57 protein-coding genes and 3 pseudogenes (1 of these 60 only partly in view) are annotated in these 55,314 nt (G+C 65.3%); 31 read left to right on the top strand and 29 right to left on the bottom strand.

Translation table 11 applies throughout. The features are described 5' to 3' along the window. Positions 1-277: the 3' portion of a DinB family protein gene (locus AB0L63_RS18710; protein WP_364502071.1), read on the top strand. The gene continues 245 nt to the left of window position 1, outside the view; 277 of the gene's 522 nt are visible here — the last part of the coding sequence; its start codon lies beyond the left edge, outside the window; the stop codon is at positions 275-277. 405 nt (positions 278-682) lie between these two features. Here AB0L63_RS18710 and AB0L63_RS18705 read toward each other — a convergent pair. Next, positions 683-836 (bottom strand): annotated as a pseudogene (locus tag AB0L63_RS18705) (response regulator transcription factor); the annotation flags it as partial. Between the two features lie 160 nt (positions 837-996). On the opposite strand from AB0L63_RS18705, the gene cqsA reads away from it, so the two are divergent. After that, on the top strand, positions 997-2,229 hold the full coding sequence (gene cqsA, locus AB0L63_RS18700) for an alpha-hydroxyketone-type quorum-sensing autoinducer synthase (RefSeq protein WP_364502069.1): 1,233 nt from the start codon (positions 997-999) through the stop codon (positions 2,227-2,229). An 18-nt stretch (positions 2,230-2,247) separates the two neighbouring features. On the opposite strand, the gene AB0L63_RS18695 is transcribed toward cqsA, so the two are convergent. From AB0L63_RS18695 to AB0L63_RS18685, 3 genes are all read right to left on the bottom strand, one after another. Then, positions 2,248-3,849, bottom strand: a complete 1,602-nt coding sequence (locus AB0L63_RS18695; protein WP_364502066.1) for an NTF2-like N-terminal transpeptidase domain-containing protein — start codon at positions 3,847-3,849, stop codon at positions 2,248-2,250. Positions 3,850-4,107: 258 nt separating this feature from the next. Continuing rightward, complete coding sequence (locus tag AB0L63_RS18690) at positions 4,108-4,242, bottom strand: hypothetical protein (RefSeq protein ID WP_364502064.1); 135 nt, start codon at positions 4,240-4,242, stop codon at positions 4,108-4,110. Between the two features lie 280 nt (positions 4,243-4,522). Beyond that, positions 4,523-5,131: a hypothetical protein gene (locus AB0L63_RS18685; RefSeq protein ID WP_364502062.1), complete on the bottom strand. Its 609-nt coding sequence runs from the start codon at positions 5,129-5,131 to the stop codon at positions 4,523-4,525. A 281-nt stretch (positions 5,132-5,412) separates the two neighbouring features. On the opposite strand from AB0L63_RS18685, the gene AB0L63_RS18680 reads away from it, so the two are divergent. Further along, positions 5,413-5,991: a TetR/AcrR family transcriptional regulator gene (locus AB0L63_RS18680; RefSeq protein ID WP_364502059.1), complete on the top strand. Its 579-nt coding sequence runs from the start codon at positions 5,413-5,415 to the stop codon at positions 5,989-5,991. Further along, positions 5,988-7,208: an NADH:flavin oxidoreductase gene (locus AB0L63_RS18675; protein WP_364502056.1), complete on the top strand. Its 1,221-nt coding sequence runs from the start codon at positions 5,988-5,990 to the stop codon at positions 7,206-7,208. The genes AB0L63_RS18680 and AB0L63_RS18675 overlap by 4 nt, the downstream gene beginning before the upstream one ends. A gap of 49 nt (positions 7,209-7,257) precedes the next feature. On the opposite strand, the gene AB0L63_RS18670 is transcribed toward AB0L63_RS18675, so the two are convergent. Then, complete coding sequence (locus AB0L63_RS18670) at positions 7,258-8,082, bottom strand: alpha/beta fold hydrolase (protein ID WP_364502053.1); 825 nt, start codon at positions 8,080-8,082, stop codon at positions 7,258-7,260. Positions 8,083-8,090: 8 nt separating this feature from the next. Then, positions 8,091-9,584 carry a PucR family transcriptional regulator ligand-binding domain-containing protein gene (locus tag AB0L63_RS18665; protein WP_364502050.1) on the bottom strand — a complete coding sequence of 498 codons (1,494 nt, stop codon included), beginning with the start codon at positions 9,582-9,584 and terminating at the stop codon, positions 8,091-8,093. A 22-nt stretch (positions 9,585-9,606) separates the two neighbouring features. Between AB0L63_RS18665 and AB0L63_RS18660 the strand changes: the two genes are divergently transcribed. The 3 genes from AB0L63_RS18660 to AB0L63_RS18650 all read left to right on the top strand — a co-directional run bounded on the left by AB0L63_RS18660 (position 9,607) and on the right by AB0L63_RS18650 (position 12,561). Further along, positions 9,607-9,825, top strand: coding sequence for a hypothetical protein (locus tag AB0L63_RS18660; RefSeq protein ID WP_364502047.1), 219 nt, complete (start codon positions 9,607-9,609; stop codon positions 9,823-9,825). A gap of 105 nt (positions 9,826-9,930) precedes the next feature. Beyond that, the gene (locus tag AB0L63_RS18655) at positions 9,931-10,857 is read left to right on the top strand and encodes a DMT family transporter (protein WP_364502045.1); all 927 of its coding nucleotides are present in this window, start codon (positions 9,931-9,933) and stop codon (positions 10,855-10,857) included. A gap of 168 nt (positions 10,858-11,025) precedes the next feature. Next, positions 11,026-12,561, top strand: a complete 1,536-nt coding sequence (locus AB0L63_RS18650) for a DHA2 family efflux MFS transporter permease subunit (protein ID WP_364502042.1) — start codon at positions 11,026-11,028, stop codon at positions 12,559-12,561. 42 nt (positions 12,562-12,603) lie between these two features. On the opposite strand, the gene AB0L63_RS18645 is transcribed toward AB0L63_RS18650, so the two are convergent. Together AB0L63_RS18645 and AB0L63_RS18640 are read right to left on the bottom strand one after the other, a co-directional pair. Further along, the gene (locus AB0L63_RS18645) at positions 12,604-13,389 is read right to left on the bottom strand and encodes an alpha/beta fold hydrolase (protein ID WP_364502039.1); all 786 of its coding nucleotides are present in this window, start codon (positions 13,387-13,389) and stop codon (positions 12,604-12,606) included. A 13-nt stretch (positions 13,390-13,402) separates the two neighbouring features. Beyond that, positions 13,403-13,834, bottom strand: coding sequence for an SRPBCC family protein (locus AB0L63_RS18640; protein ID WP_364502037.1), 432 nt, complete (start codon positions 13,832-13,834; stop codon positions 13,403-13,405). Positions 13,835-14,254: 420 nt separating this feature from the next. On the opposite strand from AB0L63_RS18640, the gene AB0L63_RS18635 reads away from it, so the two are divergent. From AB0L63_RS18635 to AB0L63_RS18620, 4 genes are read left to right on the top strand one after another with little or no spacing between them, the layout of a single operon-like run. After that, entirely contained in the window at positions 14,255-15,685 is a 1,431-nt protein-coding gene (locus AB0L63_RS18635) for a sensor histidine kinase (RefSeq protein ID WP_364502034.1), read from the top strand. Further along, the gene (locus tag AB0L63_RS18630; RefSeq protein WP_364502031.1) at positions 15,685-16,113 is read left to right on the top strand and encodes a roadblock/LC7 domain-containing protein; all 429 of its coding nucleotides are present in this window, start codon (positions 15,685-15,687) and stop codon (positions 16,111-16,113) included. Before AB0L63_RS18635 ends, AB0L63_RS18630 begins: the two co-directional genes overlap by 1 nt. Then, entirely contained in the window at positions 16,110-16,460 is a 351-nt protein-coding gene (locus AB0L63_RS18625; protein WP_040689530.1) for a DUF742 domain-containing protein, read from the top strand. Before AB0L63_RS18630 ends, AB0L63_RS18625 begins: the two co-directional genes overlap by 4 nt. Beyond that, complete coding sequence (locus AB0L63_RS18620; RefSeq protein WP_364502028.1) at positions 16,435-17,040, top strand: ATP/GTP-binding protein; 606 nt, start codon at positions 16,435-16,437, stop codon at positions 17,038-17,040. Before AB0L63_RS18625 ends, AB0L63_RS18620 begins: the two co-directional genes overlap by 26 nt. Before the next feature lie 220 nt (positions 17,041-17,260). On the opposite strand, the gene AB0L63_RS18615 is transcribed toward AB0L63_RS18620, so the two are convergent. Together AB0L63_RS18615 and AB0L63_RS18610 are read right to left on the bottom strand one after the other, a co-directional pair. Beyond that, positions 17,261-17,413, bottom strand: coding sequence for a hypothetical protein (locus AB0L63_RS18615; protein WP_364502489.1), 153 nt, complete (start codon positions 17,411-17,413; stop codon positions 17,261-17,263). A 173-nt stretch (positions 17,414-17,586) separates the two neighbouring features. Further along, entirely contained in the window at positions 17,587-18,498 is a 912-nt protein-coding gene (locus AB0L63_RS18610) for an NAD(P)H-binding protein (RefSeq protein ID WP_364502025.1), read from the bottom strand. 567 nt (positions 18,499-19,065) lie between these two features. On the opposite strand from AB0L63_RS18610, the pseudogene AB0L63_RS18605 reads away from it, so the two are divergent. Together AB0L63_RS18605 and AB0L63_RS18600 are read left to right on the top strand one after the other, a co-directional pair. After that, positions 19,066-19,791: pseudogene (locus tag AB0L63_RS18605) on the top strand (Mu transposase C-terminal domain-containing protein); the annotation flags it as partial. Then, positions 19,758-20,999: a TniQ family protein gene (locus tag AB0L63_RS18600; RefSeq protein ID WP_364502022.1), complete on the top strand. Its 1,242-nt coding sequence runs from the start codon at positions 19,758-19,760 to the stop codon at positions 20,997-20,999. The pseudogene AB0L63_RS18605 and the gene AB0L63_RS18600, both read left to right, overlap by 34 nt. 15 nt (positions 21,000-21,014) lie before the next feature. On the opposite strand, the gene AB0L63_RS18595 is transcribed toward AB0L63_RS18600, so the two are convergent. Further along, positions 21,015-21,563 carry a recombinase family protein gene (locus AB0L63_RS18595; protein WP_364502019.1) on the bottom strand — a complete coding sequence of 183 codons (549 nt, stop codon included), beginning with the start codon at positions 21,561-21,563 and terminating at the stop codon, positions 21,015-21,017. A gap of 331 nt (positions 21,564-21,894) precedes the next feature. Then, positions 21,895-22,620: a helix-turn-helix domain-containing protein gene (locus AB0L63_RS18590; protein ID WP_364502016.1), complete on the bottom strand. Its 726-nt coding sequence runs from the start codon at positions 22,618-22,620 to the stop codon at positions 21,895-21,897. 169 nt (positions 22,621-22,789) lie between these two features. Between AB0L63_RS18590 and AB0L63_RS18585 the strand changes: the two genes are divergently transcribed. The 3 genes from AB0L63_RS18585 to AB0L63_RS18575 all read left to right on the top strand — a co-directional run bounded on the left by AB0L63_RS18585 (position 22,790) and on the right by AB0L63_RS18575 (position 24,945). Further along, on the top strand, positions 22,790-23,848 hold the full coding sequence (locus tag AB0L63_RS18585; protein ID WP_364502013.1) for a serine hydrolase domain-containing protein: 1,059 nt from the start codon (positions 22,790-22,792) through the stop codon (positions 23,846-23,848). Positions 23,849-24,354: 506 nt separating this feature from the next. Beyond that, a complete protein-coding gene (locus tag AB0L63_RS18580) occupies positions 24,355-24,594 on the top strand; it encodes a VOC family protein (RefSeq protein ID WP_364502010.1) in 240 nt (79 codons plus the stop codon). Between the two features lie 60 nt (positions 24,595-24,654). Continuing rightward, positions 24,655-24,945: a hypothetical protein gene (locus tag AB0L63_RS18575; protein ID WP_364502007.1), complete on the top strand. Its 291-nt coding sequence runs from the start codon at positions 24,655-24,657 to the stop codon at positions 24,943-24,945. 425 nt (positions 24,946-25,370) lie between these two features. Here AB0L63_RS18575 and AB0L63_RS18570 read toward each other — a convergent pair whose 3' ends face one another. Continuing rightward, on the bottom strand, positions 25,371-25,976 hold the full coding sequence (locus tag AB0L63_RS18570; protein WP_364502004.1) for an ABATE domain-containing protein: 606 nt from the start codon (positions 25,974-25,976) through the stop codon (positions 25,371-25,373). Between the two features lie 89 nt (positions 25,977-26,065). On the opposite strand from AB0L63_RS18570, the gene AB0L63_RS18565 reads away from it, so the two are divergent. Together AB0L63_RS18565 and AB0L63_RS18560 are read left to right on the top strand one after the other, a co-directional pair. Next, a complete protein-coding gene (locus AB0L63_RS18565) occupies positions 26,066-26,854 on the top strand; it encodes an MBL fold metallo-hydrolase (RefSeq protein WP_364502001.1) in 789 nt (262 codons plus the stop codon). A 7-nt stretch (positions 26,855-26,861) separates the two neighbouring features. Continuing rightward, the gene (locus AB0L63_RS18560) at positions 26,862-28,142 is read left to right on the top strand and encodes an MFS transporter (protein ID WP_364501998.1); all 1,281 of its coding nucleotides are present in this window, start codon (positions 26,862-26,864) and stop codon (positions 28,140-28,142) included. A gap of 252 nt (positions 28,143-28,394) precedes the next feature. Here the strand turns inward: AB0L63_RS18560 and AB0L63_RS18555 are convergent, their stop codons facing one another. After that, on the bottom strand, positions 28,395-28,682 hold the full coding sequence (locus AB0L63_RS18555; RefSeq protein ID WP_364501995.1) for a helix-turn-helix domain-containing protein: 288 nt from the start codon (positions 28,680-28,682) through the stop codon (positions 28,395-28,397). Here AB0L63_RS18555 and AB0L63_RS18550 point away from each other — a divergent pair. The 3 genes from AB0L63_RS18550 (at position 28,606) to AB0L63_RS18540 (ending at position 33,601) form a co-directional block, all read left to right on the top strand. Further along, positions 28,606-29,487 (top strand): FAD-dependent monooxygenase, encoded by an 882-nt coding sequence (locus tag AB0L63_RS18550; protein ID WP_364501992.1) that lies wholly within the window; start codon positions 28,606-28,608, stop codon positions 29,485-29,487. The two genes, AB0L63_RS18555 and AB0L63_RS18550, sit on opposite strands and share 77 nt — an antisense overlap. Positions 29,488-29,666: 179 nt before the next feature. Then, positions 29,667-30,059, top strand: a complete 393-nt coding sequence (locus AB0L63_RS18545) for a hypothetical protein (RefSeq protein ID WP_364501989.1) — start codon at positions 29,667-29,669, stop codon at positions 30,057-30,059. Positions 30,060-30,151: 92 nt separating this feature from the next. After that, positions 30,152-33,601, top strand: coding sequence for a protein kinase (locus tag AB0L63_RS18540; protein ID WP_364501987.1), 3,450 nt, complete (start codon positions 30,152-30,154; stop codon positions 33,599-33,601). A 140-nt stretch (positions 33,602-33,741) separates the two neighbouring features. Here the strand turns inward: AB0L63_RS18540 and AB0L63_RS18535 are convergent, their stop codons facing one another. Beyond that, positions 33,742-34,593, bottom strand: a complete 852-nt coding sequence (locus tag AB0L63_RS18535; RefSeq protein WP_364501985.1) for an alpha/beta hydrolase — start codon at positions 34,591-34,593, stop codon at positions 33,742-33,744. 181 nt (positions 34,594-34,774) lie between these two features. Here AB0L63_RS18535 and AB0L63_RS18530 point away from each other — a divergent pair, with 181 nt between their 5' ends. Further along, positions 34,775-35,173, top strand: coding sequence for a hypothetical protein (locus AB0L63_RS18530; protein ID WP_364501983.1), 399 nt, complete (start codon positions 34,775-34,777; stop codon positions 35,171-35,173). 2 nt (positions 35,174-35,175) lie between these two features. Here the strand turns inward: AB0L63_RS18530 and AB0L63_RS18525 are convergent, their stop codons facing one another. From AB0L63_RS18525 to AB0L63_RS18515, 3 genes are read right to left on the bottom strand one after another with little or no spacing between them, the layout of a single operon-like run. Further along, positions 35,176-36,390, bottom strand: coding sequence for a sugar ABC transporter permease (locus AB0L63_RS18525; protein ID WP_364501981.1), 1,215 nt, complete (start codon positions 36,388-36,390; stop codon positions 35,176-35,178). Beyond that, a complete protein-coding gene (locus AB0L63_RS18520) occupies positions 36,390-37,121 on the bottom strand; it encodes an ATP-binding cassette domain-containing protein (RefSeq protein ID WP_364501978.1) in 732 nt (243 codons plus the stop codon). The genes AB0L63_RS18525 and AB0L63_RS18520 overlap by 1 nt, the downstream gene beginning before the upstream one ends. Beyond that, positions 37,121-38,197: a sugar ABC transporter substrate-binding protein gene (locus AB0L63_RS18515; protein WP_364501975.1), complete on the bottom strand. Its 1,077-nt coding sequence runs from the start codon at positions 38,195-38,197 to the stop codon at positions 37,121-37,123. Before AB0L63_RS18515 ends, AB0L63_RS18520 begins: the two co-directional genes overlap by 1 nt. A 107-nt stretch (positions 38,198-38,304) precedes the next feature. Here AB0L63_RS18515 and AB0L63_RS18510 point away from each other — a divergent pair, with 107 nt between their 5' ends. After that, on the top strand, positions 38,305-39,480 hold the full coding sequence (locus tag AB0L63_RS18510; protein ID WP_364501972.1) for an ROK family transcriptional regulator: 1,176 nt from the start codon (positions 38,305-38,307) through the stop codon (positions 39,478-39,480). A 22-nt stretch (positions 39,481-39,502) separates the two neighbouring features. Here AB0L63_RS18510 and AB0L63_RS18505 read toward each other — a convergent pair whose 3' ends face one another. Together AB0L63_RS18505 and AB0L63_RS18500 are read right to left on the bottom strand one after the other, a co-directional pair. Beyond that, positions 39,503-39,694, bottom strand: coding sequence for a hypothetical protein (locus AB0L63_RS18505; RefSeq protein WP_364501969.1), 192 nt, complete (start codon positions 39,692-39,694; stop codon positions 39,503-39,505). A 110-nt stretch (positions 39,695-39,804) separates the two neighbouring features. After that, positions 39,805-40,002, bottom strand: coding sequence for a hypothetical protein (locus AB0L63_RS18500; RefSeq protein WP_364501967.1), 198 nt, complete (start codon positions 40,000-40,002; stop codon positions 39,805-39,807). Between the two features lie 113 nt (positions 40,003-40,115). Between AB0L63_RS18500 and AB0L63_RS18495 the strand changes: the two genes are divergently transcribed. Continuing rightward, positions 40,116-40,856: a serine/threonine protein phosphatase gene (locus AB0L63_RS18495; protein WP_364501965.1), complete on the top strand. Its 741-nt coding sequence runs from the start codon at positions 40,116-40,118 to the stop codon at positions 40,854-40,856. Positions 40,857-40,995: 139 nt separating this feature from the next. Here the strand turns inward: AB0L63_RS18495 and AB0L63_RS18490 are convergent, their stop codons facing one another. Both AB0L63_RS18490 and AB0L63_RS18485 read right to left on the bottom strand, forming a co-directional pair. After that, positions 40,996-42,297 (bottom strand): carotenoid oxygenase family protein, encoded by a 1,302-nt coding sequence (locus AB0L63_RS18490; protein ID WP_364501962.1) that lies wholly within the window; start codon positions 42,295-42,297, stop codon positions 40,996-40,998. Between the two features lie 17 nt (positions 42,298-42,314). Beyond that, entirely contained in the window at positions 42,315-42,875 is a 561-nt protein-coding gene (locus tag AB0L63_RS18485; protein ID WP_364501959.1) for a hypothetical protein, read from the bottom strand. Positions 42,876-42,965: 90 nt separating this feature from the next. On the opposite strand from AB0L63_RS18485, the gene AB0L63_RS18480 reads away from it, so the two are divergent. Both AB0L63_RS18480 and ald read left to right on the top strand, forming a co-directional pair. Beyond that, the gene (locus AB0L63_RS18480; RefSeq protein ID WP_364501956.1) at positions 42,966-43,484 is read left to right on the top strand and encodes a PadR family transcriptional regulator; all 519 of its coding nucleotides are present in this window, start codon (positions 42,966-42,968) and stop codon (positions 43,482-43,484) included. 194 nt (positions 43,485-43,678) lie between these two features. Beyond that, on the top strand, positions 43,679-44,785 hold the full coding sequence (gene ald / locus AB0L63_RS18475; protein ID WP_364501953.1) for an alanine dehydrogenase: 1,107 nt from the start codon (positions 43,679-43,681) through the stop codon (positions 44,783-44,785). 28 nt (positions 44,786-44,813) lie between these two features. On the opposite strand, the gene AB0L63_RS18470 is transcribed toward ald, so the two are convergent. Then, a complete protein-coding gene (locus AB0L63_RS18470) occupies positions 44,814-45,317 on the bottom strand; it encodes an Lrp/AsnC family transcriptional regulator (protein ID WP_364502462.1) in 504 nt (167 codons plus the stop codon). Between the two features lie 245 nt (positions 45,318-45,562). Here AB0L63_RS18470 and AB0L63_RS18465 point away from each other — a divergent pair, with 245 nt between their 5' ends. Next, on the top strand, positions 45,563-46,477 hold the full coding sequence (locus tag AB0L63_RS18465) for an EamA family transporter (protein WP_364501951.1): 915 nt from the start codon (positions 45,563-45,565) through the stop codon (positions 46,475-46,477). A 291-nt stretch (positions 46,478-46,768) separates the two neighbouring features. On the opposite strand, the gene AB0L63_RS18460 is transcribed toward AB0L63_RS18465, so the two are convergent. The 5 genes from AB0L63_RS18460 to AB0L63_RS18440 all read right to left on the bottom strand — a co-directional run bounded on the left by AB0L63_RS18460 (position 46,769) and on the right by AB0L63_RS18440 (position 50,586). Further along, a complete protein-coding gene (locus AB0L63_RS18460) occupies positions 46,769-47,338 on the bottom strand; it encodes a DJ-1/PfpI family protein (RefSeq protein WP_364501948.1) in 570 nt (189 codons plus the stop codon). A 61-nt stretch (positions 47,339-47,399) separates the two neighbouring features. Beyond that, positions 47,400-48,788, bottom strand: a complete 1,389-nt coding sequence (locus tag AB0L63_RS18455; protein WP_364501945.1) for an amidase — start codon at positions 48,786-48,788, stop codon at positions 47,400-47,402. A 193-nt stretch (positions 48,789-48,981) separates the two neighbouring features. Continuing rightward, entirely contained in the window at positions 48,982-49,371 is a 390-nt protein-coding gene (gene rbsD / locus AB0L63_RS18450) for a D-ribose pyranase (protein ID WP_364501943.1), read from the bottom strand. 25 nt (positions 49,372-49,396) lie between these two features. Next, positions 49,397-50,341 (bottom strand): ribokinase, encoded by a 945-nt coding sequence (locus tag AB0L63_RS18445; protein ID WP_364501941.1) that lies wholly within the window; start codon positions 50,339-50,341, stop codon positions 49,397-49,399. Next, the gene (locus tag AB0L63_RS18440) at positions 50,338-50,586 is read right to left on the bottom strand and encodes a hypothetical protein (protein ID WP_364501938.1); all 249 of its coding nucleotides are present in this window, start codon (positions 50,584-50,586) and stop codon (positions 50,338-50,340) included. The genes AB0L63_RS18445 and AB0L63_RS18440 overlap by 4 nt, the downstream gene beginning before the upstream one ends. On the opposite strand from AB0L63_RS18440, the gene AB0L63_RS18435 reads away from it, so the two are divergent. The 4 genes and pseudogenes from AB0L63_RS18435 to AB0L63_RS18420 all read left to right on the top strand — a co-directional run bounded on the left by AB0L63_RS18435 (position 50,579) and on the right by AB0L63_RS18420 (position 53,497). Continuing rightward, positions 50,579-50,827: a hypothetical protein gene (locus AB0L63_RS18435; RefSeq protein WP_364501935.1), complete on the top strand. Its 249-nt coding sequence runs from the start codon at positions 50,579-50,581 to the stop codon at positions 50,825-50,827. The two genes, AB0L63_RS18440 and AB0L63_RS18435, sit on opposite strands and share 8 nt — an antisense overlap. A 71-nt stretch (positions 50,828-50,898) precedes the next feature. Further along, positions 50,899-51,903: a LacI family DNA-binding transcriptional regulator gene (locus AB0L63_RS18430; RefSeq protein WP_364501932.1), complete on the top strand. Its 1,005-nt coding sequence runs from the start codon at positions 50,899-50,901 to the stop codon at positions 51,901-51,903. A gap of 501 nt (positions 51,904-52,404) precedes the next feature. Then, a pseudogene (locus AB0L63_RS18425) lies at positions 52,405-52,452 on the top strand (hypothetical protein); the annotation flags it as partial. A gap of 376 nt (positions 52,453-52,828) precedes the next feature. After that, positions 52,829-53,497 carry a cyclase family protein gene (locus AB0L63_RS18420; protein WP_364501930.1) on the top strand — a complete coding sequence of 223 codons (669 nt, stop codon included), beginning with the start codon at positions 52,829-52,831 and terminating at the stop codon, positions 53,495-53,497. A gap of 163 nt (positions 53,498-53,660) precedes the next feature. Here the strand turns inward: AB0L63_RS18420 and AB0L63_RS18415 are convergent, their stop codons facing one another. Continuing rightward, positions 53,661-55,094 (bottom strand): amino acid permease, encoded by a 1,434-nt coding sequence (locus AB0L63_RS18415; protein WP_364501927.1) that lies wholly within the window; start codon positions 55,092-55,094, stop codon positions 53,661-53,663. Between the last annotated feature and the right edge of the window lie 220 nt (positions 55,095-55,314).

The following is a 55,314-nucleotide window of genomic DNA, read 5'->3' as shown; positions in this document are numbered from 1 at the left end:
CATCGACCACCTGCGGGGCCGCACTCCACCGGACCGCACCGCGATCACCTGGCCAGGACCCGGGTCAGCGACCATCGACTGGCTGCGTGGCCTGCACAAGGACTGGTTGCAGATCCTGGACCAGAATGCCGATCTCGATGCGCCAACCGTGTTTCCATGGCAGAACGACCCCGACAAATCCATCGCCCACACCATCGCGTGGGTGAATGCCGAACTGATGAAGAACGCCACCGAGATCGGCCAGTTGCGGCTACTGCGGGCAGCCCGTCATGCCTAATGAACGTCGGTCGCCGAGCTCTCGGTTGGGTGATCGCCCCGCACGTGTCGAATGGTTCATGTCGGGCGTTCCCGATCAGGTGACGGGCAGATCGCGGATCAGTACGTCGAAAGTTGCTGCGTCCGACCAACTCGGTGTGGTTATCCCGACGCGGGTCCAGCAGTTTTCGATCTGCTCGTCCAGCCTCATTCGCTGAATGATGCCGACTCGCCATCCACGAAGCCACGGATGCCGGCAGCGGGGGACTCGATGACGTCGTCGGGCAGTGGTTGATCGAAAACCGTTCCCAGCCTGCGCCGAAGGCGTCGGAGATCGCGGAGCGGCTGATGCGCGGACCAGCGCTCCGCCCGCCCGGAGGAACCAGCGATCCGCCACCAGCACCTGTCCGCCGCGCCAGTGCTACACGACGACGTCATAGTCGTTCACCGCGACGCGCTCCAGCGCACCCCCGCCGTCATACACCACATCGACCGCCATCGCATGCCGCCGTAGCCCATCGGCTATCGCGTGCCAGCAACCGCTCGTCTTCGAGCACCAGTACCCGCTCGTCTTCGAGCACCAGTACCCGCACCCGACCATCGTGCCCGTTGTCGCTGTCAGGGCTCTGTTCGTGCGACACTCGCGTCGAGTCGGCGATTTCTGCGCATGTCGCGATGGGGAGTGATTCAATCTGCTCGGTGTGTGCTCTGTAGTAACTGATTGCAGTGAAAGGAGTTCAGATGACGATGTCGGTCGCCGACCGCATATTCCTTCGCGTCAACCGATTCCATACCGAACGGATCGCGGTCGCCTGGGGCGGACGGCATATTCTGCACGGTCGCCAACCGAGGTCGGGTGACATCGTGCTGACCAGTAACGACCATCTCGCGCTCGCCCGCGAGCCGTATATCATCGGTGCGATGTGCGCGGCGTTGCAGAACGCGAGCGGGGGAGCGCCGCCGTCGGGCCTCTTCCTGCACGGGCCGGACCATCCGCAGATCGCGCTGGAGCGGACGCTTGCCGAACATATGCGGGCGGCGGCCGGAATTCTGTGTCAGTCGGGCTGGGATGCGAATGCCGGATTGCTCCAGTCGATCGCCGACGCGCATACGCCGGTCTATGTCGATCATATTGCCCATATGTCGTTCTGGCACGGCGCGAAAACCGCTGGTGCGCCGGTATATTCGTTCCGGCACAATTTTCCGGGCCATCTGCGCGAAGAGATTCGTCGACACGGCCCCGGCATCATCGCGGTGGATTCGATCTATGGCGCCAACGGGAGCCGCTGTCCGCTGACCCAGATCTGCGATGTCGCCGACGAAACCGGCAGTGTGCTGGTGGTCGACGAATCGCATTCGCTCGGCACCGACGGGCCGTACGGCGCGGGCATGGTGGTCGCGCTCGGCCTCACCGACCGCGTGCCATTCCGAATCGCCAGCCTTGCAACGGCTTTCGCGGGACGTGCCGGATTCATCGCCGCGAACAGTATCGACTTCGTCGACTATTTCAAGATGGAATCCGATCCCGCGGTCTTCTCCGCGACGCTGCTGCCGCACGATATCGCCGGTCTGGCCGCGACGCTCGAGGTGGTTCGCGTCGACGATTGGCGGCGGGTCCGGTTGCGCGAGATCTCCGCTGTTGTGCGCCGTGCGCTGATGGCATTGGAATTCGACCTGGAGGGTTCGGCCAGTCATATCGTCGCGCTGCAGACCGGTCCGGATGAGCGCACGATCGCGATACGCGACTTTCTGGAGGCCCGCGGCGTTTTCGGTTCGGTCCTCTGCTGGCCGGTCACCGCGCCCGAACGCGCGCTCATCCGCTTCTCGTTGCATGCCGGTCTCACCGATATGCAGGTGGATCGACTCATCCAGGTGTGCGCCGAGGTTCGCGACATCTTCGGCGCGATGGCACCGCTGTGGCACGAAAAGCCCAGGCCCGAATCGCCTCCGGCGCAACTCATGTCGACTCGGTGATTGGCTGTGAGCCGTCGGTCAGCTATCCGGCTCCGGATGGAAAATGCGTTTGGCTGCCTGAATCAGGGTCTCGCGGCTGTCCGGATTCTCGACATAGAGTGCGAAGGCCAACTCGCCGGTATTTGCCAGCAGCCAGCCCTGCCCGCCCGTGGTGGTGATATATCCGCCACCGCCGATCAGGCCACGGAGCTGGTCGACCGCCTTGGCGGGCAAGGGTGTCGACGCGGCGGAAGTCGTTGCCGGGCGACCGACCTCGATCATCGGTGGGGTTATGCGCCCATTGGCAATGGCGGCGGTGAAGATCGCCATGCCGTACGGACTGGCCTGGATGTCATTTGTCCGCCCGCCGCCTCGGACCTCATCGGTGCCCGGCGCCGGGATCCGTGAACTCACCTTGTCCAGACCATTCAGCTCGAAATCGACGCCGAGACCGAACATGCGGGCGGCCTGAGTGATCTCATCGAGGGATACGTTCTGCGGCGGTTTGTGCGCGATGTTCGCCGCGGCCGTGCGCAGTAGTTCGGACGTGCCGCCGATCGGGGCGAGTCCGGCGAAGGCCATCGATTCGTTCGCGCTGGCCGCATTGTTCTCGGCGGCGGCGACTACGGCTCCGGTCGCGGGGCGGATGACGACCACGGCCGTTGGATTCCCGACGTAGTTGACCGCATCCTGGGCTGCGCGTTGCCAGTGCGGATCCAGGGTTGCGGACACATCCGGTGCCGGTGCGCCCAGTTGTCCGGCGAGGTTGGCTATCGGATGCCCGTCGAGTCCCGAGAGTTGCACCGCCCAGCCCGCGGTCCGGTCCCGGTTCTCCTGCCACGCCGTGCGCAGCGCGTCGAGCATGGGTGATTGGATGCGCCGGTCGGCGGCGATCAGCCGTGGCTGCGCCTGCGTCACCACCCCCGGAATCGGCGCGATATCCGGTTCGAGAACCGCGAAGTCGTCCTGCCGCAGATTCACCGCGACCACTGGCTTACCCTGGGCGGCGGCGAGTTGCGCGCGCAGGGATTCCCCCGTGATCACCGGCGCGATCGGTTCGATGGCCTTGGCCAGCGCGTCGGTGGTGGCGACCGGATTGGTGATGCGGGTGGGATCGAGCCGGACCACATCGATGATCTGCTCGGTCATCAATGTTTGTCCGAGGCCGTCCTTCACCACGGGTGTCGGCGGCGCGTAGGCCTTTACCAAGTGGACCGTGCGGCTGTTATCCAATTTCGGCACCACGATGGTCGGGTCCCAGGAGATGCGCCAGCCGGTCGCCAGCTTTCGCACCGTGCCCTGCGCATCGTATGTCCAGTTTCGATCGGGTCCGAATTTCCAACCGCCCTGTAGGGCGAAGATTCCCTCCCCTTTGCCCAATGGGATGAATTGGGTCAAACGGAAGTCCGGAGCACCCTTGCGCAGTCCGTCGAATACCTGCCGTAGCGCTATCACGGCACTGCCCGGTTGGGCGGTCAACTTCGCGGCGTTATCCGCGTCCCGCTTGTTCAGCAGCTCGGTGAACCGTTCGACGGCCACCCTGGCGTCCTCCGGATACTCGTCGAACGTACCGGCGCATCCGCCGAGTGCCAGTGCGAGGATTACGGCCCCCAGGGCCGCCGAGCAACGTGCGCGGATCATATGAAGTCCGGCGCGATGACCAGGGAAATACTCATCGGGATCCTCGATTCTCGAGTTCAACCGTGATTGATGGTCGTCAGCATCCGATAGCGCAGCGCACCGGACTTCGAGGCTAGCCCGCGCATTCGGCAGCAATCCACTCGATAAATCGGATAGCTGCCGAATTGCGATGGAGTCGAAATATGGCCTTATGTTGGCTTCCCGCAACATGTTCGAGCCGAGCGAGGGATCCCGGCGAGTGGCCGAGGTCCCGTCGGATCACGACTGCGGCGGCGGGCAGAAGACGCCGAAGTTGTTGCCGGAGGCGTCGAGGATGTGCGCGAAAACGAGGCCGTCCTTGCCGGTGATCGTTGCGCCCAGTCGTTCAGCCTCGCGACCGTGGCCGCGCGGCATCCTGGACGAGTACGAAGAGGCCGCGCGATCGGCCGACGCGTCGGTGGTGCGCGAGATGTCGCCGCTGGGTGATTCGCTCGCGGGATGGCTGACCAGGTCGTAGGTGTCGGCATTCCGGTCGACGGCGAAACTCCAGCCGAACAGGGTCGCGGAGAACTTCTCGACCTCTTGCGGCTTATCGCTGCCGACCTGGAACCACGGATCGGGTCTCGCATATCCAGTGAGTGCCTCGCACGCTATAACCTGTCCGAGGCACTCATTGGATATGCGATTGCTTCGATCAGCGGCGGGGGGAGGCCAGCATCGGTTCGTGTAGGTCGAAGAATTCGACTTCGCCCATGAGTTCGCTTTCCTCGTCGAACAGGGCGCGTAGATCATCTGGGATCTCTAGCTTTTCGTGGGCGCGGGCCTCGGCCTCGGAGGTGAAGTAGACGGCCTCTACGTAACCGTCGCTGCCATAAGTCGCCAAGGTGCCGCCGAGAATTTCGGGGCGCAGTTCGTGGATGCGCTCGGTGCCTTCGGCGAGCAGTTCGCGCATGCGGCGCGGATTGCGGGTGTGGCCCTCCATGACCTGGACGAACCCGGCCTGATCCGAGCCACCGCCCAGCCACTGCGTGACCTCGGGGCAGTCCATGAATGTCACCGGTCCGTCGAAGCACTGCTCGGTCTCGGCCCACCACGCGCCCTGCTCCGGACGATCGCTATTGCGCCGTGCCGCCTCCTCGGATTCGAACCTCGTCAATGCGATGAACGTCCCGTCATTGCATAAGCCGCTCGTCATCCCGAGATAGCCGGTGGCTCCCGGCTGCAATTCCTTGGTCCACCGATCCATGCAGCGACGCAGCCGATCGGCGTCGGCAACCTTTCCTTGAATAACTTGGATGAACATCGAGTCCTCCTAGTGCGGAGAGAACTCCGCTGTGTCGCGAGGCTGACGCGTCGTGGTCCACCGAGGGCGCCTGGACCGCACGGCCCGCGAACGCGGCCACCGCATAGCTAATAGTTCGCCGCCGGGTGGATGAACGCAAGCGTGGCGACTCGCCGAATCCAATGGCCAGTTCTCGGCGTGTCTTCCGATGATCGGCACCGCGCGGTCCGGAATCGATCGGACCTGTTCCATTGATTCAATCAATGATTGAAATACCGATTGGGATGTGGTTGGCTACCTTCATGACAGAGAAGCTTTCGTCGGATACGCGGGGCCGTCTGCTCGCCGCGGCCGAGCGGTTGCTGCTGACCGAGCGCTACGACGAAGTTTCCGTGCGGGCGATCTGTGCCGCGGCCGGGGCCAACCCGGCCGCGGTGCACTATCACTTCGGGTCAAAGGAGGCGCTGGTCACGGCGATGCTCGAGGACCGACTCGGGCCGCTGTGGGCCGACCGGTTGTCGGTGGTGACGGGTGCGCGCGGTTCGGTCGCCGAGGTGGTGGACGTGGTGCTGGAACCGTTCGTCACGTTGGCCGACGATCCAGTGGGCCGCTTGCACTTACGGCTGCTGGCGCAGTTCGTCCTCGGCGGGCATCCGATGCTGTGGAATCAGCGGTGGTTCCGCATGGCGTCCTGGGTGGAATTGCTACCCGAGCTGACCGAGGCCGAAAGCCGTCGGCGCTGGGCCCTGGCCTTCGATCTGATCATCATGCGATTCGGCGGAACCGGATCGCAGGACCAGGGGATGTCGCAGGCGGCGATCGCCGCATTGCGGGAGTTCGTGGTGGCCGGTCTGACCGCCCCGTCGAAAGAACAGAAATGACAGACATATTCACACCGGCCCGGCTCGGGCCGATCACTCTGCGCAATCGCGTGATCAAGGCGGCGACATTCGAGGGGCGCACGCCGGACGCGCTGGTCACCGATGACTTGATCGCCTTCCACCGCGAAGTGGCGGCCGGCGGCGTCGGCATGACGACCGTCGCCTACTGTGCGGTGGCGCCCGGCGGGCGTACCGACCGGCATCAGATCTGGATGCGCCAGGAGGCTGTCCCGGGTCTGCGGCGGCTGACCGCTGCCGTACACGCCGAGGGCGCGGCGGTCAGCGCGCAGATCGGACATGCGGGTCCGGTCGCCAACGCGGCCTCCAACCGTTACCCCGCCCTCGCGCCGAGCCGGATGTTCAGTCCGCTGGGCATGAAACCGATGAAGGTGCCCAAAGAGCACGAGATCGGCGAACTCGTGGCAGCACATGCCACGTCCGCGCGACTGGCCGAGGAATCGGGGTTCGATGCGGTCGAGATCCACTTCGGGCACAACTATTTGACGAGTTCGTTCCTCAGCCCACTGCTCAACCGGCGCACCGATCGCTACGGTGGTTCGGCCGAGAACCGGGCGCGGTTGGCACGCGAAATCGCCCTTGCCGTCAAGGAAGCCGTGGGTGACCGGCTGGCGGTGACCGCGAAACTGAACATGGAGGACGGCGTCCGGGGCGGTTTGACGGTCGCGGAATCGCTGCGAGTGGCCGCTTGGCTGGAAGCCGACGGCGCACTGGACGCTCTCGAATTGACCGCGGGCAGTTCGCTATTGAATCCGATGCTGCTGTTCCACGGCACCGCGCCGCGCAAATCGTTCGCGAAAGTGCTTCCGGCACCGGCACGTTGGGGCTTTCGCATGGTCGGCCGCTCGTTCCTGAAGGAGTACCCGTATCAGGAGGCATACCTCTTGGAGCGGGCCCGCCACTTCCGGCGGGAGTTGTCGATGCCGCTGATCCTGTTGGGTGGCATTACGAATCTGGACACCATGCGGCTCGCCAGGACCGAGGGCTTCGAATTCGTCGCCATGGGCCGTGCGCTACTGCGTGAACCGAATCTGTTGCACCGCATCGAATCCGAGGCAGCCACCCGGTCCGCGTGTATCCACTGCAACGAATGCATGCCGACCATTTACACCGGAACCAAGTGCCTGTACCGGCTCGACAGCCCGGTGATCGCCGAAACACCGCCGGTCGTCGCCACCGCGCCGGAGGTGCGGGCATGAGCGTCGTCAGCGGTGGTGCGCGCGCGAGCCCTGCGCGGGCAATCCCGAGTCAGCGCGCTTCGGCGCGGTCGGTCAAGAAGGTTTCGACCAGTTGGTTGACGACATCGGGTACTTCGGCGGCGGCGAGGTGTGCGGCATTCTCGATAACCGTTAGCTCCGCGCCGGGAATGCTGCGCGCCATGGACTCGAGTTCGGGTACCGGAAAGGTGCGATCCTCGCGACCGCCGACGACCAGAGTGGGGCAGGTGATCGCGGCGAAGCGGTCGCGTTGGTCCTGGCGCTCGATGACCACGGATCTGACCGCGTGCACGACCGATTTCGGGTCGTTGCGGCGGGCGGTATCGACGACCCGGCGCACGACATCGGGACGCGTGCGTTCGGTTGTCGGTCCAAGAAAGGCGCGCACCACCGATCGGGTGAGCGGTGGGCGGATGCCGCGCAGAATACCGATAATGCCCAGCAGTGCCATGTACTGCAATTTCTGACCGGTCGGGGCCGGTGAGGCCGTGCCGTTCATCAGGATGGCGGATCGGACGCGGTCCGGAAATGCAGCGGCGAAGGTCCCACCGATCATGGCGCCCCAGGAGTTTCCGATGAAGTGGGTCCGCGGTAGTTCGAGGTGGTCGAGGATGTCGACCACACAGCCCGCGCAGTCGTCGAAGGTGAAGCCGTGGGTGAGTGCACTGGATTTTCCGTGGCCGGGTGGGTCCACCGCGATGGTCAGGTAGTTCTCCGCGAAGTGGGTGACCTGAGCGTCCCAGAGACCGGCGTCCATGAGCAGGCTCGGCCACAGCACAACCGGATCGCCGTGCCCGGTTGTGACGACGTGCAAGGTACCGAGCCGAGTCGGGATGTAGCGATCCGTAGTGTCCATGGGTTCCTTCAGCGTAGGGCGAGGGCGAGGAAGAAGTCGACCCGGTCTTCGAGGCGGGACAGATCGCGACCGGTGAGTTCTTCGATGCGTTGGATGCGGTAGCGCAAGGTATTCACGTGAACGTGAAGTAGCTCAGCGCATTTGGTCCACGAGCCGGACACCTGAAGGAAGGTTTCCAAGGTGTGCACGAGGTCGGCGCGATTTTCCTGGTCGTAGCTGCTCAACGGGTCGAGCAGGCGCAGCCGGAACATGCGCCGGACTTCGTCGGGAACACTGGCCAGCAGGAGCATATGGGTGGCGAGTTCGTCGTGGCCGACGACGCTGGTCGGGGTGGGGCGATCGGCGGCCAGGCGGCGGGCGTAACGGGCTTCTTCCACGGCACCGCGCAGACCTTCGCCGTCGACGATGCCGCTGATCCCGATCGAGAGGTGAGCGCCCCGCAGGCCGGGCTCCAAAGCGGTTACGGCGCGGTGGATTTCGCTGATTATCGAGTCCTCGGCGGGAATCAATGCGATGGCTTCGTCGTCGAAAACACCCGCGGCCGGCCTTTTGCCGTACAGGATTTCGCGCAGGAGGACGCGTAATTCGCCGGGGCGCAAGGCGTCTGCACCGGCGGCCACGGCGATATAGGTTTCGGCCGGGCCGAGGCCGGTCAGTTCGAGACGGGAAGTGATTTCGGCGGGTTTGGCTTCGGAGACGATCAGTTGGATGAGTTCCTGGGCGAGGCGGCCTTCGGCGCTCTGGCGATCGCCGAGGCGGGCGCGTTCCAGGGAGACGACGGCGGCGAGCTCGCCGGTCAGGGCGCGGCGTTCTTCCGGCCAGTCCTTGCAGTCGCCTTCGAAGACCAGGAACCAGTCGGCGGCGGGGGAGGTGCTGTGCTCGTCGACGGCGAATAGCGAGTAGCGGGCCTTGTCTTGGATCAGTACGTGCGGGAGGCGGCGAGCATTCAGGAATGCGGCCGTGACCTCGACCGGTGGTGGTGCGGCGGGTCCGGCAACGACGCGCCCGGTGGACGCGACTACCCAGCAGCGCATCCCAAGATCACGTTCGATCAGCTCCAGCACCGAGCCCGGACCGGTACCCGAAACGAGCTGGCGGTGGCGGTCGAGGATGGCGGTCAGATCGGCGGTGCGCCCGGTGGATAGATTGCGGGTCAAGGTCTCGGTGACCTGTGCGAACGTGACATCCTCACGGACGCGGAACAGCGGTATCCGATGACGGTCACAGGCCTCGACGACATCGGGCGGCGCGCCGCCGTAGCGGGCGTAGCCCGCGGCGAGTCCCGCGACTCCGGCCTGGGCCAGCGCCCGCACGAACGTCTCGCTGTCCTCGGGGGTACGCCGCCATTGCAGTCCGGTCAGCACCAGCTCACCGCCGGAGAGATAGCGACTCGGATCGAGCATGTCGGTGGTCACTACCCAGCGCACGAAGCGGTCGAGCTCTTCCTCGCCGGTGACGAGCTCGAGACCGAGATCCATGGTGAGAAGTGATCTAAGTCGCACAGCTGCCGAGGCTAGCAGCGGCGTGGCCCGGTTGCGGGTGCGCGGTGAGATCGATCCGAAGGCCTTGGTCGGCAACATGGTCGCTTGGCTCGCAGCCCTGCCCGAAGCACACGCACTGCAGGTGCGCACCACCGATGGTGGGCTGTCCCGTGCGGCAGCGCGAAAGCTGCTCGCGGAACGCCCCTTTGCGAGCCCCGCCACCGTGCCGTCGGCCGTGCTCGACGCGCTGCTCGTGGCGTAGTCGCCAGTCGGACCGGCAATCGGAGTCGCCACCTTTGTCCGTTCGGCCGGTGCCGCGGCGTAAAAACCGCTGGCGCTGGTCGACCGGCTGATCTAGGTTCGGCCCATGGTGCGGGCGAATGGGTCGGTCGAGCGGCAAGCGATTGCCGCGGCCGCGGTGACAGTGGTCTTGTGGGCTTCGGCATTCGTCTTCATTCGCAGTGCGGGACACGATTTTTCGCCAGGTGCGCTGGCGCTCGGGCGATTGCTCGCCGCATCGATCACACTGGTGACGGTCCTGGTCGTCCGCGGTGAGGGTGTGCCGCCGCGGGCCGCGTGGCCGGGCATCATCATCTCCGGGGTGCTGTGGTTCGGCGTCTATATGGTGGCCTTGAACTGGGGTGAGCGGAACGTCGACGCCGGTACCGCGGCGATGGTCGTCGGCATCGGCCCGGTGCTGATCGCGGTGCTCGCCGGATTGGTCCTGCGGGAAGGATTTCCGGCCCGGCTGATGGTCGGACTGGTCGTATCGTTCGCCGGAACCATGGTCGTCGGACTGTCGACCTCCGATGGCGGCGGCGCTGCGGTGCTCGGTGTCGCGCTGTGCCTGCTGGCGGCCATCGTCTGGGCCGCATCGACCATCGCACAGAAACCGGCGCTCGCGAGCGCATCCGCATTGCAGGTGGTCACCTTCGGCTCGGTCATCGGTACCGTCGCGTGCCTGCCGTTCTCTTGGCAACTGGTCACCGAGGCGGCCGACGCACCGCTGTCGTCGACGCTAAGTCTGGTGTACCTGGGCGTCTTTCCCACCGCTTTGGCATTCACCACCTGGGCGTACGCACTCGCCCGCACGACGGCCGGAAAGATGGGCGTGACCACCTACGCGGTCCCGGCCCTCGTCGTGCTGATGTCGTGGATCGCACTGAACGAGGTGCCCGGCGCGCTCACCATCCTCGGCGGTGTCCTGTGCCTGGCCGGTGTCGCGATCACTCGGTTCCGGTCACGCGTCACCGCTTCCGTCGATCCCGAGGCCGCCGAATCCGCTGCACGCTGAGTACCAGCGCTGACTGCACGTCGTCGTTGGCCCCCGCCTCGAGCAGGTGGGTGCATCGGCACTGTTCCGGAACCCGGCGGTGTCGAAGCATCCCAGCAAAACCCCGAGGTGCGGCGAAGGTCGCAGAATGTGCTGGTCATTTGGCTGACGAGATGCAAGGCTTAACCGGTGACACATCCTCCGGATACCACGTCGGTCACAGCGGACCCCGCGACCGACAAGCTCGACATCGCGGTTTTCAAGGTGGCAGGTGTGGTCGTGCTCGGCGCGATCATGTCGATCCTTGATATCACCGTCGTAACCGTCGCGATCCCGAAATTCCAGAACGAGTTCCACACCACCACCGCGATCGCGGCCTGGTCGATGACCGGCTACACCCTCGCGCTGGCCAGCGTCATCCCGCTGACCGGTTGGGCGGCGGACCGATTCGGCACCAAACGGTTGTACATGCTCGCGCTGACGCTGTTCGTGCTCGGATCGGTGCTGTGCAGCCAGGCATGGGGCATGGAGTCGCTCATCGCCTTCCGTGTCATCCAGGGTCTCGGCGGCGGCATGTTGATGCCGCTGGGCATGACGATCATGACCCATGCGGCGGGCCCGCAACGCGTCGGGCGGGTGATGGCGGTGCTCGGGGTGCCGATGCTGCTCGGTCCGATCGCCGGTCCGATCCTGGGCGGTTGGCTGATCGACAGTTACGGCTGGAAGTGGATCTTCCTGATCAATGTTCCGGTTGGGATCGTCGCGCTCATCTTCGCCTTCATCGTGTTCCCCGCGGATAAGCCGGAGCCATCGGAATCCTTCGACTTCCTCGGCATGCTGCTGGCCTCGCCGGGTCTGGCGCTGTTCCTGTTCGGCGTCTCCTCGATTCCGGGTGAGGGTACGGTCATGGCGCCCAAGGTGCTCATATCCGCCGCCATCGGCCTGGTGCTCATCGCCCTGTTCGTCGTGCACGCGCTGCGCATCGAGCATCCGCTGATCGATCTGCATCTGTTCCGCAACCGGTCGCTGACCTTCGCGGTGTTGACCATGGTGCTGTTCGCGACCGCGTTCTTCGGTGCGGGTCTGCTGCTACCGACTTATCTGCAGCAGGTACGCGGCGAGACGGCCATGGCGGCCGGTCTGCTGCTGGCGCCGCAGGGCCTCGGCGCGATGGTGACGATGCCGATAGCAGGCCGGTTCGTCGACAAGATCGGTCCGGGCAAAATCGTGCTGACCGGTATTTCGCTGATCTCGCTCGGCACCGTGTTCTTCGTGCAGTTGAAGGCGGATACGCCGTATCCGTACATGTTGGGCGCGTTGTTCGTGATGGGCCTCGGCATGGGCTGCACCATGATGCCGACCATGACCGCGGCGATGCAGACGCTGACCCACCAGCAGGTCGCGCGCGGCACGACGCTGATGAACATCGTCAACCAGTCCGCCGGGTCGATCGGCACCGCGACGATGTCGGTGGTGCTCAGCAGCCTGCTGAACCGGCATCCATTCGCCAAGCCCGCGATCGCGTCGAACTACGATCCCTCGATTGCGGCGCAGCTGCCGCCCGGTGCGGTCGAGACCGGATTGAACCAGGCCGCGACGGCATTCAGCCACACCTACATTGTGGCGCTGGCGCTCATCGTGCTGACCTTGGTGCCCGCGGCGTTCCTGCCGCGCACCAAGACGCGGACGGCCGAGGTAGGGGAAACACCGGTGCTGGTTCATTAGCCCGCTGGGGCCGAGTTCGCCTGTGCACCAGGCGAACTCGGACTACGGACGGTTCGCGTCCAGGAACTCCAGCACGAGCGGGCTTGCGGTGCTTCGGAATTCGTCGAAATAGGCGTGCCGGGCGCCCGGGATCCACGCCAGCCGCGCACGCGGAATCCGTTCCGCGAGCAACGGCGCGTTGGCGGCGGGATTGAATCGGTCCTCAGTCCCGTGCACGATCAGCGTCGGAACCGTGATATCCGCGAGCACCTCCCACGCGTCGTGTTTATTGCTCGCGTAGAGATGTCTGCGCTTCGCGTAGGCGGGCATGCCCGGATCGCCGAGGGTATCGAACGGACCCGACGTGCTCGCCAGATACCCCGGGGTGTACATCAGCTCCAACAGCGCCTGTCGCGCCGCCACCGGGTCGGGCTGAGCCAGCGACTTGCGCACCTCGGCATCCCGCTCGACAGCGTAGCGACCACCCGGCGAGGTGCAGCCGAGCACCAGCGTATGCACCCGATCCGGGAACCGCGCGGCCAGCCACTGCGCGACCCGACCGCCCATCGAGGTGCCGTACACCGCGCTCTTCTCGAAGCCGAGATCGTCGAGCACCGCGATGGCGTCCTCGGCGAATCCGAGGGTGCTGTACGGGATGTCCGGCTTATCGCTGTCACCGGTCCCGCGATAGTCCAGCGAGACGGTGCGATACGCGGTCTCGAAGTCGGCACGCACCCCATCCCACCAGTGGTGGTTATTGGCCTGCCCAGTGAGCAGCAGCAGCGGCAGGCCGTTGCCGCCGGTCTGATAGGCGATCCGGGTGCCATCCGTGGCCTTGGCATACGGCACGTTCGAACTCCGATCAGCCGTAGAGCGCGACGAAACGCTCCAACGAGCGCTCGATATCGCCCTTCAGCGCCCGCGCGACACCGGAACCGATCGGGCCGAACAGGGGCGCGCCACCCAGATCGATCTCGACGGTGACTTCCGAGCCCGCACCCTTGGCGGCGACGAGCAGTTCGAGCTTGAATTTGGTGCCGCCCTTGCCCTGGCCACTCAAGGCCAGCCGCCGCGGCGGTTCAGCGGCCTTGACGGTCCAAGTGACTCGATTGCGCAGTCCCTTGACCGATGCGACACCGACCAGTTGGGTACCGACGGTGAGTTCGGCGGGCACCTCGTCGCGCCACGCCTCGTGCATGAGGAGCCATTTGTCGAGTTCGGTCAGGTTGGCTGTGTGCGACCAGGCCTCCTGCGGGGAAATCGGCACGTCGACGGACACCTTCAGCTTTGCCATTCGCGCATAGTATCCGGTACTCGTGGTTCGCTTTTGTGGCATTCGGACATAGCGGCCGGCTACTGAACCGGTTTCGACTGGGTGCCGCCGGAGCGAAATTCCCGCAGGCCGAATCGAACCGATCGGGCGATGCGCGAAATGCGTGGAGGCGCTGGCGGTTCGAGGAATCGGAATGTGGCCTCGGATCGAGAGAGACTTCCGGGCGATGCTGCTACTGTGGGCGGGTCGTCGGGTGCCGAGCTACTGATCGGCTCGATCCGCGCGGTGGGCGATTCCTTCGAATCGCTTGCCCTGCGGGCACTCTGGGGTTGGTGCCAGTGTCTAGGTGGCCGCATTCGACGAATGTAGATCCTGGTCGGCGTCGCGAGGAAGGCGAGACAACGCGCAGTGACACCGGCTGTCGCAACGACGAGAGAGCTGATGAATCAAGATATCGCCGTGGTGCTTTCATGGATCCTCGCCCCCGCTCTCATTATTGCCGTGGCGGCGGCGTTGTATGTAGCGCAGTATGCGAAACAACAGAAGCTCCGCGCCGACACGCTCAATAAAGCGAATCGGGCGCAGGAGGAAACCCTCGAGCACTTCGCCAGCCAGATACTGCCGGCGATGACTGATGCGGTGCGCCGCTTCGAGGCACCGGTTTCGGCCATCGAGGTACCGACGGGTCAGGAGAATTCCCGGTTCGTCCAGTGCCTGCAATGGGTTTCCGAGCGGTACGCCGACGATCTGCGCATGGTGCAGTCGGAGGCACACGAGCACGCTGTGCACGAGGCCGAGGAAAACGCGCAGGAAGCGATCAAGGCGACCGAGGACGGCACTCGCGTCGAGATCGAATCCGCCTCGCGGGCCGCGACCAGTGCGGCGGTGCGTTCCTTCGGCACTTCCGTGGTCAGCCTCGGCGCGGATGTCAGTCAGGTGGTGAGCGCCGCGCTGCGCGAGCACCGCGACGACGAGGTGTACGCCACCCTCACCCGCATCGATCACACCGTGCAGCAGATGCTGCGTCAGGCGCAGTCGTATGTGATCGTGTGTGGTGGTCTGCCGGGTCGGCGCTGGCCCGCGCAGTCGCTCACCGATGTGGTCGGCGGCTCGATCGGCCGCGTCCGCGACTACCTGCGGGTGCGTGCCAACCAACTCGACCGCATCGTCATCAGCCGCGCGGTGGAACCGCTCGTGCACACCCTGGCCACCCTGCTGGACAACGCGCTGCGCTACTCGCCGCCGACGTCCTATGTGGATGTGAGTTTCCAGGAGGGCCACCACGGCGTCACGGTCATCATCGACGATGCCGGTGTGCGGATGAACGCGGAGCAGATGGAGGAGGCCAGGCAGGTGCTCGCCAACGAGCGCCCGATCGACATCCATCAGCTCGGCCCGTCCCCGCGCGTCGGTTTCCCCGGCATCGCGGCACTGGCCCGGCGCTACGGCTTCACCGTCTACATCGATGGCCCGAACGTCTACGGCGGTATGCGGGCGATGGTCTACATCCCGGAGGCACTGCTCGTCACCGCGGTGACGAACGGAGAGTCGGCCGCACCCGCCGTCACCCCGGCCCCGGAACCTGTGCCGACCGCGGTCACCGAGGATAAGCCCTTCGAGTTATCCCCGGTTCCGGTCTTGGCCGGGGTGGGCGAACAACCCGCCGAGAACGAGGACTTCGCTGTGCACGAGATCACCAGTGGTGGCTTACCCAAGCGCCGCCGTCGGGCGGTGTCTGCGGTGCCCGCTCAGGCCGGCACCGAATCCGAAGCGGGACCGGCTCGTCCCGAAATCGCCTCCGCCTGGCAGACGGGTTCCAAGAGCGGCCGTGAGGCTGCTGCCTCCGATAACAGCGAAGGGATATCATCCTGATGAGCACACCGGTGACCGACAGCAAAAATAGGCTGGGTTGGCTACTCGAGGATCTCAGCAACGTTCCCGGCGTCCGGTTCGCGGTACTACTGTCCGACGACGGACTGCGGATCGCGCACTCCGACGGTGTCAACAAGGATGATGCCGAGCGTTTCGCCGCAGCCGCCTCGGGTCTGCGCTCACTAGGTAAAGCGCTCGGCGAATTCTGTGGTGGCCTCGGCAATGGCGTGCGTCAGAACATGACCGAATACGACCAGGGCATGATCCTCATCACCGCGGCGGGTGACGGTGCGCTGCTCGGTGTTTCGACGACGCCCGAGACCGATATCGGTCTGGTCGCACACCGCATGAACGAACTCGCCGGGCGGGTCGGGCACGAGTTAGGCGCCCAGCCGCGTGGGAGGGTTGAGGGCGGCTTGACGTCATGACGAGGTCCCGGCGAGACCCCGACTTGGTCCGGGCCTATGTGCGCACCGGGGGGCGGATCCGTCCCAGTCGTGACTTGGACCTGGTCACCTTAGTCGTCGCCGCCAAGGATCCTGCACCTGGTGCGACACCCGATGCGCGCCAGGTGCTGAACCTGTGCAGCCGTCGCAGCGCGTTGTCCATCGCCGAGATTGCCGCCTATCTCGACTTGCCGCCGTCCGTGGTGAAGATCGTCGTCGCCGATCTGCTGGACAGCGAACATCTGGCCACTCCGACCCCGGCCGAAGTCATGCCGGAGATCACTCTGCTCGAGGAGGTACTCAATGGGCTCCGCGCTCTCCCGGCCTGACCGCACTGTCGACTATGTGCCGGAGACCGTGACCCGGTCGGTAAAGCTCTTGGTGGCAGGCAATTTCGGTGTCGGCAAAACGACATTTGTGAACAGCGTTTCGGAGATCCGGCCGCTGCGCACGGAGGAGACGATCACCGAGGCCAGTGTCGGCATCGACGATATGGCCGGGCTACCCGGCAAGTCGCAGACGACCGTGGCGATGGATTTCGGCCGCATCACGCTGAATCCCACACTCGCGCTGTATCTCTTCGGGACGCCGGGGCAGCGGCGCTTCGTCCCGCTGTGGGAGGAATTGGCGCGCGGCGCGCTCGGCGCCCTGGTCCTGGTGGACACCCGGCGCATCGAGAAGGCGGACGAGGTGCTCTCCGTGCTCGAGGAGCGTGGGGTGGCGTACTCGGTCGCGGTCAATCAGTTCGAAGGCGCCCAGCGCTATCCGCTCGAAGAGATCCGTGACGCACTGGATCTCGCACCGGACACTCCGCTGACATCGCTCGACGCCCGGCAGCGCAACACTTGTCTGATGTCGCTGATCACGCTCGTCGAGTTCCTGTTCCATCGTCAGGAGTCTCGGAAGTAACGATCCGTCGCACGACAATGCACCGAAGTCCGGCCCTGGCGTTGGGGTCGCCGATCGATACCGCCGGCCCGCGTATCTCGCTCTATTCCGAGGAGTTCGCGGCAGAGCCGCACCGTGCCTACCGTGATATGCGCCGCCAGTGGCGGGGAGAGTAATCCACCTGAAAAGCCGGGCCCCCTTCCGATGTCGATCGGGAGGGGGTTCGTGTCTTTACGGGCCGTCAGTCCAATGCGTCGATGCGTCCCTGTTTCCGGGCTTGGGCCAGGCCGCGACGGGCCATCAATCCGTTGGCCAGCAACAGCAGTGTCTTGTTCGGGGGTACGTGGAAGCCGGACTGGGTGTGCGGTGCGTAGGTCGCGGTCACTGTGGCCACGACGGGAGTCCTGCCCGAACGGCTTGTGGTCGCGCACTAGACCTGCGCTTCAGCGACTCATCGCAATGCGTCGGTGGGCTTATGGCAGTTCGTCGACGAAACGAGACGGCCACCCGGGTGAGTCGACGCGCGCCAGCGACTCGCGGGTTCGCGCTTCCGTCGGCATTGCTCGCTTATGAGAACAGTTCCGAGTGTTCGGCTATGTACTGCCCAACCGTGGACGGCGGCTGTCCCGTGATCTTCTCGACGTCGTCGGTGGCTCGGTCGTAGCGTCCAGCGCGGTGCAGCAGCGCCATGGTGGTCAGGTGCTGCTCGACGTGTGCGGGCAGACGTTGGGGCCGGAGAACCTCCTCGACCCAGGTGTCGTGCGGAAGGTCGGTGCCACGAATCCGCCGGTGCAGTCCCAGGGAATATTCGGCGGCCAGGCCATCGATGTCCAAACGCGCCGGACCGGTCAATTCGTAGACGTTGCCGATGCGGTGGGCGGGAGCTACGAGCACTGCCGTAACCGTGCGGGCCACGTCGCTGGTAGCTATCGGTGACGTGCGACTCGTTCCGAAGGGCAGGGCCAACACGTTTCGCTCACGCAGCGACGGTGCCGCGAGTCCGGTGAATATCGGATTGTCCAGAAACACCGTCGGCCTGATGTGCACGACCGGCACACCCGACCAGTTCAAGACCTGCTCGGCGAGGTAGTGCAGCCGATGTTGACGCGACTCTCCCACGCTGGTCAGCGTCATTTGCGAAACGGTCATCTGGGACATATTCACGACCACCTCGAGGTGGCCGTATGCCAACGCGGCGGCGCACACGACCACTGTTGCCCGCAGGTAGTCCGGCGAGACACCCATCGAAAAGAACATGCGATCGGTACCGGTGATCGCATCGACCACATCTCGTGGGTCGGTCAAGTCTCCGACTACGACTTCAGCGCCGAGTGCACGCAACGGCTCGGCGCGGGCATCGTCGCGGTGCACCAACGCGCGAACGCGATCCCCACGCTCCCGCAATCTCTCGATCACCTGCCGACTCACGCCACCGGTGCCACCACCCGCCCCAGTGATCAGGTACAAGGGTGTACTCATGTTCGCTCCTCACGGTGTGTTTCCCAATGCTTGGAAAAGGGGTGCTTCGGCGAACCTCTCGAGCAACGAGCGGGACAACAGCAGCACGAAGCTGCGTGGCCGGTGTTCAGCACGAGGCGCTGGACCTTTCCGGCGGCTACGTCGATGCCATGCCGCGCCTCCCATCGAATCCGGCACCAAGCAGGCTCGTCGACAAACGCCCACGATGTGTGACCCACGCCCATGCAACTGTATTGCCCGGCAGCCCCGGTTGTGGGGAATCTATGTGGGCAATCCGGTACGGCGCGCCCACTGACCCGACATCCGACACCCGAATAGTGTCGATGTTCGAAGTCGTGGTCAACGCTGATCTGCTGACTCGAGGGTGAGTGAATAGGACTTCGAACGTCGGCGTGTCTCGAACTCGTATGCAGTACGGTGCTTTTCGCTCGTACTCGTGTTCACGACGGTGAGGGTTGCCTAATGGCTGATGAGCCGGTGGCTGATCGTGGAGTACTGACTGCGGCCGAGCCGCGGTGGCGGGTGGCGGTGCGGCGGGCTGAGGTGATCAGCAAGCTCGCGCAGCAGATCGGATTGTGCTTGGCGCACATGGCGATCGATAAACGCACCTGGCTGGAGCGGATCGGGGTCCAGGCGGTGTGGCCGATGAGCGGCAAACCGACCCGGCTCTATGTCGACAACGCCTCGGAATTCAAGAGCGAGGCGTTGCGGCGCGGCTGCGAGCAGCACGGCATCGGCATCGATTACCGGCCACCGGGGCAACCACATTTCGGTGGGGTGATGGAACGGCTGATCGGCACCATGATGCGGATGCTGCACGAGCTGCCCGGTACGACCTTTTCCAGCGTTGCCGAGCGCGGGGACTACGACAGCGACGCGAAAGCCGTTCTGACACTGGAGGAATTGCAACGCTGGCTGACCCTATGCGTGGCCTGCTACCACGGCGAACCCCACGACGGGCTCGGCGGGCGCACTCCGGCGGGAGTGTGGGCGCAGCGGGTCGATGAGCAGGGCGCACCACCGACGGCGACGAACGCGACCGCGTTCCTGGTCGATTTCCTGCCGGTGATCCGGCGGGCGGTGACCCGCACCGGTTTCCAGGTCGATCATGTGCAGTACTACTGCGATGCGCTCAAGCCGTGGATCGCCCGCCGCGAGCAGCTGGGCCGGTTCGTGCTGCGCCGCGACCCGCGCGACATCTCCCGGGTCTGGGCGCTGGATCCCGATACCGGCAACTACCTCGAGGTGCCGTACCGGACATGGTCGCGCCCGGCGATCAGCGTGTGGGAGCAGACCGCGGCAGCGTGAGGTCTCCGGCCCGGTGGCCGCTGCATCCGCAGCCCGCAGCGCTGGAGTCGATGTCGTCGTGGCTCCAAGGCCTGGCCCGGTTGTACGGGATGAGGTTGGACGAGCTGCTGGGTCCGAGTCTGGGCGCGCTAGCCGGAGCTGGGAACACCCTGGACTACGACCCGCCACAGCAGCTTTTCCCGATCCTGGCCGAACGGACCGATGTCGAGATCGGCCGCCTGCGGTCGATGACGATGCTCGGGTGGGCGCCGTGGCTGTTCGAGGTCTACCCGCAACCCGCGCATCTGGCCGAGCGAGTGTTCGCCAACTACGTACGCCGTGACTCGGTGCTGCTCACCCCGGCCTGCGGCGCCGGACCGAGCGTGCTCAAACGGCCGTGGCACGGTCCGTGGCTGCCGGCCAAAGCGCTGCAACGCTGGTGCTCGCGCTGCGCCCAGGACGGGGTGCGGGGGCTGATGTGGGAACTTCCGCTCACCATCGGCTGCCCCGAGCACCACTGCCGACTGCAAGTGCGCGGCGAGCGGTCAGGCACACCGTTCGACCCGAACGCCGGTGCGCCCGAACCGATTCCGATATCGGAACCGCTGGTGACCCTGGAGAGCTACACACACCAGGCCCTCACCGTGGGCCGAGTGCGCTTGCCCGCACGGACGGTGCACGCCGGGGTGTGGTTTCGGCTGCTGCGCCGCCTGCTCGACGAACTGAGCCTGTCGCTGACGACCTCGGCGCGCTCTTCAGCGGACACGTTGCGCCTGATCTGGGCCACCGCCGAACTGCCCGAACGTGCGGGCATCTCGGTGTGGCAGCCCTACGAGCATCTGCCCTGGCAGATCGAAGAACGCCTACTCACCGCCGCAGCGGTCGCGGTGCGGTTGATCGGCGACGGCACCATTCGTGCCCGGGGCACCCTGGCGTCGCTGCTGCGGGCGCCAGTCCATGAACGCGTCTATGACGGCGACGATCCCCACCGTCGGCCAACCACTGACCCCGAGTACGCCGACGCCGTTTCCATGACCCACGCGCAGTTCACCGCCGCGTTGTCGCGCTGGCTGGACCAGGCCCGCACACAACCCGAACCCGCCGCGCAGATCCTGCGACTGCTCATCGCCGCCGACCCGAGTCCAGCCGGTGTCATCCGCGCTCGCCGCGCTCTGGTCGCCGAGGGAATTCCCATGCAGTTTCTCGGCCTGTGACCGGCCCGCCGTGGTTCACGCCGCCCGCAGGTAGCTGTACACGGTCTCGCGGCTGACACCGAATTCGGCGGCCAGCGCGGTCTTGGATTCCCCGGCCGCGGCGCGGGCGCGCAGCTGGTCGGCCTGCTCAGCGGTCAGCGCTGGTTTACGGCCCCTGTAGACCCCGCGAGCCTTCGCCACCACGATGCCCTCACGCTGACGCTCCAGGATCAAGGCTCGCTCGAACTCGGCGAAGGCGCCCATTACCGATAGCAGCAGGTTCGCCATCGGCGAATCCTCACCGGTGAAGGTCAGTGCCTCCTTGACGAATTCGACCCGCACGCCCTTGCCGGTCAGCAACCGAACGAGGTGGCGCAGATCATCGAGATTGCGGGCAAGCCGATCCATCGAGTGCACGATCACCGTGTCGCCCTCACGGACGAATGCAATCAGCTCATCGAGCTTCGGTCGGACGGTGTTCTTCCCCGACGCCCAATCAGTGAAGGTCTTCTCGACATCGATGCCGTCGAGTTGACGATCAGTGTTCTGCTCGCCGGTGCTAACCCGGATATAGCCGACGCGCATCGCTGAAGATCCATCCCCACAGCCTCAATTGTCAGGTTGAACTCTAAGAACCCAGCAGACAACCGTCAAGAAACTCGGCAACCGACTCTATTCTGACGTCGGCGCGCCGGTCGAAGATGTGGTGTTGGGGTGTACCCCAAAACGACAGCCACGCATGCATTCAGCGAGGGTGATGCTGCTGGCCGGTGAGAGGGTCGTGCTGGCCGGTTCGGTCAGCGCGGTATGCGGCTATGAACGTGCATGGGGATCCGGTGGGTGGACGGCGTGATCGGCTCGAAGATGGTGGGCCGGTTGCTCTTTTGATGGGATCGCTGGCCGTTGGCGAGGGTGCTCATGGGCGAGTGGACGGTGATTGTGGTGTTGGTTCGGTGAGTGCGTGTCGCCAGTGGCGGACTCTCTCGGTCATGTCGTTGGTGAGCTGCTGGTGGAAGCGGCTCAGCGCGTGCAGACGGGCGCCGGCGGGTGTTGCGCGGCCGAGGAGGTCAGCTCCCCGGCGTGCGGCGTCGGCGAGCTGCTGGTTGCGCTGGGCACTGGCGAGGACGGCCTGGAACCACGCCTCGGTGTCGACGACGTACCGCTCGGCTCGACGGTGAGGGATTCGTTCGCGCCGGATCACCTCTTGCTCTTCGAGGTATCCGACGGCCTTGGACACCGACGCCGAGCTGATCTGCAGGTGCCGCCCCAGCTGCGCCGCGCTCATGGTCGCATCGTCGGCGGTGTAGAGGGCGGCGAGCACTCTGGCGGGCGTGCGGGAGAGCCCGGTGCCGATGAGGGTGTCGGCGAGCAGCTGTTCGACAGCGGTGAGGGTGTCCGGACCGTGACGGCGTGGACCTGCTGCGGATTCGGTTTCGTGTTTGCGATGGCGCACACGCCGTTTCGTGGCTCGGTGGGCCGTGGCGGGCTCATAACCGGTCCGGCCCCCGTTACGCGTGATCTCGCGGCTGATGGTGGAGGTCGGCCGAGCCAGCCTGCGGGCGATCTCGGCGTAACCGAGCCCGTCGGCCAGGCCGGTGGCGATGGCTCGGCGGTCGCGGCGAGTGAGTCGGGAACCGGGCATCACATACACCTCCGTGTTGCAATAGATCCATAATCAGCGCAACGATATTAGGCATTCTATCTGCGAGATCTTCGATATCGATCAGATTCCTGTCTTTCACGAATGAGTAACGTGCCGAATACGCTGCGGTCGATTTCACCTCATCGACTTCGAACCCTGGGGGTTTGGTATGAAGCTTCAGCAGCTACTCGATCGGATCGTGGTTGATGTCGGTATTCCGGGCATCATCGCCGAGGTTCGTGACGAGGACGGCAGCACATGGTTCGGCACGGCCGGAGTCGCCGATCTCGAGACCGGCAAGCCCCGCTGCCGTGAGGAGCACTTCCGCATCGGCAGCGCCACCAAGTCGTTCACCTCGGTCATCACGTTGCAGCTCGCGGCGGAAGGGCGGTTGAGCCTGGACGATTCGGTGGACACATGGCTTCCCGGCATGGTCCAGGGCCACGGTAACGACGGCCGTGTGATCACGGTCCGGCAGCTGCTGGCCCATACCAGTGGCCTGTATCTCTACTCGATGGACCCCGATATGCGGGCCACCGAGACCGGTCCGGCGTTTCTGGAGCATCGCTACGACCGGTACCGGCCCGAGGATCTCGTCACGATCGCTGTTTCTCGTCCGCCCGTGTTCGCGCCGGGGACGCAGTGGCGGTACGACAACACCGGCTACATCCTCGCCGGAATGATCGTCGAACGCATCACCGGGCACTCGTTCGCGGACGAGTTCCAGCAGCGCATCGCCGAGCCGCTCGGCCTGCACGACACCTACCTGCCCGTCGATGAGACCATTCGCGCGCCATATGCACGCCACTACACGACCGCTCAGCTGAGCGAGCCGGGCTGTCCCGTCTACGACGCCACGGAGCTGGACCCGTCCCGGGCCTGGTCCGCTGGTGGCATGGTGTCCTCGCTGGGCGACCTGAACCGCTTCTTCGGTCTGCTCTTCGGTGGCGAACTCCTGCCACCCGAACAGCAACACGAACTGCTGACGACCACCTCCACCGAGGGCGCTGGCTGGCTCCCGAACACCCGCTACGGGCTCGGTGTCTACACCGAAACCCTGCCCAACGGCGTCGACATCTGGGGCAACGGCGGTGCGATCACCGGCTCCTGGACCCTGTCGGTGGGCACCAGCGATGGCCGCCACCACCTCACCGCCAACCTCAACGGCGACTGGGGCAACCTACTCGGCGCCTTCGCCCAACTCATCGAAGCCGAGTTCGGCAGCTAGGCGACGAGCCTGCTGTCACCCGCGCCCCTCGTGAGCGCCAGTCGGGCAACCAGCACGACCACGCCACATGATCACCAATATCGTGCGCTCGCTCGGGGACCGGGATGCGTAGGCGGACAACAGATCAGGGCGAACAGGCAAACGGTTCAGCGACGCCCCAGCGGCACTGACGACACAACTGGTCAGCGAACTGGCGCAACGGAAACGTTGCTGACCGATCATGATGTGGCCCTCTCCGGAGGGGAGCGAGGGCCACACCACGATCAGACAAGACAGGCACGGCGTTGATCGAAACGCACGACCGATTTTCCGCAGTAGCCGAACAAACTCCGCTCATACGCGAACATCCGCTCGTCGGCAATACCGGACGTCCTGCGGCGCAGTCGATCTCGCCTCCCCAACCGCCCGCGCAGCGGCATAGCGTACTACTGGGCGGTGCCTCCAATTGATCGGCGGTCTTGGAAACGCGGTTGCCGTTCTGCCGTGGCGTGGTCTATCGATGACGCATGGAATGGAACCCGATGGTGCCCGAACTGCTGGTCAGCGATCACCGAGCCAGTCGTGCCTTCTACACCGAGGTGCTGGGTTTCGCCGTCCTGTTCGAGCGCGCCGAGGATCGGTTCAGCTATCTCGCTCTCGGCGGTGCCCAGCTGATGATCGTGCAGGACCACCCTCGAGGCGTGGCAAACCGCAGACTTGCGCGCTCCCCGGGGACGCGGCCGCAATCTGCAGATCGAGGTAGATGACGCCACCTTCCTGCGTGAGCCGGAGTCCCGGTTGTCGGCGCCCGTCCCTATCGTTGGCGTATGACCGACATCGCGCCCCTCGCTTCCGCTGCTCGGGCGGTGTTCGGCGACCCAGGCGTGCATGCGGTCGTCCGCTCGGGTCGCACCGTGCATGCGGTCAGCCTCGGCCAGTGGGTCGAGGGCGAGGACGTTCCGGAGTTGTTGTGCCGCACCGGTGTCGCGGGCTGGTCTCCGACCGTGCTGGAGCCGGCGCGGGCGGAGGTCACCTGCGCTCGATGCTTACGCAGACTCGGCGGGCCCTCCACATCGCGGCAGCTTCCGTTGTTCGGCGACGACCCCAACTACGGGTAGCGACTGCCCGCACCTGCCCATACACGGGTAAACACGGGTGTCTACTCGTTCGAGGGGTATTCGAGGACCTCGAGCCAGGGCACGTACTCCCAGGCGTAGCGCCCAGGCTGCCACCACACCACAACCCAGTTGCCGGAGTCGTCGGGTGGAGGCCCTCGGGGTCCAGTTAGCCGAAGAGTCGCGGTAAGCGCTGTTCCTGAGCGTGCTCGACTTAAGATGCTCGCATCAGATGCAAGATTCCTTCATCTGATGACGTGGGTTCCCCGGCTACCACAGATAATTCGCAGAGCCGGCCCACGCCATCAGCTACATCCGCCCAGCTCACACAAGCAGTTACCGCAGATAATGTGCAGTTATCTGCGGTAACCGCCTTAGCGCGACTTTTCCCGGGTTTGGACCCCGCATGCCAGTAACTAACGGGATGGTCAGTCCGCCTTCGACTTGGCGCGGGCGTAGGCGCGGGCTGCGCGAGCGCGGTCGCCGCAACGCGTTGAGCACCAGTGACGGCGGCCGTGGCGGATCAGGTACCGATTGCACGGGACGGAGTCGCAGGTGGCCAGGAAATCGGCATCGGACCCGGTGAGCAGGTCGGCCGCATCTGAGGCCAGCGTCGCGAGCGCGCGGTCGAGGATCTCGTTGGGTGGACACATCGCGGCACGGTAGGGGCCATTCGTCTCATCCCATTGCAGCAGGGCGGCCGTTGAGGTCCGGCTCAGCGCGTCGTTGACGGCGGACAGCGCTGCGGGCAATACCGGCTGCCGCGCGACGCGGGCGGCGAACAATGCCCTGATGTGTTCGCGCAGCACGCGCAGCTGCGTCGCGCACATCTCCTGCACTCTGACATCGGCAGGCGCGAGGCCGCGTTCGACGAGCCACCGATTCGTCGATTCGACGGTTCCGAGCAGATCGATGAAGTGTCCACCGGGCAGCACATAAGCGCTGTCGGCGAAGTCGAGAGCGAGGTGCTGTTCCGCCCCCGGTGCGGGCGGCAACGCGGGCTCGTCGGTCAAGGTCTCTCGCACGACTCTCACAACTCTCATGTTACGACTTGCTTTTACCCGTGAGAACGACCTACCGTATCTCACGGACATATGGAGTTTAATCCGTGAGGAGATTGTTCGTGGCTTCCGTAGGCACAACCGATCAGCAGGTCTGCGTCCGCGTCTTGGGTGGCCCGACCGCCCTCTTCGAATACGGCGGGCTGAGGTTCCTCACCGACCCGACCTTCGATGCGCCCCGCGACTACCAGCAGTCCGGCGGCCTGCTGACCAAGACCGCGCCGGCCGCCGCGGCGCCGGCCGACCTCGGCCGCGTCGACGTGGTTCTGCTCTCGCACGATGAGCACCCCGACAACCTCGATGACTCCGGCCGTGCCCTGCTCGCCGACGTGTCGCTCACCCTCACCACGCCGGGTGGCGGGCAACGCCTCGGGAACGGGGCCAAAGGCCTGGTCGACTGGGAGTCGATCGAGCTGGATCGCCCCGGTGGCGGCACGATCACCGTGACGGGCGTGCCCGCGATCCACGGGCCGGGCGCGCGCGAGGAGGTCGAACCGATCACCGGCCAGGTTGTCGGATTCGTACTGACCGGGCAAGGCCTGCCCACTGTCTATGTCAGCGGCGACAACGCCTCACTCACTGCGGTCCAGGAGATCGCCGAGCGTTTCGCGCCGGTGGACACCGCCATCCTCTTCGCCGGAGCGCCCCGCTTCTCCGTTCTCTTCGACGGTGCGCCGATCGTCCTCGACAGTAACCAAACCGCCGAGGCCGCCGAACTCCTCGGCGCGCGTCGGGTAGTTCCCGTTCATTACGAGGGTTGGGCCCACTTTACCGAAGGCCGTGCCGAATTGGTCGCGGCTTTCACCGCTGCCGGACTCCGCGACCGCCTTGACCTGGGCGAGCTGGGCTGACTCTTTCATGGCGAGTTCAATACCTGCCCGGATCGATGATCTCCCCGGTTCCGGGTCGCAGCGCCGCACCCTGTTCGTCTTGGTCGCCGCTCAGGCGCTGAGCGGTGCGGGGCTGGCGGCGGGCGTGGCCGTCGGTGCACTGCTCGCGCAGGACATGCTCAGCTCAACCAGCCTTGCCGGTCTGCCCAGTGCGCTCGGCACCGCAGGCTCCGCGCTGGCGGCCGTCGCAGTCGGACGAATTTCGCAAGCCCGCGGCCGCCGCCCCGGCCTGGTCGCCGGGTATCTGACCGGTGCCATCGGCAGCGTCGGAGTCATCGCGGCCGCTGTCGCGGACAATCCGATCCTGCTGTTCGTCGCACTCTTCGTCTACGGCGCTGGCACCTCAACCAATCTGCAAGCCCGGTATGCCGGAGCCGATTTGGCCGGCCCGGCGCACCGCGCCCGTGCCGTGTCCACCGTGCTGGTCGCCACCACACTCGGCGGCGTGGTCGGCCCAAACCTCACCGCGCCGACCAGCGACCTCGCACACGCAATTGGCATCCCCCACCTGGCCGGTCCGTTCCTGCTCGCCGGCACCGCATACGCGTTGGCAGCCGTGGTGCTGGCCATCTGGCTGCGCCCCGACCCGCTACTGCTTGCCCGCACGCTCGAGGCCGAACGCATCGCCGCGCAGCCCGATAATGCCGACGGCCTGCCGCGCCATCCGGTCGAAAGACGCAACTCCGGCGTGCTGGTCGGTGCGATGGTTATGGTGCTCACCCAGTTCGTGATGGTCGCGATCATGACCATGACGCCCGTCCACATGCACGACCACGGCCACAGCACCGCAGCCGCCGGCCTCGTCATCGCCATCCACATCGGCGCGATGTACTTGCCATCACCGCTGACCGGCTGGCTCGTAGACCGCTACGGCCGCTTCACCATCGCCGCCATCTCCGGGCTGACCCTGCTCGGCGCCGGAATCGTCGCCACCTATACCCTCGGCGACTCCGTCACCCTGTTGGCGGCAGCACTCACGCTACTCGGTCTCGGCTGGAACTTCGGCCTCGTCGCAGGAACCGCGATCATCACCGACGCCGTACCGCTTGCTACCCGTGCCAAAACCCAAGGCATGGTCGATGTCACCATCGCCATCGCGGGCGCCACCGGCGGCATGGCCTCAGGGTTGGTCGTCGCCGCTGCCGGCTACTCCATACTGGCCATCGGCGGCGGCATTCTGGCACTGGCCATCGTGCCCGCCGTCGCCGTCGCCGCACGCAAATCCCCACGACCGGGCGGTGTTTCATAAGCAGTGAGGATGTCGGCCCGCCCTCACCCGTGTAGTAGCCATTGCGATCACCACGCCACGCGGGCGGTACTGCTGGCAATGGCGACCCATGCCACCGACAGCGCACGACCGGCAGTAGCCGATTCCCGAGGATGCCAGCACTGATACATCAACGAAAGTGCAGTGAACAGGACTTCGAAAAGCTGTGAAGGCGAGTTCGACAACTGACAGAACCCGGTGAGACTTTTGAACAGTTTCGTCTCAAAAATAGTCTCATAATTTGCTCGACTGCTTGCCCAAGTGTCGGTACAGCGTGGCGCGTGAGACGTCGAACTCGGTGGCGATTTCGTCGATGGTGCCGCCGGAATCTCGCATGCGGCGGGCGGATTCGAGCATTTCCGGGGTCATTGCGCCAGGGCGGCCGCGGCGGGTCGGGCGGGTGGCGGGGGTCTCGGTGGGCGGTAGATGGGCGGGGTCGGCTCGCGTGGCCGACGGTTGCGGATCGGTAGCCCTGTTCGGCGATTCGATCCGGGCCCTCGATGCGGATGACGACGGCGTCACCGTTACCTTCGAACACGCGTCGCAACAGCGATTCGACCTGGTCATCGGCGCGGATGGCCTGCACTCCACCGTGCGGCGCCTGGCCTTCGGCCCGGAATCGAAGTACGCCCGCCACCTGGACCACTACTTCGCCTTCGGCGACGCCGATGCCGCGCTCGGGCCCGACCGCTGGGTGACCGTCTACAACACGCCGGGCACGATGGCGGGTATCTACCGTTCCGGCAATCACGCACAAGCCAAGGCGTACTTCGTCTTCCGCAGCCCACTGCTCGGCCTCGATCCGCGGGATACCACCGCGGCCCGCGCGCTGCTGACCGACCGGTTCGGCACCGAATCCGCATGGCACGTGGCACAACTGCTCGACGGCGCACTCGCCGACCCGGACTTGTATTTCGACTCCCTCGGCCAAGTCCACTTGGATTCCTGGTCGACCGGTCGCATCGCCCTCGTCGGCGACGCGGCATATTGCGCCTCACCCGTATCCGGCGCTGGTGCCGAACTGGCTCTCGTCGGTGCGTACCGCCTCGCCGGTGCGCTCGCCGCCGCGAACGGCGACCACCACACCGGCTTTCGCCATTACGAGCAGAGTCACCGTGCGCTGGTCGACCGCAAACAGCAGATCGGCCCGAATATTCGGTTGTTGGTGCCGAAAACCCGCTCGGGCATGGCGATTCGGAACACCCTCACGCGCCTCCCCGTACTGGAGTCCATGGCCGGTATGGAACGCATCATGTCCCCCCAGAGCAACGAGCCTCTGCCCGAATACCCCGAGGTTCCACTTGCGGCCAACGCCTGCGGCCAGTAGCACTGTCCCACATACTGATTCGCACGTCACGCACGAATGCGCGGGCAATAACGAGCGCGGCGCGCGAATCGGTGCGCGGTAGCAGCACCGGGCGTGCGGTCAGCGGTGGAGGAATTCGAGGGTGGCGCGTTCGAAGGCGGTCTTGGCTTCGATCATGACCCAGTTGGGTAGTGCACCTTGTGCAGCATCCCTTCTCCGCTGCGGTCGGTCGCGGGACCTTCCGATGCCCAACGAGACCGGCTGCGCTGGCCTACGTCTATGACGACACGATCCTCGAGCCGGTCCTGCGGGTGTTCGGCTTGCCCAGGGCCGAACCGCAGTTGGTCACCGCCAGCCTGGACCACGCGATGTGGTTTCACCGCCCCGGGCCTGTCGACGACTGGCTGTTGTATGTCAAGGAAGTGGTATCCGTCGAATCCGGTCGCGGCCTCGGCTCGGACCGCTTCTTCACCCGCGACCACCTGCACCTGGCGACCGTGGTTCAGGAGGGAATTATTCCGCCTCCTGCCCTGAGCCGACCGCGGGGATCGTCGGGGCCGCAAGGTGGTGCCGTCCCTGTGGAAGCGCCGTAGACTTGCGACAGCTTCGGCGAACCCCGAACCGCCCTCCGTGGCCTGGTACGTGGCTCGCGCGAATAGGCGATGGATCGTGAGTCGACAGACCTATGACCGGGACAGAACCCGACGGTACGCAACCCGTACTGCGGAACCATTCGGTGGAGAACGAACTCGACGGCGAAGGGCTGGAGCGCGCCGAGGAGATCGGGCGCGGCGGTTTCGGAACCGTATTCCGATGCTTCCAGTCGGCGTTGGGTCGAACGGTCGCGGTCAAGGTTCTCTCATCCGACTTCGACTCCGACAGTGGTGCGCGCTTCTTGCGCGAACAACATGCCCTGGCCCAGCTGTCGGGACACCCCCACGTCGTCGAGGTACTCCACGCCGATGTCACGCCGAGCGGCCGGCCCTACATTGTCATGCCCTATCACTCCCGCGGGTCGCTCGCGGATCATCTGCAACGCCATGGTCCGATCCCCTGGCCGGAGGCGGTCGAGATCGGTGTCAAACTTGCCGGTGCGCTGGAATCCGGTCATCGGCTCGGGATTCTGCACCGCGACGTGAAACCCGGAAATGTCCTGATCACCGATTACGGGGAGCCGCAGCTGTGCGATTTCGGCATCGCACGAGTGGCTGGAGCATTCGAGACAGCCTCCGGCCCGATCTTCGGCTCGCCCGCGTACACGGCCCCGGAAATCCTCAGCGGAGCGCCACCTGGCGTGGCATCGGACCTGTACGGCCTCGGCGCCACCCTGTTCTGCCTCGTCACCGGGCACGCAGCGGTCGAACGCCGCGAGGGCGAGGAGGTCATCGCGCATTTCCTCCGAGTCGCGTCCGCACCGGTTCCGGATCTCGACCAGCGGTTCCCACGAGAACTCACCGAAGTCATCCAGCGCGCGATGGCGATCTCGCCGGAGAACCGCCCCGCGACCGCGGCAGAGCTCGGCGAGCAGCTTCGTGATCTGCAGCGCCGGCATGGGCACCAGGTCACCGATATGGCGCTCGTATCCGCCGAACGACCTCCCCTGATCGACAGCCGACCGACGACTCGTGGTGGATCGTGGCGACGCTCCGCTGCAATATCACCGCGCACCGGTGCGCCGCCGCCCAGCGTCGCGACCAAGTTCCGGCCGCCTCTTGCCGCGCACGCGCTCGTGCGACGAGAGCGACTGATCGAACGCATGTGGGCTGCGGGGCGCAAGCGTCTCGTCGTCATTCACGCTCCAGCCGGGTTCGGCAAGAGCACCCTGGCCATGCAGTGGCGTGAGCGCCTCCAGGCGGAGGGCGTCTCGGTGGCTTGGTTGAACATCGACCCGGACGACAACACCCTTGCTTGGTTCCTCGAACACCTCATCGAGGCGATTCGGCAGGTGCGCCCGAATCTGGCGATCGAGTTGCGCCAGGCATTGGAGGAGCACGGCGACGAAGCCGAACGATATGTCCTCACGTCGCTCATCAACGAGATCCATCAGACTCGCGAACCTTTCGCCGTCGTGATCGACGACTGGCATCGCGTCACCAATCCGGTGACTGTCGCGGCGCTCGATTTTCTGCTGGACAAGGGGGGCCATCATTTGCAGATCATCGTGACCAGCAGGTCGCGACAGGGACTTCCGTTGAGCCGCATGCGGGTCGAGGATGAGCTGATCGAAATAGTCTCCGAAGACCTGCGTTTCGACATCGATGAGTCGCGCGAGTTCCTTATCGATCTCGGCGGGCTGCCACTTGTCGAACAAGACGTCGCAAATCTGTGTGCCTCGACCGACGGTTGGGTTGCCGCGCTGCAGTTGGCGTCGCTTTCGCTGCGCAATCACCAGGATCCGGCCGAGTTCATCAGTCACCTGTCCGGTCGACATCACGCCATCGCCGAGTATCTCGCCGACAACGTGCTCGGCACGCTCGATCCCGCGCTGCTCGATTTCATGCTCGACACATCGGTGCCCGAACGCGTCTGCGCGGAGCTGGCTTCGACGTTGTCGCAGCGCGACCAGTGCCAAGCGCTGCTGGAGCAGGTGGAACAGCGGGACCTGTTCCTTCGGGCCCTGGACGATGAGCGGGTGTGGTTCCGCTACCACCACCTGTTCGCCGATTTTCTGCGTCGCCGCCTCGAACGCGACCACCCGGGCCGGCTGCCGACGCTGCACCGTGCGGCTTCCCAATGGTTCTCGGAACGGAGAATGCTCAGCGAGGCGGTCGACCACGCACTGGCGGCCGGAGATCCGGACCGAGCGGCGGACCTCGTCGAGCGGGATGGGATGGCCCTTGTGGAACGCTCGCAGATGTCGACGCTGCTCGGTCTGATCGCGAAACTGCCGACGGAGCTAGTGGCGGACCGTCCCCGATTGCAGATCGCACTCGGATGGGCTCATATCCTGTTGCACCACCCACCGGAACCGACTCACAACGCCTTGGAAAAGACGAAATCCACGCTGTCGACGATGGCGCGGTCGGGCGCCGACGTCCGCGACGACCTGCTCGAGGCGAGCTTGATCCAATCCATCGGAGACTTGTTCGCGGACCGAACCGGCAACCTGCTCGAGGCCGCGTCGCAATGCCTGGATCGGCCGGATACATTGCGCCCCTTCGTCGTTGCGTCGGCGGCGAATGTCGCCTCGTTCGAAGCCCTTCACCGGTTCGACTTCGCATCGGCCCGCCGATGGGTCGAATGGTCGATGCCCTACCATCAGCGGACCAGTGGGGCGTTCGCCGCCGTCTACGGACTCCTGTTCGCCGCGATGGCCGCGCACGAACTACTCGACATCACCGCGGCCGAATCGTTGGTTCGGCGAGCCCAGACATTGGCCTTCCAGTTGGGCGGCAGACATTCGTATTCGGCCCGGCTCGCCGGCGCTGTCCTGGGCGAGCTGCTCTACGAGCGCGGCCGCGCGGCCGAGGCCGAACCACTGCTCGACGACAGCCATCAGCTGGGTTCCGAGGGCGGCGTGGTCGACTTCATGCTGATCACCTACGGCACCGGAGCACGTATCAAAGCCGCACGCGGACAACGCGACGCCGCCGCGCAGCGCCTCGACGAGGGCGAACGAATCGCCGCCCAGTTGTCCGTGCCAAGGCTTGCCGCGCGGATCGAGAACGAGCGGCAGCGCCGCGATCTGCACCTCGGCGACATTTCGCGAACGCCGACACCGACAACACCGGCCGGACCCATCGACGGTATCGCACTCGTCACGCAGGAATTGGTCGAGGATTCGCGCATCCGCATACTGCTGCACGGCTCGCCGCTCGACATAACCACCGCCTGCACCGAGGCCGAAGCACGCATGAATCGCATCACCGCGGCCGACCGGCCCCGCGCGCACCTGCAGGCACGACTGCTGCACAGCGCGTGCCTGCAGGCCGCGGGTCGAGTTGGCGATGCCCTCGAGGCGGCTGCTCCCGCCGTGGCACAATGCGCCGAACTCGACCTGCCGCAATTTCTGCTGGACGGCGGACCGCAGATCGCCGCACTTGTCGGCATGTTCATCGACGACAAGGAGCGCGACTCCTCCCTATGGCCGCAGGTGCGCCGGTCTTTTCTCGATGAAGTGTTGCAGATCGCTTGACGACGACGGCAGGCCCGCGGAGCACGAGGACGGAACGCGCGGGGTGCGGGTCAACGTCGTCCGCTCCGGACCCACCCGCACCGAGGGCCTCAGCAATGGGCGAGGCGCTCGATGCGCTGGCAGCAGCCATTGGTGTGCGGTCAGCGGTGGAGGAATTCGAGGGTGGCGCGTTCGAAGGCGACCTTGGCTTCGATCATGACCCAGTGGCCGCTGTTCGGGAATACGTGCAGTTCGGCGTGGGGGATCTGGCGCATCGGTATCAGTGCCATGTCCGGGGGGCTGACCCGGTCGTCGAGACCCCAGGTGAGCAGGGTTGGGCACGATATCTTGTGCAGCATCGACCAGTACGGCGGTGTCTTCGAGTTCGCCAGGAATTTCTGCTGCATATCCCAGGCGGCCGAGCCATACATCATGGCGGCGGTCTTCTGGGTGTCCGGATGTTGCGCGGCTGCCCAGCGTTCCTCGATGATTTCATCGGTGATCACCGCGGGGTCGTAGACCATGGCCCGCAACCAGCGCAGCAGTTTGTCACGATCGGGTTTGTCGGCGAATTCCTGCAGCAGCCGGATCCCTTCGCTCGGACTGGAGCTGAAGATATTCGGACCGATCCCGCCGATGGTGATCAGCTTGCGCACCCGTTGCGGATGCTGAATCGCGAGATTCGCCGCGACGACACCACCCATCGAATTGCCGACCATGGCCGCGGATTCGATGCCCAGCCCATCCATGAATCGCAGCACCGCCGCGCCCGCGGTCAGTACGGGATGACCGTCGACCGGGTCGCTCACGCCGAAGCCGGGAAATTCCAGGATGTAGCAGTGGAAGTGCTCGGCGAAGACCGCGAGATTTCCGCGATAGTTACGCCACCCGTTCACGCCGATCCCGGAGCCGTGCAGCAGTAACAGCGGTGGCCCGTCGCCCGCCTCGTGATAGCGCAGCACGCCCTGATCGGTGGTCAGCTCGCGTTTCGTGCCTTCGTATGTCACGTCCATACCCAACACGTTAGAACACGTTCTAGCTCGGATCGCGAATGACCGCCGATGTCGGCTCGCAAAACCAACCGCCGGGTACACAATTGTGAAACGCTCGGGCGATCTCGGATGTAGCGGCCCCGGTGGGCCGCTATTTATCATCTCCGCTGGCAACTCGGCACCGCACCATGAGGACCGGATCATGAGCTACCGAACGATCACGACCGCGACTGTGCTCGGCACGGCGATCGCCGCCCTGGCTTGTACCGCGCCGACGGCAAACGCCGTGGTGACGCGGGTGGGTGTGCTGCCGGATTCGAATTACGGCCTCGCGACCAACTACGGCACCGATTGTCCGGCCACCGCCCAGGCATATGTCAGCAATGCGGCCGAACCGGTCGCCTTCTACGACAACGGCGTCCTGTTCGGAAAGGTCCGCCCGCTGGGCGGCATCGCCCTGCTGACCTGGATCCCGAAGACCACGGGCCCGCATATGCTCAGCGCCGTGCAGGCCCCAGACGTCACGCCCATCGCAACGGTGGACGTCCAAGTCGGCACCGGTGTGCCCGTCGGCTTCGCCTGCGTCGTGTTCGGCAGCTGAACTCAGCGGGCACCGTCGACTCCGCGCCGGGCCACCGAATCGATGGCAACCGCGACGGCCAGCACCGTGCCGGTGACCATGAACCGCACCGACGAATCGACATTCAACAGCAGCATGCCATTCGTAATCGATTGGATGACAAGGATTCCCAGCAGCGCCGCATACGCGCGCCCACGTCCGCCGAAGAGACTGGTGCCGCCGATAACCGCTGCCGCGATGGCATTGAGCAGAATATCGCTGCCGCCGGAACTCTGGTTCACCGCGACCAGCCGAGACGCCGCGAGTATCCCGCCGACCGTGGCGAGCGCGGAACATCCGACGAACGCCGCGATGCGCACCCACGTGACATTGATTCCGGCCCGCCGCGCGGCCTCTGCATTACCGCCGACGGCATAGACGCGCCGTCCGAAGACGGTGCGGCGCAACACCAGATCGACGGCGAGGACGAGCCCACCGAAGATCACCAGGGTCAGCGGAACCCCGCGATCGGAGTTCAGCACCAGCACCGTGGCGGCCAGCAGCAGCGCCAGCCCGCCGGAGCGGACCGCGATCCACGCCGGAGCCGAAACCGTCAGTTCGGCGCGAACTCGCTGCCGCCGGGTCAGCAGACTCGCGATCAGATGCCCACCCGCCAGCACCGCCACCAGTAGCCAGGCCAGCCACGGCAGCAACCAGGTATCGCTGATCTTGGCGATCCCGCGATCGAACGGTAGATTGACCGTGCCTTCCTTGCCGAGCAGATACAGCATCAAGCCCTGCCAGCCGATCAACCCGGCCAGCGTCACCACAAACGACGGCATATTCAGCTTCGTCCGCATCACCCCGTGGAGCAGCCCGATGGCCGCGCCGACGGCGAGCGCGGCGAATATCGCGAAGACCGGATTCCAGCCGTGGTGCACATACAGTTGTGTCATCACCACGGCCGTCAGCCCGCTCACCGATCCGGCCGACAGGTCGATCTCACCGAGTAGCAGCACCAGCACGATGCCGAGCGCGATGGTCCCGGTCGCGGCCATCTGCAAAGCCAGATTGGTGAGATTCTCCGCGGACAGGAAATGCGCGTTGAGTCGATCGAAGACCACCGCGATGATGACCAGCCCGACCGCCACTGGCATGGCGCCGACATCGCCGCGACGCAGTCGATCCGCGAGCGCATCGGTCAGCCCGCGCAGCGGATTTCCTTGCAGTGTGGGGTGTTTCATGGCGAGCTCACTCATCACACGGCTCCCGTGATCGCGGCGACAATCGCCTCCTGACTGGCCTGCGCCGTCTCGAATTCACCGGCGTTTCGGCCGAGACGTAGGACCACGATGCGATCGCTGACTGTCCGGACATCGACCAGATTGTGCGAAATCAACAGCACCGCGAGGCCGTGCTCGCGCAGGCGACCGATCAGCGCGAGCACTTGGGCGGTCTGCTCGACGCCGAGTGCGGCGGTCGGTTCGTCGAGGATCACCATCTTGGGCTGCCCGAGCAGTGCCCTGGCGATCGCGACGGACTGCCGCTGTCCGCCCGACAGCGCGGACACCGCTGCCCGCACATCCTTGATCTTCACGTCCAGTGACCGCAGTAGGTCCCGTGCGCTGCGCTCCATCGCGATCTCGGAGAGCACGCTCAATTTCCTTGTCTCCGTGCCGAGATGGAGATTGGCGACGACATCGAGGTTGTCGCACAGTGCGAGATCCTGGAACACCGTAGTGATCCCGAGTGCTTGCGCATCCTGCGGACGGCCGATCCGCACCGGCGCCCCGGCGAAGGTAATCTCCCCCTCATCGGCGACGATCGCCCCGGAGATCACCTTCACCAGCGTCGATTTGCCCGCGCCGTTGTCACCGACGAGCGCGACCACCTCACCGGCCCGCACCTCGAGATCAGCACCGGCAAGTGCCTGTACCGCACCATACCGCTTGGTAATGCCGCGGGCGGCGAGAACGGTTGTCGCCGTCATCATTCGAGTCCCGCGGCCCGACATGCCGCCACGACATCCGGCGTGCAGATTTCGGTGACGGTGTAGAGGCCGTCTTTGACGATCGTGTCCTTCAGGTTGTCCTTGTGCACCGGGATCGCATCGAGCAGGAACGACGGAATTTTCGCCGAGCCGTTATCGGTTGTTGCAGGGGCAGTGGGCTTTTGGCCCTTGCCGACTGCGACAGCGAGTTCGGCTGCCTGTTCGGCCTGCGCCCGATAGTTCAGGTAGATGGTCATGGTCTGCTCGCCGGTCAGAATCCGTTGTACGGCGGTGAGTTCACCGTCCTGGCCGGTCAGCGGCGGCAGGTTCGCATAGCCCGCCCGCTTCAGCGCCGCGATGATTCCGCTGGCCATACCATCGTTGGCCGAGTAGACGCCGACGATCGAATCCTTGCCGAGTGCGGTGATCGCCTGCTCCATCTCCTGCTGTGCCTTATCCGGTGACCAGTCGGGAGTGTCGAATTCCCTGGCGACCTTGACCTTTCCGTCGAGTGCCTGGTGCGCGCCGGTCTTGTAATCGCCGGCACTCGGATCGGTGGGCGCACCGTTGATCATCACCACCTGGCCTTTATCGACGGCGCCGCGCTTGTTCAGCTCGGCCAACAGCGCCTCGCCCTGCACCCTGCCGACCTTCACATTGTCGAAGGAGACGTAGTACTCGTAGCCGATACCGGCGATCAGCCGGTCGTAGGCGATTACCGGGATCTTCTTCTGCTTGGCCTGATTGACCTGCGGCGCAACGGCATCGGCATTGACCGCGTCGAGCACGATGACATCGGCGCCCTGGGTGAGTGCGGATTCGAACTGACTCTGCTGTTTGGCCGCATCCTGATCGGCATTGAAGTAGAGCACCCGGCAATTGGCGCACAGCTGCTTGGTCTTCGCTTCGAACAGCGGTCGGTCGAATGCCTCGTAGCGGGTGGTCTTGGACTCCGGGAGCAGCAGCGCGATGGTTGGGTTGTCACCGCCCGATGTGGAATCGCTGGAGCCCGAGCTACAGCCCGCTGTCAGGACGAATGCGGCTGCCGCCGCGGTGATGAGCAGAATTCGACGCATGAGAATCACCGTGCCGAGAGGGATCAGAAGGTGCGCCCGGTTGAGCGTTGATAAGAAAGGTAGTTTACTAACAGCGGGGTGTCCAGTGGTTACGCGGAGGAGGATCGGTGAGTAGGATCGGCAATCCCCAACTGCTGCGCACGATGAACGAGCGACTGCTGCTCGACCGGCTCCGGGTGCACGGGCCGTCCTCGCGTGGGGAGCTGGCCAAGGCCAGCGGCCTGTCCAAACCGACCGTCTCGGCGGCGCTTTCGGGCCTGGAGGAAGCCGGCTTGGTGCGGCTGGTCGGCTCGCTGAGCGGGCGGCCGGGACCGACAACGGCGATCTATGACGTCAATGTGCGCGCCGGTGTGGTGGCGGGAGTCGATATCGGCAGGCACTGGGTCCGTCTCGCCATTGCGGATCTGCGCGGTGACTTCATCGCCCGCAGCGATATCCGCAATTCGGCCCGCTCGGCCGTCGACCTGGTGCGCCGAGTCCGCACACTGGCGCACCGTGTCGCGGCCGATGCCGAAATAGATTGGACGGCGGTGCATTACGCGGTAATCGGCAGTCCCGGTGTCCTCAATTCGGCCACCGGTCGGCTCGATTACGCCCCGAATCTGCCCGGTTGGGGCCGGGCGGGACTGGTCGGACAGTTGCGTGACGCGCTGGAAGTCGAGTCGGCGATCGAGAACGACATCAATCTCGCCGCCGTTGGGGAACTCACCTCCGGTGCGGGCGTTGGTGTGCGCAACTTCGTATTGGTCTCGATCGGCACCGGCGTCGGCATGGGCATCGTGATCAACGGTGAACTCTACGTCGGCAGTACCGGTGCCGCCGGTGAGGTTTCCTTTCTACCCGCCGCCGAGGTCGACGCGCCGCCCGATGACGCGCGCCAGCGCGGTATGACCGAAACCGTTGCCGCGGCGGGCGGTGTCACCCGGAATGCGCGGCAGGCCGGGATGAGCCCGGCCTCGGCGAAGGAGATCTTCGCCGCGGCCGTGGCCGGTGATGCGCGGGCGCGTTCGGTAGTCGAGGCCGAGGGCCGTCGCATCGGCGCCCTCATCACCGCGGTGGCGGCCATTCTGGATCCGGAACTCGTGGTCCTCGGCGGCGGTATCGGCCACAATGTCGACCTGCTCGGCGACTCCATTGCCCGGCGCATGGCCGAACTCGGGCCGCTGCGTCCGCGGATTGTCGCCAGCACGCTTGGCGATGACGGCGTGCTCACCGGTGCGGTATCGCGTGCGCTCGGGGTGGCGCGCGATCGGCTCTTCGATCGGCGCACGCCGAGTGCGTGAGGTGGGATTCGGCCCCGGGGGCTCACAGCACCGCGATGGCCTTGAGTAGTAGCAGGGTCAAACCGGTGGTACCCGCGAAGGCGACGCCGCTATCGCGGATCACGATGCCCGCGGGAGAGCCGCTGACCTTGGAGAGGATTCCGGAAATCACCGCGACGATGATGCCGACGAGCACGGCGACGACAACGAACAAGACCCGAACGGTAGTGGACACTCGACGCTCCCTCGACGTGGATCGTCGCAGTGTAAAGGGTGTGATGGCTACCGGGTAGCAAAGTTGCCGATGCGGCGCGGCCAGGTCGGTTTGGTGGCCGCCAATCCGTACTACAACAGGAGGAACGGCTCCGTCGGTGGGAGCCGGAACCGACCGTTGTCGGTGCGGGTCACGCGAGACCACGGCAACATCTCGGTTTCGGTGAGATCGGTAATGTGCGGTCCGGCGCCGATCAGGGCATTGATCACCGCGTTGAGCCATCGTATTTCGGGAACCGAGACCCCATGGCGGAGGCGCCGAGGATTCACAGAGTTTCCTTGGGTAATTTTGGCACGGTACACGGAAAATCAAGGTTCACTGGAATTACAGAGTTGTGCGGATCGGCAGCGTTGGGGCAGGTCCAGCCCAAGGAGGTCAGACCTTGCAGACAACCGCTTCGATCGCCGTCGTCCGCCCCGAGCGGGTACGGCTCGGCGGCATAACACCCGGTGTGGTGAGCACCCGTGGTCGGCGCTCGCTCAATGCCGACGCCTTCGCCACCTACACCGACCCCACCATCGGGCGTACCGCGTTCGTCGTCGCCGACGGGATCGGCGACAACCTGCCCGCGGCCAGGGCGGCGCGGACCGCGGCTTCGGTCGCGGCGCGGATCGGGGCGTGTAACGGCGCACTGGTCGGTGTGGTCGCGGCCCAACAGGAGTTGCTGCGGCAGTTTCCGGAGCAGCAGGCCGACAGTGTGCTCGTGATCGCCGTGCTGCCCGCCGCCGATCAGCCCGATGGCCCGTGCGATATCGCCTGGGTCGGCGACTGTCGCGCCTATCGCTGGAACGGCCGGGTGCTGCATCAGATCACCACCGACCACACCGTCGCGGAGTTCATGCGCGCCAAGGGGGTTCGCCCGGAGCGCCGCATGGACCACCTCGTCACCACTTCCACCCGCACCGCCAGTCCGGAGGCCATCGGTCGCGCCGCCACCGGATCGAGCCGGGGCCGACTGCTGTTGAGCACCGACGGTGTGCACAAGCGGCTCGATATGGTCGCGATCAAATCGATACTGGTCGCGGGGCAAACCGCTGCCGGCACTGCGGAAACCTTGGTGGACAACGCATTACAGGCGGGTAGCACCGACAATGCGACCGCGCTCGTCGTGGACTGCCGGTAATCCCATTTCTACTAGAGCTATCTGGTCGGTGCGTCTAATGGAGTGTGGGGTTATGCGGGCGATTCAGATCAGTGGCGCACCGGTTGATGGACGGTCGCACCTCGACCGGCGAACTGGTGCTCACCGTCAACGGCTGAAATCATGTGTCGGCGAGCCAGTTTCCGTGGAATCCGTAGGGCACCCGAGCGGGTAGGTGAATGGTCGCCAGTGGTGGCGCGGCCAGCTCGGACGCGTCGACGATGACGAGATCGCTCCGGTCGCTGTCGGCGTTGTAGACGTAGGTCATGAGATAACCGTCGCCGCCGGGGCTGTCGTCCGCGGGTGCGAAGGCGGCCTCGGCCGGAATGCGGCCCGGACCGAATTCGTGTGCCGTGCTGGTGCCGGTGTGCAGGTCATAGCGCAGCAATGCGCCGCTGTCTCCGGTGACGGTGGCATGGCCGAAGCGGGAATCCAGACCAGCGAGCCGGTCGTCGATGCGCGGGAATTCGGCGTCGCGATCGTCGAGCTGATCCTCGGTGACGGCGCCGGTGACCAGATCGATGGTCCAGCGCCAGAGCGCGGCATGCTCGGGAATGTCCGAATCCTGCCGCCACAGACTGGGATAGCGGATTACGTGCAGCACGATCCGGCCGGGCTCGTCGTGGGCGTTGAGCGTGTGGAAGACGTAGCATGGATCGATCGGGAACCATCGGATCGCGCCGTGCGGGTCGTCCCGGCGCAGCACTCCGAGTCGGGCCGCGTAGTCGTCGCGCCACCGAAACGGCATGCCGCCACCGGATTTCGCGGTTTCGAGATCGAAAACCACCGGCAGATCCATGAATACGACATGCGCGGCGGTGAGATTGAAGTCGTGGTGCATGGTCGCGGCCGGTACCTCGATCGGGTGGCTGACCAGCAGATTGCCCGCGGCGTCCGCGCGATGGTAGGTCAGATAGGGCGCGGTGTAGGCGTAGCCGAAGAAGTGCAGTTCGCCGGTGGTCGGGCAGGTCTTGGGGTGCGCGGTCATGGCGGTGCGCAGCTTGCCGTCGAAGTCGTAGGGGCCGATGGTATCCAGCTCGCAGGTCAATTCGTACGGATACGACGATTCGACGAGTGCCAGGGTGCGTCCGGCGTGCCGGATGACGTGGGTATTGGCGAGTCCGGCGGTGAGATCGACGTTGCCGTCGGCACCGCGGAGCTGAGCACCATCGGTGAAGGTGGACGTGCGGATCCACCGGTTGCGGTACGAGACCGCGCGACCCTGTTCCAGCCGGACGCCGTGCACCATGCCGTCGCCGAGAAACCAGTGCGCAGAGGCTGCGGCGTGCGGATTCGGGCCGTTGCGCAGATACCAGCCGGTCAGTTCGGCCGGAATCACTCCAGTGACCGGTAATTCGTAGGCAGTGAGCTCTTCGGTGACCGGCGCGTAGTTGCCGGTGAGGTGCGGTACGGAGGTGGTCATGATGAGAACCGATCTGTTCAGGATGCGGACGGGTCGAGTGAGTTCGCCTTCGCCTGGATGTAGGCGACATAGCGGATGGTGAAGAGCACCGGAAGGGCGAAGGCGAGCATCTGCACGATGGTGCGCACACCCGACGCCGAGTGTGCGAGCGCGGCCAGCGTGACGCAGCCGATGACGAAACTCGCGGTCCACACCGAGGTGATGACATATGCCGTGCGGATGAAGACCGGGTGATCCCAAAGCTCCTGCGGCGTGGTCTGTTTGGCGATCGGCAACGTGAACGGCGTGCGCACGGCCAGCGAGACGCCCGCGACCACCGCGAGCACGCCGGAGGACAGCGCCGGGATGTAGGGGTGCAGGGCGCTGTTCGGATCGGCGAAGGCGAGTACGGTCAATGCCGCGAAGAAGACGACCGAGCCGATATCGATGGCCATCGCCTCCATGCGCTGACCGGCCCGGATCTGCTGGGCGATGCCGAGAACCGAGACGCCGAAGGCGGCGAGCGCGGCCCATTGCCAGTACTGCGACGGGATCACCGCGAAGACGATCCATGGGGCGAAAGTGCGCAGATACGACATGTCCGAGAACTCCTCGATATTCCATTTGTGACATGTCTAAGTTAGAGGCTGCTCTTTCGACATGTCAATAGTGGAAGGTAAGGTGGTGGCATGAGTCTGCGGTATGCCCTGCTCGGACTGCTGGCCGATCGTCCCGCCAGCGGCTATGACCTGCTGCAACGATTCAAGGTGTCGCTGGCCAATGTCTGGCCTGCGACCCAGAGTCAGATCTATACCGAACTCACCAAACTCGCCGACGCGGGCTCGATCGCGGTATCGGACGAGGGGCCCCGCGGGCGCAAGGAATACACGATCACCGATGCCGGCCTGGCGGATCTGCGGGAGTGGCTCACCACGACCAAGCCGAAACGCGTGGCACGCAACGAAATGCTGTTGCGCGTCTTCTTCCTCGGCGCGGTTTCCCGAGCGTATGCCCGTGACTACCTGTCCGATATCGAAACCGGATCCGCGAATGCCGCGGCCGAACTGGCCGCGCTCGAGGCGTCGATCGATTGGGGCGATGACGACCTGTCCGTCTACGGCCGCATCGCGATGGAGTGGGGTAGGCGCTTCTATGCGATGAATCAGGAGTGGGCCGAGTGGGCCATCGGCCAGATCCCGAAGCATTAGTCCCGGGCGTCGAATATGTTTCGGATCGGCAGTCCAGCAGATCCTCGAAAATGAATTTCGACATGCTCAACCGGCTATCTAGAGAACTATCTTCACCGATATGGAGCTGATCTTGCATTATCTTCATACTAACACTCAGGAGATCGAACGATCGCATATCGCTGATCCCGTCGGATCGACGTACAGGAGTGTTGATGAAGATCGGAATTCCCCGCGAGGTCAAGAACCATGAATACCGGGTCGCGTGTACCCCCGCGGGTGCGCACGAGCTGGTTTCGCGCGGACACGAGGTATACATCGAGGCCGGTGCCGGTCAGGGCTCGGCGTTCGAGGATATGGCGTACGCGGCCGTCGGGGCGCGGGTGCTGGATACCGCGGACGAGGTCTGGGGCACGGCGGAAATGGTGCTCAAGGTGAAAGAGCCTGTGGCCGAGGAGTATTCGCGCATGCGGACCGGGCAATTGCTGTTCACCTACCTGCATCTGGCGGCATCCAAGGAGTGCACCGATGCCCTGCTGAACTCCGGGATCACCTCGATCGCCTACGAGACCGTCACTGGGAAGGACGGATCGCTGCCGCTGCTCGCGCCGATGAGCGAGGTCGCGGGGCGGCTCGCGTCGCAGGCCGGTGCGTATCACCTGATGCGCAGCGGCGGTGGCCGCGGCGTGCTGATGGGCGGTGTGCCGGGTACGCGTCCGGCCAAGGTGGTCGTATTGGGCGGCGGTGTTTCGGGGAGCAACGCGATCGCCGTCGCGGTCGGCATGCACGCCGACGTGACAGTATTGGATCTGAATATCGCGCGCCTGCGTGCGCTGGACGAACAGTGCCGCGGTCAGGTACGGACCATCATCTCCAACAGCTTCGAGGTGGAGAGTCTGGTCCGAGAGGCGGATCTGGTGATCGGCGCGGTGCTGGTCCCCGGCGCGAAGGCGCCGACGCTGGTGTCCAATGACCTTGTCGCACAGATGAAGCCGGGTTCGGTGCTGGTCGATATCGCCATCGATCAGGGCGGTTGCTTCGCGGATTCGCGGCCGACCACGCACGCCGAGCCGATCTATCGGGTACACAATTCTGTCTTCTACTGCGTCGCCAATATGCCCGGCGCGGTACCGTACACCTCGACCGTGGCACTCACCAATGCCACACTGCCGTACGCGATTTCGATCGCCGAGCGCGGCTGGCGCGATGCGGTCGCAGCGGACCAGGGCCTGGCCGCCGGTCTGAGCACGCACCGTGGCCACCTGCTGTCCGAATCCGTTGCGGCCGCACACAATTACGCCGCCGAGACGCTTGCGGCCTAACGGGGTGGCAGCCGGCGGGGTGGGTGAGCTAAGCCATCGGGCTGGTTCTGGGGCGTACGTGCTCGAAGATGAGGATCGTCTCGGTGGAGGCGACCGCCCGATGTGCGCTCAGATGTTGCAGTACGAAGACCCGAAGTCCCTCGGTGTCTGCCGTGGCGACATGGATCAGATAGTCGTCGGCGCCAGCGATGAAATACACATTCAGCACCTCATCGAGCTCGGCCAATTGCTCGCCGAACTCGGCGAGGTGCGGACGTGCGTTGGCATGCACCCGAACCGCGATCATGGCCTGTAGATTCCGGCCGAGCGCCGCCGGATCGATATCGGCGTGGAATCCGCGAATCACACCGCGCTCCACCAGCGACCGCACCCGCCCCAGGCAGGTCGAAGGCGCGATACCTGCGACATCGGCGAGCGCGCTATTGGTCATCCGCCCGTCCCGTGCGAGCTGATCGAGCAGTATCCGGTCGATATCGTCCAGTTGCACCGCCGGACGCGGGGGCGTCCGCGCGGCACCGACCGCCGGTCCGATCGGTGAATCAATCTTCCTCACCGGCCCAACTCTATCGAAGATCATTCGATCCATGGCCGGTCGTTGCGCTAGGATCGTCGCGTGGATATCTACTGGCATGCTGTCACGCCGCCGCCGTGCGCCTGATCGGGCGCACCTGCTGAATTTCTGATTCGCGGTCCGGGCTGTTCTTGCAGGCAGTCTTGGGGTGATGTCGTGCGCCCGTTTCGAATCCCTATCGAATTCGATGACGGAAGTGCATGGCCTTGTCTGAGATCAAATCTGTTGTTGCGGTTGGGCACTCGGGTGTTCAGTGGTTCAGCGGTTCGGTTCCCATCCTGACCGCGGCGGTGCTGTGGGGGACCACCGGAACCACCAGTTCCTTGGCTCCCGCGGGTGCGCCCGCCGCGGCGATCGGATCCGCCGGGTTGGTGCTCGGTGGGTTGTTGTTGTTCTTGTCCACCGGTAAGCGGTTGCGGTGCACGCGCGGTGAGTGGTGGTTGGTTGTTGTCGGAGCACTGGCGGTGGCGGGATATCCGGTCACCTTCTATCCGGCCGTGGCGCGGACGGGGGTGGCCGTTGCCACGGTGATCGCGCTCGGCAGTGCGCCGGTTTTCGCCGGGCTATTGGCCTGGGTTGCCGGGGAGGGTAAGCCGACCCGGCGGTGGGTCGGCGCCACCGCGGCGGCGGTACTCGGCTGTGCGGTGCTTGTCCTCGGGCCCGAGGTGACGGGCGGGACTGCGCCGGTCGACCTGATCGGCATCGTGCTCGCCGCATTCGGTGGACTCACCTACGCCGTCTATTCGCTGATCGGCGGCCGGCTCATCGCGTACGGCCGTTCGTCGAATGCGGTGATGGGCACGATGTTCGGCATGGCCGGATTGCTCGTGCTGCCGGTTATGTTGTGCACCAACACATCCTGGCTGTACACCGGTCGTGGCATCGCGGTGGCGCTGCACTTGGCGGTGTTCACCACCTTCGTCGCCTACCGCCTGTTCGGTTACGGTCTGCGGCATACGACCGCGCAGGTGGCGACGACATTGACGCTCGCCGAACCCGCCGTAGCCGCGGTGCTCGGCGTGGTCGTGGTCGGTGAGCGGTTGCCGATCGTATCGTGGTGTGGGTTGGCCGTCCTTGCACTCGGTCTTGCCTTCCTGACACTCGGCCCGCGGGACCGCTGATCGCTGGGTGTGCGACGCCGTCGGCTACCGATTCCCTTGGGCCAGTGCGGATTCGGCGGCGTCGCGCACCTTGCCGTAGGAGCGCAGGGCGAGTTCGGCGAGCACGCAGGTGAACCAGGCGGCGGCGAAGGCAGGCGCGCTTCGCCGGCGGTGGTCCAGGTGACCCGCGTGTCGTCGTCGACCTCGGTGCAGATCAGTCGGCCGCCCTCGTCGTGCGTGCCGGAACGTTGCGCTCGACGAGGTAGTTGAAATCGTGCGGTGCGTCGTAGCCGGGAGATGGGCTGCCAGGGCTTACCGAATCGGCGCCGGCGCTTGAGCGCGCAATACCTCCAGGAAGGCGCGCATCCACTGCGGATGGTCCGGCCAGGCGCGACCTGTCACGATATTGCCGTCGACATATGCCGGACTGTCTTCCCACTGTGCGCCTACGGCATTCAGGTCCGGCGCCAACGCCGGATAGGCGCTCGACGACCGACCGTTCAGCGCGCCGACGGCAAGCAGAATCAACGGACCGTGGCACAGCGCCGCGATCGGTTTGTCCTCGTCGACGAAATGTTTGACGACCCTGCGGCACTGCGCATCGCCGCGCAGATACTCCGGGGCCCGTCCGCCGGGCAGGACCAACGCCGCGTACCGACTCGGATCGACATCGGCCAGCGCGATATCGGCGGGCCAGGTGTGTCCGGGTTTCTCGGTATAGGTATCGAAACCGTCGACGAAGTCGTGCACGACGAACTGCAGCTTCTTGGCGGTCGGGGCGGCCACCTGTACCTCGTACCCCTCCTCGAGCAGCCGCTGGTACGGGTACATGACCTCCAGATCTTCGGCCGCGTCTTCGGTGATCAGCAACACGCTTGTCACTCCCACATCACCTCCGGGCTGAATTTTATCGACAATGGCCCCGGAGGCAGGGGCTTTCCGGCTATGCGGGGCGAGGGTGCGGGCGGATCTGTTCGAGTTGGGCGGCGACGGACAGGATGGTGGTCTCGCCATTCGTCGGTGCGACCAGTTGGACCGCAAGCGGGAGCCCGTCGGCCGCGATGCCCGCGGGGAGCGAGGCGGCGGGATGTCCGGTCACATTCCAGAACAGGGTAAAGGCGATCATGGGGATCGAGGCGATTTGTGCGCGGATGGTATTCGCATTGTCGAGGACGCCGACCTGCGGCGGGCGGTGCGCGATGGTGGGGGTCAGCAGCAGATCGCAGTTGCCGAAGATGCGTTCGGCCTTGCGCGCCACGGTCGCACCGCGACGCATGGCCCATTCGACGACCGGCCGACGTGCCCAGGAGCCGAGCATGAGGGTTTGGCGAGTACGGTGTTCGAGCCGTTCCGGATGGTCGATGGACGGGATCTCCGCCCGCACACCGCCGTAGTACTGCGGATAGAAGGCGAAGGTGAAATCGGGATAGTGCGGATCGATCTCGAAGACCGTATGGCCCAGTTGGGCAAGGAGTTCGGCGGTGTCGTGCACCGCGCGCACATGTTCGGGCACCGCTTTCGCGAGCATCGTCTGTGATTTCGTGCTGTAGCCGATGCGCAGGCCGGTCGGCGCGCGCCGCGCTGCCTCCTCGAACGACTGCACCGGATCGGGGGCGTGGAAGCGGTCGACCGGGGTGGCGCCGCGGATGGCGTCGTACACGATCGCCGAATCCAGCACGCTTCGGGTGAGCGGGCCGATGACGCCCAACGACCACCACAGGTGTGCGTTCGGTGCGTTCGGCACCCGCCCGCGCTGGGGCTTCAGGCCGAAGAGTCCACAGCAGGCGGAGGGAATCCGGATCGAGCCGCCGCCGTCACCGCCGAGCGCGGCGGGCACCAGCCCCGCCGCGACCGCCGCGGCGGAACCACCGCTGGAGCCGCCGGTCGAGCGGGTCGGATCCCACGGATTGCGGGTCAGTCCGTAGGTTGTGGATTCGGTGTAGGGCCACTGCCCGAACTCCGGCATCGTGGTCTTGCCGACGATGACCGCACCCGCCGCCCGCAGCCGCCGCACCACCTCGGCATCGGCGATCGCCGGGGTGAGGTTGGCGCGGGTGCCGAAGGTGGTCGGGACGCCCGCCACGTCGATCTCGTCCTTCACCGCGATCGGGACGCCGTGCAGCGGTCCGCGCTCCGTGACGTCCTGCCGATCCCGTTCGATGGCTTCGGCGATGGCTTGGTCGTGCAGTACGCGAGTGAAGGCATTGAGCTCGCCGGCCTGTTCGATCCCGTCGAGCGTGGCCTGGATCAGTTCACGGGCCGTCAGCACCCCTTGGCCCAGTAACTGCCGCTGCTCCCACACACCCGCGGATACGACCTCGCGAAGATCCATCTCTACCGCTCCTCCCGACCCACCTGCTGTGTTGTTTCGCGCGAGCTGCGAGCAGTCACCAAGCTGGCGTGACCTGTGGAATCAGTCATAATCCGAGCACCAGGACAGTGGTTAGTCAACTGACCATTCCGGCAAACGATACGGGCCGCGCGTGCGCTGGGTTCAATATCGCAGATAACCAATATTTCCGACGCTACAACCAAGGCACTCTGGCCCGCAGCAACACATTGGCATACGGCCGGGCTTCACCGGTGCGCACCACGAACCGGCAGGCCCCGATGCGCTGTTTGAAGTCGTCGTGGTCGATCAACTCCGCGTTCAGGCGGCGGCTGAGCAAGGCCGCGGCCTCCGGATTCTGCTCCGCGACGGCGCGGCTGCCCCAGGCCGCTTCGACGGTGACTTCCTCGAGGATCAGGTCGAGGATCGGCTCGAACCGAGGGAATCCGTAGCTGATGCCCAGGTCGATGACCGGCACGCCGACGGGTGTCGGCAGACCGGAGTCGCTGACGGCGAAGAGGTCGGTATGGCGCAGCGCCGTGAGCGCCGCGAGTAATTCGGCGTGAATGAGTCCGCTGGTACGCACAGTGCGTTTCCTTCTCGAAGAGGGGTCAGTCGAGTGGCCGGGCGGCGGGGATGGCCGCGAACGCGGCGACGATCTGGTCCCCGGTGGGGTAGGAGGCGTGGGTTCCCGGTGTCTGGACGGCGAGCGCCCCGGCCGCGGTGGCGTAGGCCACGGCGGCGCCGAGTGGCATACCGTCGGCGAGTGCGGCGGCCAGCGCACCGACGAAGGCATCGCCCGCGCCGGTAGAATCCACCGAATTCACTTGTGGTGCAGCCTGATACCCACCAGAAACGGGCGCGGGCGCATCGCAGCGGTGCGCCCAGACCGACCCGGCGGCACCCAAGGTGGCCACGACGGATTCCACCCCGCGCAGGCACAGCGAACGGGCCAGGTGGAATGCCTGCTCGGGTGTCCGCGCGGTGTTCCCGGTCAATGCCGACAGCTCGGATTCGTTGACGATCAGCGGGTGGCAGCGGCGCAGCAGCGCATCCGGCAGCGCCGTCGCCGGAGCCGCGTTGAGGACGAACCTGCGCGCCCGCCGTGCGGCCCATTCGACCACGTTCGGCGGCACTTCCAACTGTGCGACAACGACTTCCGCTGAGCGCAGCAAGTCGGCCTCGGTCATGGTGTCGAGTTCGGGTTCGGGCTCCCAGCGGAAGTTGGCGCCGGGATCGACCACGATCTGGTTCTCACCGTCGGCGACAGTGATGTAGGCCGTGCCGGTCCGCGCATCCGGCACCTCGCGCAGCGCGGTGAGCTCGACACCATACCCGCGCAACGATTTCCGCAGTCCGGGATCGGCATCCCGGCCGATTCTGCCGATGAATTCGACCCGGCCGCCCGCCCGCGCCGCCGCGACGGCCTGATTGGAACCCTTGCCGCCCAGATTGGTTCGTGAGCGCAGTGCCAGCACCGTTTCGCCGGGCCGCGGCAGCTGTTCCACTTCACAGACGATGTCCTGGTTGACCGAGCCGAGGACGACAACGGTCACGACTCCACCTCGCTGACGCTCGGCTCCGTCGCGACCGGAGGTGCTGCGTCGATGATTCGCTCGCCCAGGTCGGCTCCGGTCGTGGTGACCTCCAGATTGCCAGGCGCCGCACCGGTGATGAGTGCGACCAGCCGGTCGCCGTTCACCTCGTCGATCCGATGTGCCGCAACGGATCTGCCGCGCCGCAACACCACCACATTGTCACAGACCCGCATGACCTGCGCCAGATCATGGCTGATGATCAACCGCGAGGGCGCCGTCGCGCAATGCCGCCCAGTAGGGGTTGGTGAAGTTCCGGGTGACGATCGCGATCTTGAAATCGCCGTCGCTCCCGTCCTGTCCACCGCGGCCGCAGGCAGCGGCAGCGAGCGCGCCGATGAGGACAAGCGGCGCCATTGCACGCCTGAAACGAGCATTCATCGTGAGTTCGACCTATCTCTAATATCAACTCGTGTTGATCAACGCGAGTTGATGAGTAGTGTGTGACCGGAGTCACCGGCTGTCAAGTGCTTGTGCGGAGTGCTTGGATGGACGGTCGGAGCAAGGAGAGATTTCGGATGGCAGTCACACGAGCCGACGTGGCGCGGCTGGCCGGCACCTCGCCGGCGCTGGTGAGCTATGTGCTCAACGGCGGGCCGCGGCAGGTCGCGCCCGCGACCAAGGCGCGGATCGAGGCCGCTATCGCCGAGCTCGGTTACCGGCCCAATATGTCGGCGCGCAGCCTGCGCATGAACCGTGGACATGCGCTGGGTCTGGTGATTCCGGACGGCGCGAACCCGTTCTTCGCCGAGCTGTCCGCGGTTATCGAGGCGGCCGCTTTCGCGCGGGGGTATCCGCTGTTCGTCGGTAATGCCGCCGGTGACGAGGAACGCGAACGCGCCTATGTGCGCAGCTTCATTGATCGCAGAGTTGAAGGGCTGCTCGCGATTTCGTCGTCCTGGGAGACCGGCATCGCCGATGCGTGCGAGGAGGCGGGCATGGTGCTGGTGGCGGTGGACCGCGTCATCGATCCGGCGCGTTGCGCACATGTCATGTGCGATTCGGTCGCGGGCGCGGAGCGGGCCGTCGCCCATCTCATCGAACACGGGCACCGCGAAATCGCCTGCCTCAGCGGCCCGCACGTGTCCACCGCAGAGGACCGCGTGCAGGGTTACCGAAATGCGTTGGCGGCCGCCGGACTTGCCGAAGGGCACATCGTGCGAACCGATTTCGGCGGCGCAGCGGGCTACCGCGCACTTGCCGATATAATGGCCGAATCCTGCCGCCCCACAGCGGTTTTCGTGACCAGCGACCTGCAGGCGATGGGTATGCTGCGCGCCGCCTACGATGCTGGGCTGCGGGTACCCGACGATCTCGCTGTGGTCGCCTTCGATGGCATCGAGTACTCCCGCTACACCCGCCCCGGGCTGACCACCGTGGTCCAGCCCACCCGCCGCATGGGCCAAACCGCGGTCGATCTGCTGCTACAACAACTCGACGACCACACGCCCCGTCCCGGAGTGGTGAATCTCGAAGCGGTACTGCACACCAGAGGTTCGTGCGGTTGTCCCGACGAATTCTGAAGGCCCGCAGCGTCGTGATGCATCGCGCCGTCTCGAGATTCTGAAGGAATTCCCCGAAATTCCTGTGCGACACGAGTTGGAGCATTCGTCGACATAGTGGTCATCCCACCCACGGCGGCCGTCGAATCGGCGTCCGCCTGCGTGGTGGCCGAATATCCTGCAACCGTGGCAGTACCTCAGTGTCGTCATCCTTTCGTGGCCAGTACGCCGGTTTTGATTCGCCTGGCCCCTCCTCGACCCTGACCGCTAGTACTGACGCTGAACACATTGGTGGCCAGTCCGTATCCTCCTCCCGGACGTAGCCGCCGTCATCGTTACCGCGATGGCTCCCTCGCGTGAACGTATTCTGACGAATTCCACTCCACCACAATCCAATTCGGATGCTCAGTGCCGCCGTGGACAATATCGAGGAAGGCCACAGGATCAGGATTAGGCATCGGGGCATGTCGGTCAGGAGTCATCCTCGCAGAGCAATAGAAGGAATGTCGCCTCCAGGGTCCGATGACGATCGGGCAGCTGAGTCAGGCGGTGGGTCAGGACGTGTCGACGCTGAACCGGCGGACCGCGGCCATGGTGCGCGACGGCGTGGTGGAACGCATCCCGGATCCGGATGGCGGCATGGCCCGCAAATTCCGCATTACCGCCGAAGGCGAACGGCAACTCGATCGCGAACACGGCGAATCGATCGAACCTTGGCGGCGATTCTGGCGGACTGGTCACCGCAGGACGCGGCCGCCTTCGCCGATTACCTGCAGCGATTCAATGTCGATATCGAGCGTTGTCTCGGTCGTCCCTGGCCGCGCCCGTAGTTCGAACCTGGATTGCGGCAATCCATGTTGGAGCGTGGCCTGCGCGCGTGATGTGCGTGGCACGGGTGTGCGGTAGCTCGCCGCGTGCCGTGGGATCGGCGAGTACGGTCTTCAGCATGAGCAAGGCGATAGTTGAGCTGTCTCATCCGATCTCGGCCGGCATGCTCACCTATCCCGGGCTGCCCGGACCGCGAGTCACCACACATATTGCGCGTGACCGGTCGGCGCTGGTCGATATGACCTACGAGATTGCGCGCGTGGATACCGTCGGCAACACGGGGACATTCATCGACGCGCCCCGCCACTTCCATGCCGATGGCGCCGATATCGCCGAGCTGCCGTTGGAACGGCTGCTCAATGTGCCGATCATCATGATCCGTGCGGTGGGAATCCGCGCCGTGGGACCGGATGTGCTCGGCGACCCGGCGCGGCTATGGGGCAAGGCGGTGCTCATGCACACCGGATGGTCGGCGCGGTGGGGTTCGTCGGCGTATCGGGACCCCGAGCATCCGTACTTGGTCGGTGAGGTCGCGGACGCGCTGGTCGCCGCCAATGTGGCGCTGGTCGGCATCGACTCGCTCGATATCGATGACACGTCCTTGCCGACGCGGCCGTGTCATCACACACTGCTGGGTGCGGGAATCCCGATCATCGAGCAGATGACGAACCTGGACGCGGTTCCCGACGTCGGCGCCAGACTGGTGGCACTGCCGGCGCCGGTGCGCGGAATGGGTTCATTTCCGCTACGCGCTGTTGCCTGGACCGATCACTCGGTATTGCGGTGAGCTCTGCGGCTGGTTTCGCCGAGACCGCAAGCGCCGCTGTCGGTTTAGATCTGACGACAAGGGCTCGTGCTGCGGCCGGGCCTGGCCTCGAACAATCGCGCACAATCGTTTGGTGGACAACCACATCGACCGTCCGCGAGCTGTCCGAGACCGTCTCGATCGCCTACTGCGCCAGTGTGACGTTCCCGCCGCGCTCCAGCTTGGAATGCATCCGCGAGTATCCGAAATACACGGCGAGGCCGATCACCAGCCATACCGCGAAGCGCAGCCAGGTCTCCCACGGCAGCGACCAGATCAGGTAGATCGAGAAGCCGATGCCTACCAGTGGCACCACCGGCATGAGCGGCAACTTGAATGCGCGTGGCTCATCGGGGCGGGTCCGGCGCAGCACCATTACCGCGACGGAGACCACGATGAAGGCCATCAGGATGCCGATATTCGTCAGCTCCGCGACCACGGTGATATCCAGCAGACCCGCCATGATTGCGGATCCGATGCCGACGATCCAGGTGACCCGGGTCGGCACCTTGCGGACCGGATGGGTCTTGGCGAACCACTCCGGCAGCAGTCCGTCGCGGCTCATCGCGAACCACACGCGGGTCACACCGAGCATGAAGGTGAGCACCACGGTGACAATGCCGACGATGGCGCCGATCGCGATGATATTCGCGACGCCCGGCATGCCGACCGATTCGAAGGCGGTGGAGAAACCGCTGGTCGGGCTGATCTCGGTGTATTTCTGCATACCGGTCAGCACCAGCGTGGCCAGCACGTACAGCACCATGGCGATGGCCAGCGAGTAGATGATGGCCTTGGGGAGATGTTTCTTGCCGTCGATGGATTCCTCGGCGGCGGTGCTCATCGCGTCATAGCCGAAGACCGCGAAGAAGACTGTTGCCGCACCGGTCCACACCGCGCCCACACCGAACGGGAAGTACGGGGTGTAGTTGGAGCTGTCGATATGGAAGACGCCGAGCACGATGATCAGCACGACCAATGCGACCTTGATGCCGACGGCGACCGTCTCGAAGCGGCCGACGCTCTTGATGCCCCGCGAGAGCAACCACGCGGTGCCCAGACAGAACAGCACCGCGAACACGTCGATCACGCGACCGTTTCCGGTGCCGTACGCGCCCATCATCCAATCCGGCAGCGTGATATCGACTTGGCCCAGGAGGAACTTGAAGTATCCGGAGACACCGATCGCGACCACCGCTGCCACCGCGATGTACTCGAGCAGCAGATCCCAGCCGATGAACCAGCCCACGATCTCGCCCAGCGAGACATAGCCGTAGGTGTACGCGGATCCTGCTTTCGGAACCATCCCGGCGAATTCCGCGTAGCACAGCGCCGCGCAGGCGCTTGCGACACCGGCGATCAGGAACGAGATGAGCACCGACGGGCCCGTGACGGAATGTGCGACCGAACCGGCCAGGGCGAAAATGCCCGCACCGATGATGCCGCCGACACCGATCGCCGTGAGCTGCCACAGTCCGAGTGACCGCTTCAGTTGCTCGTCTGCGGGCCCGGTCTCCTCCTCGATCTGCTCGAGGGGTTTGCGGCGCAACATCTGGCTGCGCAACTCCGCGAGGGACATGGGTCTTCCCTAAGTTTGTAGGTGTCTGGGGTTGGTGCCCTGGATGCCCAGAGCGGTGGGGTGTAGCTGATGGGTTTTTGCTTCGGTCGAGGCTCGAGAGGACTGGCTGCCCCGCCGCGCTGGATGCTCCGGCTGCTGATTGAGAGCTTGTTGCGGATAGTCGCTGTTTAGGGATCTGTCGGCGGGGTTGTCCACGGGCGCAACGACTTTGGAGTCAGGA

The organism is Nocardia sp. NPDC051990 (genome assembly GCF_040680755.1).
Lineage (GTDB): Bacteria > Actinomycetota > Actinomycetes > Mycobacteriales > Mycobacteriaceae > Nocardia.
This window is presented reverse-complemented; position numbering and strand designations above follow the sequence as displayed.

Excerpts from the sequence above, each read along its gene's own strand:
- cqsA (WP_364502069.1), top strand. The coding sequence starts at position 997 with ATGACGATGTCGGTCGCCGACCGCATATTCCTTCGCGTCAACCGATTC.
- AB0L63_RS18695 (WP_364502066.1), bottom strand. The coding sequence starts at position 3,849 with ATGATCCGCGCACGTTGCTCGGCGGCCCTGGGGGCCGTAATCCTCGCA.
- AB0L63_RS18690 (WP_364502064.1), bottom strand. The coding sequence starts at position 4,242 with ATGCCGCGCGGCCACGGTCGCGAGGCTGAACGACTGGGCGCAACGATC.
- AB0L63_RS18685 (WP_364502062.1), bottom strand. The coding sequence starts at position 5,131 with ATGTTCATCCAAGTTATTCAAGGAAAGGTTGCCGACGCCGATCGGCTG.
- AB0L63_RS18680 (WP_364502059.1), top strand. The coding sequence starts at position 5,413 with ATGACAGAGAAGCTTTCGTCGGATACGCGGGGCCGTCTGCTCGCCGCG.
- AB0L63_RS18675 (WP_364502056.1), top strand. The coding sequence starts at position 5,988 with ATGACAGACATATTCACACCGGCCCGGCTCGGGCCGATCACTCTGCGC.
- AB0L63_RS18670 (WP_364502053.1), bottom strand. The coding sequence starts at position 8,082 with ATGGACACTACGGATCGCTACATCCCGACTCGGCTCGGTACCTTGCAC.
- AB0L63_RS18655 (WP_364502045.1), top strand. The coding sequence starts at position 9,931 with ATGGTGCGGGCGAATGGGTCGGTCGAGCGGCAAGCGATTGCCGCGGCC.
- AB0L63_RS18640 (WP_364502037.1), bottom strand. The coding sequence starts at position 13,834 with ATGGCAAAGCTGAAGGTGTCCGTCGACGTGCCGATTTCCCCGCAGGAG.
- AB0L63_RS18635 (WP_364502034.1), top strand. The coding sequence starts at position 14,255 with ATGAATCAAGATATCGCCGTGGTGCTTTCATGGATCCTCGCCCCCGCT.
- AB0L63_RS18630 (WP_364502031.1), top strand. The coding sequence starts at position 15,685 with ATGAGCACACCGGTGACCGACAGCAAAAATAGGCTGGGTTGGCTACTC.
- AB0L63_RS18625 (WP_040689530.1), top strand. The coding sequence starts at position 16,110 with ATGACGAGGTCCCGGCGAGACCCCGACTTGGTCCGGGCCTATGTGCGC.
- AB0L63_RS18620 (WP_364502028.1), top strand. The coding sequence starts at position 16,435 with ATGGGCTCCGCGCTCTCCCGGCCTGACCGCACTGTCGACTATGTGCCG.
- AB0L63_RS18610 (WP_364502025.1), bottom strand. The coding sequence starts at position 18,498 with ATGAGTACACCCTTGTACCTGATCACTGGGGCGGGTGGTGGCACCGGT.
- AB0L63_RS18600 (WP_364502022.1), top strand. The coding sequence starts at position 19,758 with ATGGTCGCGCCCGGCGATCAGCGTGTGGGAGCAGACCGCGGCAGCGTG.
- AB0L63_RS18595 (WP_364502019.1), bottom strand. The coding sequence starts at position 21,563 with ATGCGCGTCGGCTATATCCGGGTTAGCACCGGCGAGCAGAACACTGAT.
- AB0L63_RS18590 (WP_364502016.1), bottom strand. The coding sequence starts at position 22,620 with ATGCCCGGTTCCCGACTCACTCGCCGCGACCGCCGAGCCATCGCCACC.
- AB0L63_RS18585 (WP_364502013.1), top strand. The coding sequence starts at position 22,790 with ATGAAGCTTCAGCAGCTACTCGATCGGATCGTGGTTGATGTCGGTATT.
- AB0L63_RS18580 (WP_364502010.1), top strand. The coding sequence starts at position 24,355 with ATGGAATGGAACCCGATGGTGCCCGAACTGCTGGTCAGCGATCACCGA.
- AB0L63_RS18575 (WP_364502007.1), top strand. The coding sequence starts at position 24,655 with ATGACCGACATCGCGCCCCTCGCTTCCGCTGCTCGGGCGGTGTTCGGC.
- AB0L63_RS18560 (WP_364501998.1), top strand. The coding sequence starts at position 26,862 with ATGGCGAGTTCAATACCTGCCCGGATCGATGATCTCCCCGGTTCCGGG.
- AB0L63_RS18540 (WP_364501987.1), top strand. The coding sequence starts at position 30,152 with ATGACCGGGACAGAACCCGACGGTACGCAACCCGTACTGCGGAACCAT.
- AB0L63_RS18535 (WP_364501985.1), bottom strand. The coding sequence starts at position 34,593 with ATGGACGTGACATACGAAGGCACGAAACGCGAGCTGACCACCGATCAG.
- AB0L63_RS18530 (WP_364501983.1), top strand. The coding sequence starts at position 34,775 with ATGAGCTACCGAACGATCACGACCGCGACTGTGCTCGGCACGGCGATC.
- AB0L63_RS18525 (WP_364501981.1), bottom strand. The coding sequence starts at position 36,390 with ATGAGTGAGCTCGCCATGAAACACCCCACACTGCAAGGAAATCCGCTG.
- AB0L63_RS18520 (WP_364501978.1), bottom strand. The coding sequence starts at position 37,121 with ATGACGGCGACAACCGTTCTCGCCGCCCGCGGCATTACCAAGCGGTAT.
- AB0L63_RS18515 (WP_364501975.1), bottom strand. The coding sequence starts at position 38,197 with ATGCGTCGAATTCTGCTCATCACCGCGGCGGCAGCCGCATTCGTCCTG.
- AB0L63_RS18490 (WP_364501962.1), bottom strand. The coding sequence starts at position 42,297 with ATGACCACCTCCGTACCGCACCTCACCGGCAACTACGCGCCGGTCACC.
- AB0L63_RS18485 (WP_364501959.1), bottom strand. The coding sequence starts at position 42,875 with ATGTCGTATCTGCGCACTTTCGCCCCATGGATCGTCTTCGCGGTGATC.
- AB0L63_RS18480 (WP_364501956.1), top strand. The coding sequence starts at position 42,966 with ATGAGTCTGCGGTATGCCCTGCTCGGACTGCTGGCCGATCGTCCCGCC.
- ald (WP_364501953.1), top strand. The coding sequence starts at position 43,679 with ATGAAGATCGGAATTCCCCGCGAGGTCAAGAACCATGAATACCGGGTC.
- AB0L63_RS18455 (WP_364501945.1), bottom strand. The coding sequence starts at position 48,788 with ATGGATCTTCGCGAGGTCGTATCCGCGGGTGTGTGGGAGCAGCGGCAG.
- AB0L63_RS18435 (WP_364501935.1), top strand. The coding sequence starts at position 50,579 with ATGATCAACCGCGAGGGCGCCGTCGCGCAATGCCGCCCAGTAGGGGTT.
- AB0L63_RS18430 (WP_364501932.1), top strand. The coding sequence starts at position 50,899 with ATGGCAGTCACACGAGCCGACGTGGCGCGGCTGGCCGGCACCTCGCCG.
- AB0L63_RS18420 (WP_364501930.1), top strand. The coding sequence starts at position 52,829 with ATGAGCAAGGCGATAGTTGAGCTGTCTCATCCGATCTCGGCCGGCATG.
- AB0L63_RS18415 (WP_364501927.1), bottom strand. The coding sequence starts at position 55,094 with ATGTCCCTCGCGGAGTTGCGCAGCCAGATGTTGCGCCGCAAACCCCTC.